The 57,671-nt window shown below is 60.2% G+C and carries 50 protein-coding genes and 1 riboswitch (2 of these 51 running past the window's edge); of the genes, 25 read left to right on the top strand and 25 right to left on the bottom strand.

Translation table 11 applies throughout. The features are described from left to right. On the bottom strand, positions 1-1,387 hold the 5' portion of the coding sequence (gene ettA / locus ACP7E0_RS02195; RefSeq protein WP_426122670.1) for an energy-dependent translational throttle protein EttA. Its footprint begins 263 nt before the window's first position; only the first 1,387 of its 1,650 coding nucleotides appear in the window; the start codon lies at positions 1,385-1,387; the stop codon falls past the left edge of the window. A gap of 93 nt (positions 1,388-1,480) precedes the next feature. Then, positions 1,481-2,236 carry a ribonuclease T2 gene (locus ACP7E0_RS02190; protein ID WP_426123028.1) on the bottom strand — a complete coding sequence of 252 codons (756 nt, stop codon included), beginning with the start codon at positions 2,234-2,236 and terminating at the stop codon, positions 1,481-1,483. Positions 2,237-2,441: 205 nt separating this feature from the next. Between ACP7E0_RS02190 and ACP7E0_RS02185 the strand changes: the two genes are divergently transcribed. The 3 genes from ACP7E0_RS02185 to ACP7E0_RS02175 are packed head-to-tail and all read left to right on the top strand — an operon-like array spanning position 2,442 to position 6,022. Further along, positions 2,442-3,377 carry an alpha/beta fold hydrolase gene (locus ACP7E0_RS02185; RefSeq protein WP_426122669.1) on the top strand — a complete coding sequence of 312 codons (936 nt, stop codon included), beginning with the start codon at positions 2,442-2,444 and terminating at the stop codon, positions 3,375-3,377. Positions 3,378-3,390: 13 nt separating this feature from the next. Then, positions 3,391-4,341 (top strand): DMT family transporter, encoded by a 951-nt coding sequence (locus tag ACP7E0_RS02180; protein ID WP_426122667.1) that lies wholly within the window; start codon positions 3,391-3,393, stop codon positions 4,339-4,341. 34 nt (positions 4,342-4,375) lie between these two features. Further along, positions 4,376-6,022 carry a thiamine pyrophosphate-binding protein gene (locus ACP7E0_RS02175; RefSeq protein ID WP_426122666.1) on the top strand — a complete coding sequence of 549 codons (1,647 nt, stop codon included), beginning with the start codon at positions 4,376-4,378 and terminating at the stop codon, positions 6,020-6,022. A 55-nt stretch (positions 6,023-6,077) separates the two neighbouring features. On the opposite strand, the gene ACP7E0_RS02170 is transcribed toward ACP7E0_RS02175, so the two are convergent. Further along, positions 6,078-6,416, bottom strand: coding sequence for a TIGR01244 family sulfur transferase (locus tag ACP7E0_RS02170; RefSeq protein ID WP_426122664.1), 339 nt, complete (start codon positions 6,414-6,416; stop codon positions 6,078-6,080). A gap of 75 nt (positions 6,417-6,491) precedes the next feature. Then, positions 6,492-7,346 (bottom strand): DUF4432 family protein, encoded by an 855-nt coding sequence (locus tag ACP7E0_RS02165; protein WP_426122662.1) that lies wholly within the window; start codon positions 7,344-7,346, stop codon positions 6,492-6,494. A gap of 104 nt (positions 7,347-7,450) precedes the next feature. Between ACP7E0_RS02165 and ACP7E0_RS02160 the strand changes: the two genes are divergently transcribed. The 3 genes from ACP7E0_RS02160 (at position 7,451) to ACP7E0_RS02150 (ending at position 12,152) form a co-directional block, all read left to right on the top strand. Continuing rightward, a complete protein-coding gene (locus ACP7E0_RS02160; protein WP_426122661.1) occupies positions 7,451-8,617 on the top strand; it encodes an IS110 family transposase in 1,167 nt (388 codons plus the stop codon). A gap of 485 nt (positions 8,618-9,102) precedes the next feature. Then, a complete protein-coding gene (locus tag ACP7E0_RS02155) occupies positions 9,103-10,485 on the top strand; it encodes a L,D-transpeptidase family protein (protein WP_426122659.1) in 1,383 nt (460 codons plus the stop codon). Positions 10,486-10,862: 377 nt separating this feature from the next. Further along, a complete protein-coding gene (locus ACP7E0_RS02150; protein WP_426122658.1) occupies positions 10,863-12,152 on the top strand; it encodes an NAD(P)/FAD-dependent oxidoreductase in 1,290 nt (429 codons plus the stop codon). A 65-nt stretch (positions 12,153-12,217) separates the two neighbouring features. On the opposite strand, the gene ACP7E0_RS02145 is transcribed toward ACP7E0_RS02150, so the two are convergent. The 10 genes from ACP7E0_RS02145 to ACP7E0_RS02100 all read right to left on the bottom strand — a co-directional run bounded on the left by ACP7E0_RS02145 (position 12,218) and on the right by ACP7E0_RS02100 (position 22,060). Continuing rightward, on the bottom strand, positions 12,218-12,910 hold the full coding sequence (locus tag ACP7E0_RS02145) for an AAA family ATPase (protein WP_426122656.1): 693 nt from the start codon (positions 12,908-12,910) through the stop codon (positions 12,218-12,220). Positions 12,911-13,137: 227 nt separating this feature from the next. After that, positions 13,138-13,920 carry an AAA family ATPase gene (locus tag ACP7E0_RS02140; protein WP_426122655.1) on the bottom strand — a complete coding sequence of 261 codons (783 nt, stop codon included), beginning with the start codon at positions 13,918-13,920 and terminating at the stop codon, positions 13,138-13,140. 335 nt (positions 13,921-14,255) lie between these two features. Then, positions 14,256-14,636 (bottom strand): hypothetical protein, encoded by a 381-nt coding sequence (locus ACP7E0_RS02135; RefSeq protein WP_426122653.1) that lies wholly within the window; start codon positions 14,634-14,636, stop codon positions 14,256-14,258. 16 nt (positions 14,637-14,652) lie between these two features. Beyond that, complete coding sequence (locus ACP7E0_RS02130) at positions 14,653-15,798, bottom strand: iron-containing alcohol dehydrogenase (RefSeq protein WP_426122651.1); 1,146 nt, start codon at positions 15,796-15,798, stop codon at positions 14,653-14,655. Between the two features lie 3 nt (positions 15,799-15,801). Then, positions 15,802-17,181 (bottom strand): aldehyde dehydrogenase family protein, encoded by a 1,380-nt coding sequence (locus tag ACP7E0_RS02125; RefSeq protein WP_426122650.1) that lies wholly within the window; start codon positions 17,179-17,181, stop codon positions 15,802-15,804. A gap of 20 nt (positions 17,182-17,201) precedes the next feature. Beyond that, positions 17,202-17,624, bottom strand: a complete 423-nt coding sequence (locus ACP7E0_RS02120; protein WP_426122649.1) for a type II toxin-antitoxin system VapC family toxin — start codon at positions 17,622-17,624, stop codon at positions 17,202-17,204. After that, a complete protein-coding gene (locus ACP7E0_RS02115; RefSeq protein ID WP_426122647.1) occupies positions 17,611-18,078 on the bottom strand; it encodes a helix-turn-helix domain-containing protein in 468 nt (155 codons plus the stop codon). Before ACP7E0_RS02115 ends, ACP7E0_RS02120 begins: the two co-directional genes overlap by 14 nt. Positions 18,079-18,156: 78 nt before the next feature. After that, the gene (locus ACP7E0_RS02110) at positions 18,157-19,527 is read right to left on the bottom strand and encodes a glutamine synthetase family protein (protein ID WP_426122646.1); all 1,371 of its coding nucleotides are present in this window, start codon (positions 19,525-19,527) and stop codon (positions 18,157-18,159) included. A 104-nt stretch (positions 19,528-19,631) separates the two neighbouring features. Then, a complete protein-coding gene (locus ACP7E0_RS02105; RefSeq protein ID WP_426122644.1) occupies positions 19,632-21,179 on the bottom strand; it encodes an amino acid permease in 1,548 nt (515 codons plus the stop codon). 113 nt (positions 21,180-21,292) lie between these two features. Next, on the bottom strand, positions 21,293-22,060 hold the full coding sequence (locus ACP7E0_RS02100) for an N-formylglutamate amidohydrolase (RefSeq protein ID WP_426122642.1): 768 nt from the start codon (positions 22,058-22,060) through the stop codon (positions 21,293-21,295). A 289-nt stretch (positions 22,061-22,349) separates the two neighbouring features. Here ACP7E0_RS02100 and ACP7E0_RS02095 point away from each other — a divergent pair, with 289 nt between their 5' ends. The 6 genes from ACP7E0_RS02095 to ACP7E0_RS02070 all read left to right on the top strand — a co-directional run bounded on the left by ACP7E0_RS02095 (position 22,350) and on the right by ACP7E0_RS02070 (position 28,216). Next, entirely contained in the window at positions 22,350-23,207 is an 858-nt protein-coding gene (locus ACP7E0_RS02095; RefSeq protein WP_426123027.1) for a MurR/RpiR family transcriptional regulator, read from the top strand. 240 nt (positions 23,208-23,447) lie between these two features. Continuing rightward, positions 23,448-24,551 (top strand): ABC transporter substrate-binding protein, encoded by a 1,104-nt coding sequence (locus ACP7E0_RS02090; protein ID WP_426122641.1) that lies wholly within the window; start codon positions 23,448-23,450, stop codon positions 24,549-24,551. A 72-nt stretch (positions 24,552-24,623) separates the two neighbouring features. Continuing rightward, positions 24,624-25,496, top strand: coding sequence for an ABC transporter permease (locus ACP7E0_RS02085; RefSeq protein WP_426122639.1), 873 nt, complete (start codon positions 24,624-24,626; stop codon positions 25,494-25,496). Then, positions 25,493-26,281, top strand: coding sequence for an ABC transporter permease (locus ACP7E0_RS02080; RefSeq protein ID WP_426122637.1), 789 nt, complete (start codon positions 25,493-25,495; stop codon positions 26,279-26,281). Before ACP7E0_RS02085 ends, ACP7E0_RS02080 begins: the two co-directional genes overlap by 4 nt. 14 nt (positions 26,282-26,295) lie before the next feature. Then, positions 26,296-27,360 carry an ABC transporter ATP-binding protein gene (locus tag ACP7E0_RS02075; protein ID WP_426122636.1) on the top strand — a complete coding sequence of 355 codons (1,065 nt, stop codon included), beginning with the start codon at positions 26,296-26,298 and terminating at the stop codon, positions 27,358-27,360. A 122-nt stretch (positions 27,361-27,482) separates the two neighbouring features. Continuing rightward, positions 27,483-27,647, top strand: a riboswitch (FMN riboswitch). Positions 27,648-27,742: 95 nt separating this feature from the next. Further along, positions 27,743-28,216: a 6,7-dimethyl-8-ribityllumazine synthase gene (locus ACP7E0_RS02070; RefSeq protein WP_426123026.1), complete on the top strand. Its 474-nt coding sequence runs from the start codon at positions 27,743-27,745 to the stop codon at positions 28,214-28,216. Positions 28,217-28,257: 41 nt separating this feature from the next. Here the strand turns inward: ACP7E0_RS02070 and ACP7E0_RS02065 are convergent, their stop codons facing one another. The 6 genes from ACP7E0_RS02065 to ACP7E0_RS02040 all read right to left on the bottom strand — a co-directional run bounded on the left by ACP7E0_RS02065 (position 28,258) and on the right by ACP7E0_RS02040 (position 35,884). Further along, positions 28,258-28,641 (bottom strand): hypothetical protein, encoded by a 384-nt coding sequence (locus ACP7E0_RS02065; RefSeq protein WP_426122635.1) that lies wholly within the window; start codon positions 28,639-28,641, stop codon positions 28,258-28,260. A gap of 136 nt (positions 28,642-28,777) precedes the next feature. Further along, positions 28,778-30,439, bottom strand: coding sequence for a urocanate hydratase (locus ACP7E0_RS02060; protein ID WP_426122634.1), 1,662 nt, complete (start codon positions 30,437-30,439; stop codon positions 28,778-28,780). Positions 30,440-30,589: 150 nt separating this feature from the next. After that, positions 30,590-31,687 (bottom strand): DUF917 domain-containing protein, encoded by a 1,098-nt coding sequence (locus tag ACP7E0_RS02055; RefSeq protein WP_426122633.1) that lies wholly within the window; start codon positions 31,685-31,687, stop codon positions 30,590-30,592. Further along, the gene (locus tag ACP7E0_RS02050) at positions 31,687-32,955 is read right to left on the bottom strand and encodes a Zn-dependent hydrolase (protein ID WP_426122631.1); all 1,269 of its coding nucleotides are present in this window, start codon (positions 32,953-32,955) and stop codon (positions 31,687-31,689) included. Before ACP7E0_RS02050 ends, ACP7E0_RS02055 begins: the two co-directional genes overlap by 1 nt. Beyond that, on the bottom strand, positions 32,955-34,334 hold the full coding sequence (locus tag ACP7E0_RS02045; RefSeq protein WP_426122630.1) for a dihydroorotase: 1,380 nt from the start codon (positions 34,332-34,334) through the stop codon (positions 32,955-32,957). Before ACP7E0_RS02045 ends, ACP7E0_RS02050 begins: the two co-directional genes overlap by 1 nt. Before the next feature lie 11 nt (positions 34,335-34,345). Beyond that, complete coding sequence (locus ACP7E0_RS02040; RefSeq protein WP_426122629.1) at positions 34,346-35,884, bottom strand: aromatic amino acid lyase; 1,539 nt, start codon at positions 35,882-35,884, stop codon at positions 34,346-34,348. Between the two features lie 138 nt (positions 35,885-36,022). On the opposite strand from ACP7E0_RS02040, the gene ACP7E0_RS02035 reads away from it, so the two are divergent. Then, on the top strand, positions 36,023-37,447 hold the full coding sequence (locus tag ACP7E0_RS02035) for a LysR family transcriptional regulator (protein WP_426122628.1): 1,425 nt from the start codon (positions 36,023-36,025) through the stop codon (positions 37,445-37,447). Positions 37,448-37,531: 84 nt separating this feature from the next. Here the strand turns inward: ACP7E0_RS02035 and ACP7E0_RS02030 are convergent, their stop codons facing one another. Further along, the gene (locus tag ACP7E0_RS02030; RefSeq protein WP_426122627.1) at positions 37,532-38,503 is read right to left on the bottom strand and encodes a GlxA family transcriptional regulator; all 972 of its coding nucleotides are present in this window, start codon (positions 38,501-38,503) and stop codon (positions 37,532-37,534) included. A 112-nt stretch (positions 38,504-38,615) separates the two neighbouring features. On the opposite strand from ACP7E0_RS02030, the gene ACP7E0_RS02025 reads away from it, so the two are divergent. The 9 genes from ACP7E0_RS02025 (at position 38,616) to ACP7E0_RS01985 (ending at position 51,089) form a co-directional block, all read left to right on the top strand. Continuing rightward, positions 38,616-39,518 carry a 3-keto-5-aminohexanoate cleavage protein gene (locus tag ACP7E0_RS02025; protein WP_426122626.1) on the top strand — a complete coding sequence of 301 codons (903 nt, stop codon included), beginning with the start codon at positions 38,616-38,618 and terminating at the stop codon, positions 39,516-39,518. Between the two features lie 189 nt (positions 39,519-39,707). Continuing rightward, positions 39,708-41,198 (top strand): carnitine 3-dehydrogenase, encoded by a 1,491-nt coding sequence (locus ACP7E0_RS02020; RefSeq protein WP_426122623.1) that lies wholly within the window; start codon positions 39,708-39,710, stop codon positions 41,196-41,198. A gap of 168 nt (positions 41,199-41,366) precedes the next feature. Next, complete coding sequence (locus tag ACP7E0_RS02015) at positions 41,367-42,527, top strand: acyl-CoA dehydrogenase family protein (RefSeq protein ID WP_426122622.1); 1,161 nt, start codon at positions 41,367-41,369, stop codon at positions 42,525-42,527. Between the two features lie 244 nt (positions 42,528-42,771). Continuing rightward, complete coding sequence (locus ACP7E0_RS02010; protein ID WP_426122620.1) at positions 42,772-44,826, top strand: acetate--CoA ligase family protein; 2,055 nt, start codon at positions 42,772-42,774, stop codon at positions 44,824-44,826. Between the two features lie 5 nt (positions 44,827-44,831). Then, positions 44,832-45,614 (top strand): carnitinyl-CoA dehydratase, encoded by a 783-nt coding sequence (locus tag ACP7E0_RS02005; protein ID WP_426122619.1) that lies wholly within the window; start codon positions 44,832-44,834, stop codon positions 45,612-45,614. 313 nt (positions 45,615-45,927) lie between these two features. Continuing rightward, the gene (locus ACP7E0_RS02000) at positions 45,928-47,517 is read left to right on the top strand and encodes an ABC transporter substrate-binding protein (RefSeq protein WP_426122618.1); all 1,590 of its coding nucleotides are present in this window, start codon (positions 45,928-45,930) and stop codon (positions 47,515-47,517) included. A 92-nt stretch (positions 47,518-47,609) separates the two neighbouring features. Then, complete coding sequence (locus tag ACP7E0_RS01995; protein ID WP_426123024.1) at positions 47,610-48,623, top strand: ABC transporter permease; 1,014 nt, start codon at positions 47,610-47,612, stop codon at positions 48,621-48,623. After that, positions 48,620-49,447: an ABC transporter permease gene (locus ACP7E0_RS01990; protein WP_426122616.1), complete on the top strand. Its 828-nt coding sequence runs from the start codon at positions 48,620-48,622 to the stop codon at positions 49,445-49,447. The genes ACP7E0_RS01995 and ACP7E0_RS01990 overlap by 4 nt, the downstream gene beginning before the upstream one ends. Further along, entirely contained in the window at positions 49,440-51,089 is a 1,650-nt protein-coding gene (locus tag ACP7E0_RS01985; RefSeq protein ID WP_426122615.1) for an ABC transporter ATP-binding protein, read from the top strand. Before ACP7E0_RS01990 ends, ACP7E0_RS01985 begins: the two co-directional genes overlap by 8 nt. A gap of 60 nt (positions 51,090-51,149) precedes the next feature. Here ACP7E0_RS01985 and ACP7E0_RS01980 read toward each other — a convergent pair whose 3' ends face one another. Both ACP7E0_RS01980 and ACP7E0_RS01975 read right to left on the bottom strand, forming a co-directional pair. Further along, positions 51,150-51,494 carry a hypothetical protein gene (locus ACP7E0_RS01980; RefSeq protein WP_426122614.1) on the bottom strand — a complete coding sequence of 115 codons (345 nt, stop codon included), beginning with the start codon at positions 51,492-51,494 and terminating at the stop codon, positions 51,150-51,152. Positions 51,495-51,557: 63 nt separating this feature from the next. After that, positions 51,558-52,352, bottom strand: coding sequence for a helix-turn-helix domain-containing protein (locus ACP7E0_RS01975; protein WP_426123022.1), 795 nt, complete (start codon positions 52,350-52,352; stop codon positions 51,558-51,560). Between the two features lie 124 nt (positions 52,353-52,476). On the opposite strand from ACP7E0_RS01975, the gene ACP7E0_RS01970 reads away from it, so the two are divergent. After that, the gene (locus tag ACP7E0_RS01970; RefSeq protein WP_426122613.1) at positions 52,477-54,066 is read left to right on the top strand and encodes an ABC transporter substrate-binding protein; all 1,590 of its coding nucleotides are present in this window, start codon (positions 52,477-52,479) and stop codon (positions 54,064-54,066) included. 26 nt (positions 54,067-54,092) lie between these two features. Further along, positions 54,093-56,093 (top strand): CocE/NonD family hydrolase, encoded by a 2,001-nt coding sequence (locus ACP7E0_RS01965; RefSeq protein WP_426123021.1) that lies wholly within the window; start codon positions 54,093-54,095, stop codon positions 56,091-56,093. On the opposite strand, the gene ACP7E0_RS01960 is transcribed toward ACP7E0_RS01965, so the two are convergent. After that, positions 56,086-56,490: an ACT domain-containing protein gene (locus tag ACP7E0_RS01960; protein ID WP_426122611.1), complete on the bottom strand. Its 405-nt coding sequence runs from the start codon at positions 56,488-56,490 to the stop codon at positions 56,086-56,088. The two genes, ACP7E0_RS01965 and ACP7E0_RS01960, sit on opposite strands and share 8 nt — an antisense overlap. 297 nt (positions 56,491-56,787) lie before the next feature. On the opposite strand from ACP7E0_RS01960, the gene msrA reads away from it, so the two are divergent. Beyond that, positions 56,788-57,432: a peptide-methionine (S)-S-oxide reductase MsrA gene (msrA, locus tag ACP7E0_RS01955; protein WP_426123019.1), complete on the top strand. Its 645-nt coding sequence runs from the start codon at positions 56,788-56,790 to the stop codon at positions 57,430-57,432. Here the strand turns inward: msrA and ACP7E0_RS01950 are convergent, their stop codons facing one another. Continuing rightward, on the bottom strand, positions 57,433-57,671 hold the final stretch of the coding sequence (locus tag ACP7E0_RS01950; RefSeq protein WP_426122609.1) for an alpha/beta hydrolase. It continues 679 nt past the right edge of the window; only the last 239 of its 918 coding nucleotides appear in the window; the start codon falls outside the window, past its right edge; it ends in the stop codon at positions 57,433-57,435. It abuts the gene before it with no gap.

Raw genomic sequence — 57,671 nt, 5'->3', positions numbered from 1 at the left:
CGAGCAGGAGCACATTGCCGCCGGCCTTCAGCATCTTGGCAAGGTGAACCCGGTTGCGCTGACCGCCGGAGAGATTGCCGACCTTCTGCTGCTGGTCGGTGCCCTTGAAGTTGAAGGCGCCGCAATAGGCGCGCGAATTCATTTCCAGCTTGCCGAGCTTTATGACTTCGGCACCGCCGGAAATTTCTTCCCAGACGGTCTTAGCTCCATCGAGCGCATCGCGGCTCTGGTCGACATAACCGAGCTTGACGGAATCGCCGACGCGGAATGTGCCGCTATCCGGCTTTTCCTGGCCGGTGATCATCCGGAACAGCGTCGTCTTGCCGGCGCCGTTCGGTCCGATGACACCGACAATGCCGCCTGGCGGCAGCTTGATCGACAGGTCGTCGATCAGCACGCGGTCGCCGTAACCCTTGGTAATGTTCTCGGCTTCGATAACCACCTGACCGAGGCGCTCGCCGATCGGAATGATGATCTGCGCATCGCCAAGACGCATCTTGTCGGCTGCATCGACCAGTTCGTCATAGGCCTTGATACGGGCCTTCGACTTGGACTGGCGGGCTTTCGGGCTGGAAGCGATCCATTCCTGTTCACGGCTGATCGCCTTCTGACGGGAGGCGTCCTCGCGGTTTTCCTGCTGCATGCGCTTGGCCTTGGCAAGCAGGTATGCGGAATAGTTGCCTTCGTAAGGAATGCTGCGGCCACGGTCGAGCTCGAGGATCCAGCCCGTGACATTGTCGAGGAAGTAGCGATCGTGGGTGATCATCATCACGGCGCCGGCGTACATGCGCAGATGGTTTTCCAGCCAGCCGATGGTTTCGGCGTCCAGATGGTTGGTCGGTTCGTCGAGCAGCAAAAGGTCCGGCTTGGAGAGCAGCAGCTTGCACAGGGCCAGACGGCGGCGCTCACCGCCGGAAAGGCTGGTCACATCCGCATCGCCGGGCGGGCAGCGCAGAGCCTCCATCGCCATTTCGACCTGGCTTTCGAGATCCCACAGGTTCTGGCCGTCGATGATGTCCTGGAGCTTGGAGCCCTCTTCCGCCGTCTCGTCGGAATAGTTCATCATCAGTTCGTTGTAGCGCTCGAGGATGGCGGTCTTGTCGGCCACGCCTTCCATGACGTTTTCCATCGCCGTCTTGGTGGGGTCGAGCTGCGGCTCCTGCGCCAGGTAGCCGACGGTCGCACCTTGAGCGACCCAGGCTTCGCCGGTATATTCCGTGTCGATCCCGGCCATGATGCGCAGCACGGTCGACTTACCGGCGCCGTTCGGGCCGAGGATGCCGATCTTGGCGTCCGGATAGAACGACAGATTGACATTCTCCAGCACCTTCTTGGTGCCGTAGGACTTGTTCAGCCCGGACATATGATAAATGAATTGACGTGCCATAGAGAGAACTGCTCCGACGGAATGGGATTTTGCCCGCTATGTAGGCGAATTATCCCGGCGGAGCAATGAAGAAACCGGTTTTAGCAACGCCATTCACTGAATGCCGGCTGCATCGACGGTCCCTTTTGCGCATTTGAAATCGGTATCACCGGCGGCAAGGATCAGACTTGAAAGGCCGGCATCGGCGGAAATATCGCCCGACAGGCCGATCGTGAGCCCGGTGACGACGCTGCGCGCGCCGGCTTTCTGGCACCGCATCCTGACGCGGTCACCCGCCCCCTTGCCAAAACTGTCGTCAAAGGCCTGCTTGACCTCGCTTTCCGTCACATCCAGTCCGAGCCGGCCGGCAAACAGGGTGCGCACCGCCGAGCCGTTGATTTCATCGAGAAGACGAAGCTGCACTGCAAAATAGTCCTGCGCGGTTCCGCCGTGGCATGTGCCGCTGCGCAGCCATTGGTGCCGGTCGAGCCCGGATTGCGTTCCCGGCATGGCCACCACCAGTTGAGCTGCCGTCTTCTCAGCCATAGCCGGTTGCGGCAGGTCCAGCCAGTCGCCTTTCTGGTCGCGGGCCTTGATATCCGCAGCGACGCCGCAATAGCTCTTCTTCACCGGCCACAGGCCATGCAGGGAAAAATGCGTCGCGTCATGGCGCTCTGCGGTCTGTCCGGCACATTCCTTGCGGGTCGGGCGGGTCTCGCAAAATCCCGGCTGCCAGCTGATAGCGAGAATGTATTCGGTCTTGCCCTTGGCGGCTGTGGCTTTTTCCTCCGCAAAGACCGGTGAAACAAACATTGCGGCTATCATGATCAGCCCCAGACGATGCAGATACGGCACGAAGATAGTCCTCACATTCCCTTGCATGCAGGCCTCCTCCAACAAGAACAAAACAAGATCATTTAGCGATTAAAACGAGAAAATTGCAACCTGAAATTCATGCCCGATCGATTTTTTCCTGACCTGATGTCAAACAAGCACCAAGCGCTTGTTGCCTTTGGCTGGTAAATCAATTTGATAGCGGTTAAGCGCAGGAACTTCGCCAGGGAGTATCTAAGGGGTGTTCACCACGGTCGAAACGCTACAAAGCCCGAGCGGAGCAGCCCTTGCCTGGCGCCACTGGCCTGCCGCCGCGCCGCATAAAGGTGTGCTTATCGTCAGCCACGGGCTGGCCGAACATTCCGCCCGTTATGCCCGCTTCGCCGAAGTCATGGCCGCCCACGGTTTCAACGTCTATGCGCACGATCATCGCGGCCACGGCGCAACAAAAGCCGCCGATGCACCGCTCGGCCGTTATGCGCAATCGCAAGGGGCAGCCAAGGTCGTCGACGACGTCAGGGCAATGCGCATGATCACCGCCAGCCGTCATCCCGGCCTTCCCGTCATCCTGTTCGGCCATTCCATGGGAGGCCTGATCGCGCTGAACGCCGCGGAAACGGATCCGGGCCTTTACGATGGACTGGCTGTCTGGAACTCGAATTTCAATCCGGGGCTTGCCGGACGCGCAGCGCAAGTCGTGCTTGCCATCGAGAAAATGCTGAAAGGCTCCGATGTGCCGAGCGGGCTGCTGTCGAAACTGACATTCGGCGCCTGGGCCAAATCGATACTCGACCGCAAGACCGACTATGACTGGCTGTCGCATGACGCGGTGGAAGTGGCAAAATATATCGACGATCCGCTCTGCGGTTTTGATGCCAGCGTTTCGATGTGGATCGACCTGTTCACGCTGACCTTCGACGGCGCAAAGCCGGATCGGCTGAGCCGACTGCCGAAAAACTTGCCGATCCACCTGGTCGGCGGCGGCCAGGACCCGGCCACCAACGGCGGACGGGAAATCCGCTGGCTGGAACGGCGCATGTTGGCCGTCGGCTTGAAGCGCGTGACGACAGTTGTTTACCCGTCGATGCGCCACGAAACCTTGAATGAAATTGAGCGCGATGGTGCCATGCAGGATTTTGCCGCATGGTGCATTTCCGTCGTGGAGCAACGGAAATGAGCAAAGACCTGGCATGACCGACATTTCTGCAAAAGCGGCCACACGCAGCAACGATGTTTCCTTCGGCCTCAGCCTGATGGTCATCGCGGTGCTGATCTCGCCGCTGATCGATATCTTTGCAAAGCTCGCGATCACCACAATTCCATCGGCTGAAATCACTGCCGTCCGCTTCGTGCTGCAGATGATCTTCATCCTGCCGATCGTCATCGTCCGCGGCACGCTGTTCGATCTGACCTGGAAGAAAACCGGCCTGCATATGCTGCGCGGCGGCCTGCTGGTCGTGACCATGCTGTCCTTCATCACCACGCTGAAGGCGATGGAAGTCGCCGATGCCATCGCCATCTTCTTCGTCGAACCGATCATCCTGACGATCCTCGGCAGCATCTTCCTCAAGGAAACCATCGGTTGGCGGCGCTATACCGCCTGCGGCGTCGGCTTTTTCGGAGCGCTTTTGGTCATCCAGCCGAGCATGCAGGAGGTCGGCTGGATCGCGCTTTTGCCTGTTGTCTCGGCCTTCGGACTGGCGATCTTCCTTTTGGTCACCCGTCTGGTCGCACAGAACGAGGATCCGTGGTCGATGCAGTTTCATGCCGGTGTCTGGGGCGCGGTGTTCTGCGGCATCCTGCTTTACATCGGCGACGGGACCGGCTCGGATATCTTCGATCCGATCGTGCCGGATATGACCGCCGGCCTTTATCTGCTCGGTGTCGGCATTACCGCGACGATCTCCGGCGTGCTCGGCGTCTATGCCTATCGTGCCGCGCCCGCCTCGGTGCTGGCGCCACTGCAATATCTGGAGATCGTTTCGGCGACGATCTTCGGCTGGCTTGTGTTCGGCCATTTGCCGGACGCGCTGAAATGGCTGGGCATCGCGATCATCATCGGTTCCGGCCTCTACATCATCTGGCGCGAGCGCCGGGTCAACAAAACAGCAGGTATAGCACCGGCATCGCCGGCCATCTGACAAACGTGAGTGAAGTGCTTTGGGAGGAGCAGACATGAAGACAGGCGGAGAATTGATCGTTGAGGCGCTGAAGGCGAATGGCGTCAGGCGGGTGTCCTGCGTACCGGGCGAAAGCTATCTCGCCGTGCTCGACGCACTCTATGATACCGACATAGACGTCGTGGTCTGCCGCCAGGAAGGTGGCGCCGCGATGATGGCTGACGCCTGGGGCCGGCTGACCGGCGAACCCGGCATCTGCATGGTGACGCGCGGTCCGGGCGCCATGAATGCCTCTGCCGGCCTGCATATCGCCCGCCAGGATTCCATCCCGATGATCCTGTTCATCGGCCAGGTCCAGCGCGATGCCCGTGAGCGCGAGGCATTTCAGGAAATCGAATATCGCCGCGCCTTCACCGAAATTGCCAAATGGGTCGGTGAGATCGACGATCCCGCCCGTATCCCGGAATTCGTCACCCGTGCCTTTGCGGTCGCCACATCCGGCCGCCCCGGTCCGGTGGTCCTGACACTGCCGGAGGATATGCTGATGCAGAAGACAGAAGCTGTCACCGCGAAGCCATATCAGCCAGTGGAAAGCCATCCCGGGCCAGGCCAGATGCGGGCGCTGGAAGCCCTGCTCACTAAAGCCGAACGGCCGATCGCCATTCTCGGCGGCACCCGTTGGAGCGAACAGGCAGTCCGGCAGTTCCAGTCCTTCGCCGAGCGCTTCGACCTGCCGGTCGGCTGCTCCTTCCGCCGCCAGATGCTGTTTGACCACCTGCATCCCAACTATGCCGGAGATGTCGGCATCGGCATCAATCCGGCGCTGGCCAAGGACATCCGTGAAGCCGATCTGGTGTTGTTGATAGGTGGCCGCTTCTCCGAAATGCCGTCTTCGGGCTATACCCTTTTGGAGGTGCCCTACCCGAAGCAAACGCTGGTGCATGTGTATCCCGATCCCGGCGAACTCGGCCGGGTCTACCGTCCGAATCTGGCGATTGTTGCAGCACCCGATGATTTCTCAGCCGCCCTTGAGACCCTGACACCGGCGCAACCATATCGTCGGTCCGAACGGACGGTACGGATGCATCAGTCCTATCTCACTTGGTCTACCCCGCCCGAAACAGGTCCCGGCGATGTGCAGATGGGGCCGATCATGCGCTATATCGAGGCGAATACGGCAAAGGATACGATCTTTGCCAATGGCGCCGGCAACTATGCCACCTGGCTGCACCGCTTCCACCGGTTCCAGCAGTTCGACACGCAGGCGGCTCCGACATCCGGCTCAATGGGCTACGGCCTGCCGGCCGCCGTCGCCGCCAAGCAGCTGTTTCCAGAACGTGAAGTGATCTGCTTTGCCGGTGATGGCTGCTTCATGATGCACGGGCAGGAATTCGCCACCGCCGTGCGCTACAATCTGCCGATCATAACCCTGGTGATCAACAACGGCATCTACGGCACGATCCGCATGCATCAGGAGCGGGAATATCCGGGCCGGGTCAGCGGCACCGACCTCACCAATCCGGATTTTGCAGCCTTTGCCCGCGCCTATGGCGGCCATGGCGAACTCGTCGAAAAGACGGAGGATTTTGCCGGTGCCTTCGAGCGCGCCCGCCAAAGCGGCAAGCCGTCGATCATCGAGATCAGGCTCGATCCGGAAGCAATCACGCCGACGCTGACGCTGAGCCAGATCCGGAACGGCTAGGCTTCATCCAAGGACGACCGGCGCGCAATCGCAAGAATGCGCGCCGTCAACGATATCAGCCGCGAATGTGCTGGGTCTGCTGATAGACATTGGTCGAGCGGGCTCCGGAGCGGCAATAGCCGAGCATCGGCCGCTCGAACGTATCCAGCGCATCGACCATTTCGCGCACGGCATCGGCGGTCACGCCCATTGGGCCGACCGGGATATGGGTGATGTCGAGGCCGAGTTCCTTGGCGCGGGCGGCGATCGTTTCGAACTGCGGCTGATCGGGCTGCTCGAAATCCGGGCGATGGCAGACGACGGACTTGAAACCCAGCGCCTTGATCGTATCAAGGTCCTCGACGGAAATCTGTCCGGTGACCGAATATTCATTGTTGATCTGGCGAATGTCCATGGCTGTGCCTTCCTCAAAATAATGCCCGGACTGATGTAAGACCGGCGGCTTCATGCGTCAATTGGAAAGGCGGGCTCAGCGGATCTGGAACGCCAGCGCGTATTCGATCGTCTCATCCGGCGCGAGCATCGGCATTTCACCGGCGGCAGCAAGCGCCTCGCGCCTGGCGATACGGTGCGAAACCGGCTCGATGCTGATGACATCAGCCGATCCCCGCTGGCATCGCCACATCTGCAGGAATGGCAGGGTCGCCGTGGAAAAGCGGACGATCAGCGAGCGGCTGGACAAGGCTTCGAATGGTCCAAGCGCCACCTGCGCCCAGCCGCCGTCGGCCTTCTCTGCGGCAGGCACGCAGAAATGTGCGCTCTCCCCCTCACCGAATCGCCACGGGCGCTTCTCGTCACCGAACATCGTTCCCGCGATATAGGTGTCATCGCCGAGCAGCCAGCCGCCGATATTCATGTGATACATCAACATCGGTGCAAACGGCGTATCACCGGTATTGGTGACCCGGTCGGCGAGCAGCACCTCTGCGGCATCGGCATTGACGGTCCATCGTCGTGAGAGCAGAGCGGAACCGCCATTGGCAAGCTGGACTTTGGTTTCGGCAAGGCACCCTGGAGGTTCATCCTCTGCCGCCATCTCCGTCCGGCTGACCGGCGTTCCGCAAAGCGACCCGTGCAAAGGAAACAACCGCCCTTCGCCGTCCGCTTCAATGGGTTCCGGATGGCGGATATGATCGGGACCGCAGGTGAAGAAGAAGCCCTGAAGCGCGTGGTCGATGCGCCGGTCGCCATCGGACGGGATCGACGTTCCCGGCGAGACATCAATACCGTCGACGGTAAAAGCGCCGATATCCAGCGCCGATTGCCAATCAAGGAGAATATGGAAGTCACCTTGCCGGTCGCCGCCGGACAGCTTGATCGCCATTGCGTCCTCTCCCGTATTCCCGCGCCTTGAGATCCCATCAGGGGTGAGTAGCGGCCTGCACCGTGGCAGAATGAGGTCGCTAGAAAACTCTCTGGAGGCCAATCATGCCGATGACAGCAGATCAAACTCAAGCACAGACCGCTACTCTCATCGATCTTGGAGCAATTTTCGTCTCGTTGGAATTGAGCAAATCGACATGGCTCGTGACAGCTCTATCGCCGGGAAGTGAAAAGATGTCTCGCCATACAGTTACCGGAGGCGATATCGCCGGCTTGTTCTCGTGTTTTGCCGCCCTTCGCCAGAAAGCCCAGCGCCGTAAGGACAAGCTTTATCCGCTGGTGGTGATCCAGGAGGCCGGCCTTGATGGCTTCTGGCTGGGGCGCGTTCTCAGCAAGGAAGCCTGGATCGAGAGCCATATTGTGGAAGCTGCATCTATTGCCATGCCACGCCGCCATCGTCGGGCAAAGACGGATCGCATCGACGGCGAAACACTTATACGCGCCTTGATGGCTTGGAAACGAGGCGAGCCGCGGGCGTGCTCGATGGTCAAACTTCTCACCCCCGAAGAGGACGACAACCGTCGACTTGGGCGGGAGCGGAAAACCCTGATTGCGGAACGTGTCTTTCACGTCAATCGCATCAAGGGGCTGCTCTTCACACAAGGAATACGAGATTACGAGCCTTTACGTCGGGATCGCCGTCAGCGTCTGGACGAGCTTCGAACTGGAGATGGCAGAGTGCTGTCCAAGCATCTCGAAGCCGAAATTTGCAGAGAACTCGATCGTCTAGAATTGCTGCTAACGCAAATCAAGGCCGTGGAAGCAGAGCGAGATGCGTTGATCGTCTGCGAGACACCGGAAACGCCGGCAAGAGCGGTCGCGCTTTTGAAGGTCAGAGGAATTGGTCCCGAGTTCGCGACGATACTCTACACGGAAGGTTTGTTCCGACACTTCGATAATCGGCGGCAAATCGTATCTTACGCGGGCCTCGCCCCCTCCCCTTGGCAAAGCGGCAACGTCAATCGCGACCAAGGTGTATCGAAAGCGGGAAATCCGCGCCTGCGAGCGACAATGGTCGAGCTCGCCTGGTTATGGCTCCGCCATCAACCGAGCTCGGCGCTGACCTGCTGGTTCAAGGAGCGCATCGCCCGCAACAGCGGTCGCCTCAAAAAGCCGATGATCGTGGCCTTGGCCCGTAAGTTGCTTGTTGCACTCTGGAAGTACGTGACTTCCGGCGTCGTAATCGAAGGTGCGATCATGAAAGCCGCGTGAAGCACGCGGCTATGGAATGCAAAATCTAATCCTCAGGGCCTGATCAGCCCTGACGGATCCAGGTGAACGGACCGGGATTACTTTTGGCCTTAACCGCCGATCTTGAGATTGGTCCCGTTCTCCTGAGCCCGTGCCCGCGAAAGCGGGAAATTGGTGCAGCCGCGGACGCGGCGACCGGATGTGAGGTTGTACAGGCCCGAAAACGGGCCGGTAATTGCTATGGGCTCAGACCGTGGATCCGACTGCGAAGGAGAAATTTGATGCCAATAGAATGAACCATTGACAAAAATCCTGATGTGAGGGAATCGATCGTCCTCTACATCAAGGCTAACGCAAACACGGCGCAGTATCACCTCCTTGAAACCGGCAAGTTACCGAATTAGATGGATTTTAGGGAACTGTTCATAATGAATTCAGTTTATTCATATTACCGTCCCATTTGATTTGTACGCCCCGAGTTCAACTGCCAGACAACAGGTTTCATCGTGACGTTCGTTTCCAGAACCGGCTTTGCCCTTTTTGCCGCTGCCAGCGTGCTTGCACTTGCCTCTGCCGCCAAGGCGCAGGAAGGCTTTGGCCGCCTGCCCGCCAATGCGGTGCTGGTGACACCACAAGGTGAAATCCTCGATTACACCCCCGAATCAGGCGACGTGCGGATGACGCGCGACAGCCGCGGCCGCACCGTTCTGGTCGATGCGTGGGGCAATGTCGTCGCGACAGTGATGGGATCCGGCCGGCAGCAGCGCGATGCACAACGCCCGCGCCCGCGAAACCGAGATGTCTACACCAATCCGGACTACGGCTACTCCGACCCGGCCTTTACCGATCAGGGTTATTCGGAGCCTGGCGACGTGACCGGGTCGATCCCAGATTTCAGGGAGACCACACCGCGAAGCGTCGAGCGCGAGCAACTGCCGGACGGAATGTATTCGCCGCCGGACGAAAACGACATGGCGGCCCTGCCGCCGGAAGATGCAGCGCCGCAGCGCGAGCCTCTGCCCGCGGCAACGCGAATTACCAAGAAATCGAGCGCCGAAATCACCGCGCTGCAAGTATTTCTCGACCGGGAAGGTTTTTCTCCGGGCGTGATCGACGGCAAGACGGGATCGAATGTCACCAAGGCCATCGAAGCATGGCAGAAGGCCACCGGCGAGACGCTGGATCCAAACAATACCGATGATATTCTTGAGCGGCTGCGCTTTACCGGCGGCCTGCCGATCACCACCTATACGATCACGGCAGCCGATGCGGCCGGTCCCTATGTCGCCTCCATTCCGGAAGACTATGCCCACAAGGCCGTCTTGCCACACCTGTCGTTTACATCGACGACGGAAATGCTGGGTGAAAAATTCCACATGGACGAGGCCTATCTGCGTGAGCTGAACCCAGGCATCGATTTCACCATTCCCGGCACAATCATCAAGGTGATCAATCCGGGCGAGGTCAAGACGGGCAAGGTCAGCCGCATCGTCGCCGACAAGTATCGAAAGCAAGTGTTTGCTTATGACGAAGCGGGCACGCTGGTTGCCGCCTACCCGGCAACGATCGGCTCCTCTGATACGCCATCGCCCTCAGGTACCGTGCAGGTCGATCGCATCGCGCTTAATCCCGGTTATACCTATAATCCGAAAATCAATTTCAAACAGGGCGAGAACGACAAGGTCCTGACCCTGCAGCCCGGACCGAACGGCCCCGTCGGTACGGTCTGGATCGCGCTGTCGAAGCCCACCTATGGTATCCACGGAACCCCGGAACCGTCCAAGATTGGTAAAACCCAGAGTCACGGCTGCGTACGCCTTACCAACTGGGACGCGACGGAACTTGCCAAAATGGTAAGCGTCGGAACGACGGTCGAATTCATCGACTAAAAACCCTTAAAAATTATGGGATTCTCCCCCATTTGGGGGAGTGACGAAAGCCGAAAGCCGTTGAAAATGAAAACGTCTGAGGTGCGTTCAGAACCGTATCTTGGGCACTTTCAACACGTAATCATTTCCGGCTCGGCCAGTCGACCCGGTCAAAGCAATATTGAAAATTCTTTTCGAGAAGACGGACTTTGGCACGCAAACGGAATCGGGGTCGCGGCGCGGAGCTTGGAGGCACCGCGGCCCCTCCGCCGGATCAAACCCGGCAACATCCCCGCGGCTTCATGACTTGATCAGATTTTGTCATTAAAAAACATTGCCGCAATGCTTTATCTGTCGGAAAACTGAAAGACCAATTCCGACAGATAAGGAATGCCGAAATGGCTGCCGAACGCTCCCTTCCCAATCTCTGGCATGCAACGGCACCGGCGGCTCCCGGCACAGGTCCGCTCACGGGGGATATCCGCGTCGATGTGGCGATTATCGGCGGCGGCTTCACAGGACTTTCGGCAGCTCTTCACCTGGCGCAAAAGGGCGTCACCGTTGCTATAGCGGAAGCGAAGATGATCGGCTTTGGCGGCTCCGGCCGCAATGTTGGGCTTGTCAATGCCGGCATGTGGACCAAGCCGGAAGACTTGATCGCCACGCTGGGAGCGGACGTCGGTAAGCGTCTGTTGACGGAACTCGGCGACGGTCCTTCCTTGGTTTATCAGCTTGTCGAACAGCACGGCATTGCCTGTGAAGCCGTGCGTAATGGCACGCTGCATCTCGCCGTCGGAGCGGAGGGGCTGAAGGACATCCAGGACCGCGAGCGGCAGTGGAAGACGTTTGGGGCACCTGTCGAGGTAGTCAGTGCCGATCGCGCCAAGTCGTTGACTGGCGCAGCCGGTTTTGCCGGCGCACTGCTCGACCGGCGGGCTGGAACGATCCAGCCGCTGGCCTATGCCCGAGGCCTTGCCCGCGCCGCCCTTGCAGCCGGAGCCCCGATCTATACCGAAACGCCGCTGCGCTCCGCAGAACGCAAGGGCGACCTCTGGAAGCTGACGGTCGGTGGCGGCACCATCACCGCCAAATCCGTTATCGTCGCCACCAACGCCTATGGTGATATGCTCGCCCAAACGCCATGGACGTCCTATACCCAGGAACTGACGATCCTGCCCTACTTCCAGTTCGCGACGAACCCGCTCTCCGACAACATCGCCCGCACCATCCTGCCCGAACGCCAGGGTTGCTGGGACACAGGGCTGGTCATGACCTCGTTCCGGATGGATCAGCAGAACCGCCTGATCTTCGGCAGCGTCGGCCGCCTGGATGCACTCGCCGAAGGCACCCACCGCGCCTTTGCCGAGCGCTCGCTGCGAAAGCTGTTTCCGGCACTCGGCAATTTCCGCTTCGAATACTGGTGGGACGGCCGCATCGGCATGACGACGAACAACCTGCCGCAGATGCACGTGATGGCCCCGAACGTCTTTTCCGTCAGCGGCTATAACGGCCGCGGCATCGCACCCGGTACGGTCTTCGGCCGCGCACTGGCAAACCACGTCATGGGCGAGCCCAACGCGCTTCCGCTGGCCGAAACGCCAGTCACTCCCGATCCGTTGCGCGGCGTCAAATCGGCCTTCTATCACGCCGGCGCACAGGCCAAGCATTTCATCGACCGCAGGTTTTAATAGCGGATACAAAAACGCCGCGCGAAGAAGCGCGGCGTTTGAAATGTGTGATGGCTAGTAGACCCTCAAGCAGCGCGGCGCATGCTGCCGGTCAGCCTGAGTGGAACGAGCCTACGCACTTCGTCGCCGAAAGCGCGGGCGTTCTGACAGGCCTTATCGAGATTGCTGACCCGCATCGCGTCCATCGTCTGCAGAGTGCCACCACAATCGAAGATATCGCGGAAAGCCGCGCGCTCGATTATCGGCGTATCAAGCACCGGCACGGAACGCTCGGAGAGCAACTGCTTGACCACCTGTAGGGCCCGGGTCGTCACCAGCGAGTTGACGCGCGTCAATACGACGGAGTGATTGATGCGGATACCGGCCTTCTCTTCGAGATAAGCGAGCAATTCCAGCACCTGAGCGCCGCCCTTGGCATCCATGGCACAGCCCTGGATCGGAATCATCACATGATCGGAAAGTCCAATGGCGGTTGCCATCAGTGTGTTGCGCGCACCGGCGAGATCGATGATGAAATAGTCGGTCTTTGCCCTGTTATCGTTGATATGCGTCTGGATCGACGCCATCGTCACATAGGAGATCACCTCGATATTCGGTACCTTGCCCGAAATGTCGTGCCAATGGGAAATCCAGTGCTGCGGGTCGGCATCGAGAATGGTGACACGGGCGCCGTTGCGCGCCAGTTCTGTCGCCAGGATCAGCGCAGCGGTCGTCTTGCCCGCTCCACCCTTGGTATTTGCGAATGTAATGACTGGCATGTCTGTTCCTGTCTGAAAGGTTAGAGCCCCTGCATGGCTCCCGGAGAACGCAGATCACATCGCGCTTCGATTAACCAAACCTTTCAGATCGTGGTTAACAAAGACTGAATGCGCCCCTCCCGAGAATTAACGATTGCCCTGCCGCCAGACACGGAAACTCACCCGAAACCGGCGACGGACATATTCGGAAATTGAGAAGACACACCGATGACCGGCACTTTATCACATCAAAGCGGCAGTGCGGCGCGGACGGCAAAAGAAGGCTCGGCCGTGCTCACAGACAAAGGGCTGCCCGCCAGCGTCTTGTGGCACATGCGAGCAAAAGGCCCGCTCGATTGCGGATAGGATGGCGTGCCCAGAAAATGCCGAACGTCGAGCACCAGAGCCTGCATGTTCCGCTGCGCCTTGGCAAGATTGCTCACCTTGGCCGGGTCGATCGTATAGAGCGTCCCCCCATGCTCGAACATATCGCGATAGGCGCTGCGTTCGATGATCGGCGTGTCCAGAAGGTTTATGTTGCGGCTGGCCAGAAGCGCCTTGACACTGCGCATAGCGCGCGTCGTCACGAATGAGCTGACGCGGGTCAGCACCACTGCATAATTGATATCGCTATGGGCATTGGTTTCGACCTGCCCGATCAGATCAAGCACATGGGCAGCTCCCTGCGCATCCATGGCGCACCCCTGCACGGGAACGAGAACGAGGTCGGACAAGCCTGCCGTCAGCGCGATCAGCGCGTCGCGCGCACCGGACAGGTCGATGATGATATGGGCGCTCTGCCCCTGTTGCGCACGCAGGTTGCTGCCGAGATTGGCGAATGTGATGCCGGTCACCACCGAGATCGCGTCAACCCCGCCGCGCAACCGGTGCCATTTGGCTGCAAACGCCATTGGATCGCAATCAAAGATCACGACCTTCTCGCCCCTGTGCGCAAATTCCATCGCAAGAAGCAATGCGACAGTGGTCTTTCCAGCCCCACCCTTGGCGTTTGCAATTGAAATTACAGCCATATCATTCCCGCCGGCATGCCGGAGCTGCCATCGCTTCTCGCCGCCTCCATTCGCGGAAGAGCATCCTCAAACACGAAGCCTTGCAAAACACGATTAACGAAGAGCAAACGAACGCTCAGAAATAGCGTGTTCCATGACATTTCAATGACGATTTTACGACAAAAGCACACAAGGGAAACTAGTAGTTTTCATGATGTGATTTTATTAGCCGGAAAATGAAAATGGAGCCGGCATCGCATGCCGGCTCCATTCGAAAAAACAAGACCGCTTTAACGAAGGCAAGTCTGCCCAGCGGTATAACGAAAGCATTGATCATGACGTCTTGGCGAGCGCCATTAAACCGGATTGCATGATCCGACGTATTTGGGCTGCACGCGGCCCGCCTTCAGATCGGCCAGCTGGGGAATCGTCGGATCATGGCCACCGATAGTGGACTCGAACACGGCACGATCGATTTTAACCATCCTTCCGCTCGCCGTGAAACTGACCATCCCGCTCTTACCGGAATACGCCATGCTCACCTTCATCTTGCAAAAGAACCGCTTGCTGTTGCTAGAGACAGCCCAGCCCAAGGCGCCGGACTTTCCCTGGCCAAGCTTTCCAACAGAATAGCCTTGTTTTGACAAAGCAGTAAAGGATTCGGCGTTGGCAACATCCGGCAAGCAAGACGCTAACGCTATCGTAGCAACCATCACGTATCGAAACGAAAGAAGCATTAACCTGGAATCCTTTTTAAATGCACTCGAGAAACAATTTCTTGGCAGAATCGAGCGTCAACTCGACCGGATTGCCGCCGGCCGTTGGATCGACGATTGCCATTACTGCCATTTCATCGATGCGGTCGGTGCCGACGCCGAGCGCCGACAGCTTGTCCGGCACGCCGAGTCCTTCGCGCAGCTTCAGCACATAATCGTAGAAACCATCGAAGCCGCCGGAAATGCCGAGATAGGCAGCCGCCAGGCCGATTTTGGCCTCGATCGCCGGGCGGTTGAAGCGCAGCACCGGCGGCATGACGACGGCATTGGTCATGCCGTGATGGGTGTTGTAGATGGCGCCGACCGGATGCGACAGCGAGTGGATGGCGCCGAGCCCCTTCTGGAAGGCAACAGCCCCCATGGCCGCGGCCGACATCATGTTGGCGCGGGCTTCGATATCCGTGCCGTCCTTGTAGGCGCGCGGCAGATATTCCTTGACGAGGCGAAGGCCTTCAAGCGCGATACCAGCCGACATCGGATGGTAGAACGGCGAGGAATAGGCTTCCAGGCAATGGGCAAAGGCATCCATGCCGGTGCCGGCCGTGATGATCTTCGGCATGCCGACCGTCAGTTCCGGATCGCAGATGGTGACGGCAGGCAGGAACTTCGGATGGAAGATCACCTTCTTCGTATGCGTCTGCGAATTGGTGATGACCGAGGCGCGGCCGACTTCCGAACCGGTACCGGCTGTGGTCGGCACAGCGATGATCGGCGCGATGCCCTCGACGCTGGCACGCGTCCACCAGTCGCCGACATCCTCGAAATCCCAGACCGGGCGGCTTTGCCCGGCCATGAAGGCGACGCACTTGCCCAGATCAAGGCCCGAACCGCCGCCGAAAGCGATGACGCCGTCATGGCCGCCGGTCTTGAAGGCTTTCACGCCGGCATCGAGATTGACGTCGGTCGGATTGCTGTCGACATCGGCAAACAGCGCGCGGCCAAGACCGGCAGCGTCAAGGATATCGAGCGCATTCTGGGTGATCGGCATCGGCGCCAGACCACGGTCGGTGATCAGCAAAGGCTTCTTGATGCCGAGCGCCTTGCAATGATCGGCAAGCTCCTTGATCCGGCCTGCGCCGAACTTGATGGATGTCGGGTAGCTCCAGTTGGCAGTGATGGTCATGGTTCAGGCTTTCTTCAGATGGTAGGATTTCGGGCGGGTCAGGTTCTGGAAACCGATGACCGACAGCGAGCCGCCACGGCCGGTTTCCTTGACACCAGTCCAGCACAATGCCGGGTCGAGATAGTCGGCTCGGTTCATGAACACGGTGCCGGTTTCGAGATCGTTGCCGATCCGGGCAGCCCGCTCCGGGTCCTTGGTCCAGAGCGAGGTGGTCAGGCCGTATTTGCAATCGTTCATCAATGCCAGCGCTTCAGCGTCGTTCTTCACCTTCATGATGCCGACAATCGGGCCAAAGCTTTCTTCGGTCATCACCTTCATCGAGTGATCGACATCGACCAAAACCTGCGGGGCGAGATAGGCGCCGCCATCATCCTGCGGAAACAGTTTTGGATCGACCAGCGCCTTGGCACCCTTGGCAACAGCTTCAGCGGTCTGCGCGCGCACTTCGGCGGCAAAACGCTTGTGCGCCATCGGCCCGAGCGAGGTTTCCTGCTCCAGCGGATTGCCAAGCTTGTAGGCAGAGGCAAAAGCGACGGCTTTCTCGATGAAATCGTCGTAGAGGTTTTCGTTGACATAGATGCGCTCGATGCCGCAGCAGCACTGCCCGGAATTGAACATCGCGCCGTCCATCAGCGTATCGACGGCTGCATCGAGATCGGCGTCTTCCATGACATAGCCTGGATCCTTGCCGCCGAGCTCGAGGCCAAGACCGGTGAACGTACCGGCCGCTGCCCGCTCGATGGACCGGCCGCCCTCGACCGAACCGGTGAAGTTGACGAAATCGAAGCTCTTTGCCGCAATCAGCTGCGAGGTCGTTGCGTGGTCAAGGAAGATGTTCTGGAACACGTCTTCGGGAACGCCAGCCTCGACAAAGGCGCGCACCATGCGTTCGCCGACCAGGATCGTCTGGCTGGCATGCTTGATGATCACGGTATTGCCCGCCATCAGCGCTGGCGCCACCGTGTTGATCGCGGTCATATAGGGATAGTTCCAGGGCGCAATGACGAAGACGACGCCGTGGGCGACGCGCTCGATCCGGCGCTCGAAACTGGCGCTGTCCTCGACAATGATCGGCGCCAGTGCATCGGCGGCAATCGTTGCTACGTAGTTGGAGCGCTCGTTGAAGCCGCGGAATTCACCACCGTAACGGATCGGACGTCCCATCTGCCAGGCAAGCTCCGGCACGACCTCGTCGACCATCTCGTTGAGGCGGGCAACACCCGCCAGCACCAGCTTGACGCGGTCCTCGATTGGCCGCTTGGCCCAGCTTTTCTGCGCCGCACGCGCACGCGCAACGTTCGCCGAAGCGACGGCGGCATCAACCGCCGGCCGTTCCGCGTAAACCTCCCCGTTCACCGGGGAAATGCATTGGATCATGGTCATTCGTTGTTCACTCCAAAAGCCTAACAGGCAAGTGTCTTGACGTGACCGGCGGCGCCATAGGCGAGGATCGCGCGGTCACGGGTGATAATGGTCAGGTCATATTCGCGGGCCGTCGCGATGAGAATGCGATCCGTCGGATCGTTGTGAACTGGCGTGGGCAGGAAGGATGACTCCACTAGCAATTGAGGCGTTACATCCAACACGGCCACGTCAGCATCTTTCACAAAATCCGCAAACCAGCTCAGCGCATTCCTTTTCGTCGGCAAACGCCTTTTCGCAATCAGCATCCCGATTTCCCATGCCGACATCGCTGAAACATTCAACTGCCTTTGCGCAGGAGGCTTGGCATTCAGCAAGAGGGTTGCTTCGTTGCTCATAGGCGAAAACTGGGCAGCCCAAATCATGGCACAGGTGTCTAACAGATAAGCGTCAGTCGTCCTCATAGACTTTTCCCCAGTCCGGATCAGCGGGAGCCGTTAGATCCAGATCGTCGGGAATCGTCATTGTCCCCTTCATGCATCCAAAAATCGGATGAAGTTCCAGGAGGGTTCCGTCCGGTCTTTCCATCCAGCGTTTGCCGTCCTTGTAGACAACATCCGCTTCGGTAAACATCTTCACCGGCGGCTCGTGCCGGGCATCCCTCGCCGCCGAATACGGTTCCTGTTTCGATTCGGAAAAGCCCGAAACATCGCCCCGTCGATGGGCCGCGACCTCTTCAAGACTGAGGCCGAAGAAATCGGCAATTCGGTCCTGTTCTTCCGCACTCATTCTGCGTTCACCTTTCAGCATGCGGGAGACTGCGCTCGCATCAATATCCATGAAGCGCGCAAGGGCTCGTACCGACTGGTTGCGCGCTTCAAGTTGTCGATGGAACCACGCAGTATCAATACTCAGCATGCCTTCGACCTTCGAATAATTCGACCATCCGAGTAACATAAAGGGATCATCAATTATTCGCAACATGTTGTGATAATCTCACGCCCGCTCGAATCCTCGTGCAACTTCCCAATCCGTCACGCGGCGGTCATATTCCTCCTGCTCCCATTCGGCAGCGCGGGTATAGTGTTCGATGACATCCTCGCCGAAGGCGTCGAGCAGCATCTTCGACGAATTCATCGCCCGCGTCGCATCGCGCAACGTGCCGGGAATTTCGCGGATGTTCTTGCCGCCATAGGCATCGCCGACGAAGGCCGGTTCCAGTTCCATCTTGGCCTCGATCCCGGCAATACCGGCCGCAATCAGTGCCGCCATGGCGAGGTAAGGGTTGATATCGGAGCCGCCGACGCGGCATTCGATGCGGATCGCCTTGGTACCTTCGCCGCAGAGGCGGTATCCGGCCGTACGGTTGTCCTTCGACCAGACGGCCTTGGTCGGCGCGAAAGTGCCGGCCATGAACCGCTTGTAGGAGTTGATATAGGGTGCCAGAAAATAGGTAATTTCGCTCGCATGCGTCAGAAGCCCGGCGACGTAATGGCGCATCATCTCCGACATGCCATATTTGGCTTCCTTGTCGAAGAACTGCGGCGTCTTGCCGTCGGCGCTCCAGAGCGACTGGTGGATATGCGATGACGAGCCGGCGGCATTGTAGTTCCACTTGGCAAGGAAGGTGATGGCCTTGCCCTTGCTCCAGGCGATTTCCTTGCAGCCGTTCTTGATGATCACGTGCCGGTCGGCCATGGTCAGTGCGTCGGCGTAGCGCACATTGATCTCCTCCTGGCCGGCGGATGCCTCACCCTTGGAGTTTTCAACCGGAATGCCCGCGCCCTGCAGCCCGTTGCGGATTGCCCGCATCACGTCTTCTTCCTTGGTCGTCTGGAAGATATGGTAGTCTTCGTTATAGCCGCTGGCGAGCTTGAGGTTGCGATATCCGCTTTCGCGTGCTGCGTCATAGCTCTGGTCGAAGAGGAAGAATTCGAGTTCGGTCGCCATATAGGCTTTGAGGCCCATGGCCTCCAGCCGGGCGATCTGACGCTTCAGGATGGCGCGCGGCGAATGTGGCACTTCCTTGTGGGTATGATGGTCGAGCATGTCGCACAGAACCAGCGCCGTGCCTTCCAGCCATGGGATGCGGCGAAGCGTCGAGAGGTCGGGCTTCATCGTATAGTCGCCATAGCCGGATTCCCAGCTAGTCGACTTGTAGCCGCTGACCGTTTCCATTTCCAGGTCGGTCGCCAGGAGGTAGTTGCAGCTGTGGGTCTCTTCCCAGGCGCTATCGACGAAGAACTGCGCGTGAAAGCGCTTGCCCATCAGGCGTCCCTGCATGTCGACCTGGCAGGCCAGGACCGTATCGATGCGGCCTTCGGCAACATCCTTCTTCAATTCTTCAAACGAATAGCTCGCGCTCATTGCAAAAAATCCCGTGCTTGATCGTAACGCGGCCTTGCGCGGCTGCGTCCCATTGACGTCTGGTGGAAGCCGCAAGAGCGCGGCTTCCACCTTGTCTTATTGGATCATCTCTGCCCAACGGCCTTTTCGGCCGCTGCAATTTCAGCGGAGCGGCGCGCAACTTCGTCGCCGATCGGCGGGCCCTTGAAACGGCGGCGTTCAAAGCCGAACCAGACGATACCGGTCAGGACCAGGAAGCCGACGGTCACGTAGAGGGCCGGAGTGTTCGGAGGCTGGACGCCGAGCACGAAGATCAGGATCATGGCGAGGATCGTCAGAACGGCAAACAGCTTGAACGCGCCTTCGCCGAGGTTCCACGGACCCATCTTGTCCCACTTTGACGTTCCCCAGGCAAAGAGGCCCAGCGTAATCGGTATCGCGAAGGAGAAGAACAGGAAGATGACCGTGCAGGAGACGACGATGGTGTAAACCGGCGTCTCGCCGATTGTGACAAGCGACGAACCCCAGACGAACAGCACCGACAGGATCGAGCCGGTCCAGATCGCAGCAACCGGCGTGCGATAGGCCGGGCTGACCTTTGCCAGTGCCTTGGAGGCCGGCAGGCCACCGTCACGCGAGAAGGCGAAGATCATGCGGGAAACGGACGTCACCGTTGCCAGGCCGCACAGCCATTGGCTGACCAGGATGGCGAGGTAGAGGATGTCCTTGATGGTCGAATTGACCTGCGTATCCATCGCCCAGAAGAACACGTTCCAGCCCTGCTTGGCGGCCTCATCCATGCTGGGGAGCAGCAGAACGAAGCTGCACAGCATAATGTAGCCGAACAGAGCCGACCACAGAACCGAAGAGACCATACCGCGCGGAACCGACGTTGCCGCCTTGACGGTTTCTTCCGACGTATGGGCGGAAGCGTCATAGCCGGTGATCGTATAGATCGGCAGGAGCAGGCCGAGCAGGAACACCCAGGTGCCCGACGTTGCCGGCCAAACATTGCCGCCGGCTTCGCCCGAATAGTTGGAGAAGGTGAATAGGCGGCCGAACTCGTAGGTATCCGCAGCAGCCAGGCACACGACCGAAAGCGCGATCGCCGTTGCGAAGATCAGATAACCGGAGAAGTCCGTAAGCTTGGCCGTCAGCCCGATTCCCATATGGTTGACGATCGCCTGAGCGCCGGTGATGACGACCAGAAACAGGATACGGATGGTCGTGGTGTCTTCCAGGCCGAAATAGGGTGTGCCGAAAGACCCCATGAAGAAATAATAGGTGCCGACATTGATGGCGCCGAGAACCGTGACGAGACCGAGCAGATTGAACCAGGCGGTAACCCAGCCGGTGAACCGGTTGCCGAGGATGGAGCCCCAATGATAGAGGCCGCCGGCAGTCGGATAGGCGGAGCTGATCTGTGCCATGGCAACGGCAAAGACGAGAGAAACGAAGCAGCCGAGCGGCCAGCCGATACCGATCGCGGCACCGCCCGCGCCCGAGGTTGCCTGGGCGAGCGAGTTGATGCCGCCGGAGAGAATGCAGATGATCGAGAAGGAAACGGCAAAGTTCGAGAAAGAACTCATGCGCCGTTCGAGTTCTTGCGCATAGCCCATCGAATGGAGGACCTTCATGTCCTCATGTTTATCGGTATCTGAATAGTCTGACATGTTTTTCCCCTGTATCAGCCAGCCTCCGGCGGTATTGCCAGATGCCGAAATGCCAGTTTGTCCATGGAAGCCCATGGACCAGTCTCCGCGGACATGCCGCTCCCCAGGTCTTTTTATTGCGACAGTGCAGACAGGCTTTCGCCGAGGATGCCTGTCAGATAATCGACCATGACCTTTTGGCCGATTTCATTTGAAACGAGATCGTTGCGGATCTCGATCATTACGTTGAGCAGGCCATTCTTCAAGCCATGCTGGATCAGAGTATGCGTCACGCCGTCTGCCGGTCCATAGGGCTCGTTCCGGCGTACCGCATAACGTTTCGTTTTCCCGGCAGCAGCCAGCATCGCGTCGGCCAGACGGCTATCCTCGTCATGCAGGATACCGATTTCGACGTCGCGCTGCTTGCCGTGATAAACCGGCGTGAACGTGTGCATTGTGATCAGGACCGGCGGGCGTCCGGCGGCCTTTCGCGTGGTGATGAAGTCCGAGAGAGTGTTGGTGAAAGGCACATAAAGTGCTTGCGTACGGGCCATACGTTCGGCGGCCGAAATCCCGGCATTGCCAGGTATTTCAAAGATCTCGCTGACGGGCGGCATGGCAGCTTCAGCCTCCGGCGGACGGTTGCAATCGTAAACCAACCTCGAAAAACGCTGGTAGATCAGCGCTGCATCAAGACTTTCGACCAAAAGCTGCGACACGGCGAGCGCACCGGGATCCCAGGCGATATGGCTTTTGAGAGCGTCTTCGGAAAGCCCAAGCGAACCCATCTTTTCCGGAAGGTGGCGCGAGGCGTGTTCGCAGACCAGCAGCACCGGGCTCAACGCCTCCGGGTTTTCCACTGCTACGGGCGATCCATCCGCCTCTGTCAAAAGTCCCGTCAAATCCGGTCCCCTTCCGGTTGCCTGATCGGCACCACGAATATCTCGGACAGGCTGGAAGCCGCTGAAATCATACGTGGAAGCAAGAATCGAACAGCCGGTGATTTTCCTCAACTCACGCTTGACCGTCGATACTGAAAAGAATTCTTCACGTTTTGACCTGTGTCAACCGGAATCTGAAACGATCTCTTCAAAAAATCCATTGACTCGAATTGTGACAGCGATGTTTACTCTGTCACAAAGCTGGCAGAGACCAGCCGGGGGATGAATTTTGACCAATACCGCAGGCACCATGACGGTGTCGGATGTGATCAACGCCCACTTTGCCGTACTCACCCGTGCGGAAAAACAATTGGCAGCGACGCTTCTCGACAACTATCCGGTTTCCGGACTCGGCAGCATCACGACTGTGGCCGAGAATGCCGGCGTGTCGACGCCGACGGTTGCCCGCATGGTGCAGAAGATCGGCTTTCGCGGCTTCCCGGATTTTCAATCGCGGCTGCATCAGGAACTCGAAGCAACCATTTCCAACCCGATCAGCAAGCACGACCGCTGGGCCGCCAATGCGCCGGGCACGCATATCCTCAACCGCTTCGCCGATGCGACGATGAACAATCTGCGCGCGACGCTGGCGCAGCTGGAAACGGCCGAGTTTGACGGCGCCGCCGCGATGATCGCCGACCGCAAGCGCAATGTCTATCTTGTCGGCGGACGCATCACCCGCGCCCTTGCCGACTATTTCTTCACCCATCTTCAGGTCATCCGCTCCGGCGTCACCCAGATCGCCTCCAATTCCAGCTCCTGGCCGCATTACGTGCTCGACATGAAGAAGGGCGACGTCCTGATCATGTTCGACATCCGCCGCTACGAGCAGGAGATGGAAACGCTATCGCGCATCGCCCGCGAGCGTGGCGTCGAAATCATCCTGTTTACCGACCAGTGGAGTTCGCCCATCGCCAAATCTGCGCGGCGCGTCTTTCGCATCCAGATCGAGGCGCCTTCGGCCTGGGACAGTTCGGTCGTGACCCTTTTTGCCGTCGAAGCGCTGATCGAGGCCGTGCAGAGTTCCATCTGGGACGAGACGCATGACCGCATGAAAACGCTCGAAGGCCTGTTTGATTCAACGAGGCTTTTTCGAAAGCCGCTTTAGGAGGAGCAAGTGGTACGGAACGTGGCGCCGGCTTGACCGGCGCGGGGACGCCACGGTCCGCAATTTAGGAATGCAACAAAACGCCAGCGCCCGGGCGAATGTAAATTTTGAAAATGAAATGAAGGTGTTCCGCCTGCGAACGTAGGGTCGCAAAGGAGACAACACCTGTCACATAAGCTTCATAGGACCCCAGTATCAGCTTCATCGAAGTTGACTGATATAACCACAAGGAGAAGACCAGTGATTTCACACATGCGCCGCCTGCTTTCGCTTTCGACCGCCATGGTCATGGCATCGACCGCCATCGCCGCTGCCGAGCCGAGCGCCGAACTGATCGCCGCTGCCAAGGCAGAAGGCACCCTGACGACCATCGCCCTGCCCCACGACTGGTGCGGCTACGGCGGTGTCATCGAGGGCTTCAAGGCCAAGTACGGCCTGACCGTGAACGAACTCAACCCGGACGCTGGCTCGGGCGACGAAATCGAAGCCATCAAGGCCAACAAGGACAACAAGGGCGACCAGGCTCCTGACGTGATCGACGTCGGCCTCTCGTTCGGTCCGTCCGCCAAGGCCGAAGGCCTGATCCAGCCGTACAAGGTTGCGACCTGGGATTCGATCCCGGACACAGCCAAGGATGCTGACGGCTACTGGTACGGCGACTATTACGGCGTCATGGCCTTCGAAGTGAACAAGGACCTCGTCAAGGAAAGCCCGAAGGATTGGGCCGACCTGTTGAAACCGGAATACGCCAACATGGTGGCTCTTGCCGGTGATCCGCGCACTGCCAACCAGGCGATTTCGGGCGTTTTCGCAGCTGGCCTTTCGGGCGCTGCCGGTGACGTTGCCAAGTCCGGCGAAGCAGGCCTTGCCTTCTTCAAGGAACTGAATGCCAAGGGCAATTTCGTTCCGGTCATCGGCAAGTCGGCTCCGCTCGCCCAGGGCACAACCCCGATCATCCTGCGTTGGGACTACAATGCGCTGTCCGACCGTGACACGCTTGCCGGCAACCCGCCGGTCGACGTCGTCATCCCGGCTACGGGCGTTGTTGCCGGCGTCTACGTCCAGGCAATTTCGGCCTACGCTCCGCATCCGAACGCCGCAAAGCTGTGGATGGAATACCTCTATTCCGACGAAGGTCAACTCGGCTGGCTGAAGGGCTATTGCCATCCGATCCGCTTCAATGATCTTGCCAAGAACAACAAGATCCCGAAGGAACTGCTCGACAAGCTGCCGCCGGCCGCTGCCTATGAAAAGGCCGTGTTCCCGACGCTCGCCGAACAGGAAGCCTATAAGGAAGTCATCACCAAGGGCTGGGATACAGTCGTTGGCGCCAACGTACAGTAAGACTGTCGCAACAAGGCCTTCCCGCGATCGCGCGGGAAGGCTATTTTTCAATTTTCACAAAACGGTTTCGCGATGAGCGCCAACAGGGCCATTGATTTGAAGAAGACGGCCATCGACTGGCTCGGGATCACACCGTTCCTGCTGTTTGCAGTGATGTTCCTGATCGCCCCGACGCTCTATCTCGTCACCGGCGCCTTCCTCAATCCGGCGGGCGAATTCACTTTCGAGAACATTGGCGGGCTCTTTACCGACAAGATTCTCGCCTCCTACTGGATCTCCATCAAGATCAGCCTCGCCTCCTCGATCGGCGGCGCCCTGATCGGCTTCTGGCTCGCCTGGGCCGTGGTGCTCGGCGGCTTGCCCTCCTGGATCCGTTCGTCGCTCCTGACCTTTTCCGGCGTCGCATCCAATTTTGCCGGCGTTCCGCTTGCCTTCGCCTTTCTGGCAACACTTGGCCGCACCGGTCTCGTGACGATGATCCTGCGCGACTGGTTCGGCATCAATCTCTATGCCTCCGGCTTCAATCTGCTGAGCTTCATCGGCCTGACGCTGACCTACATGTATTTCCAGATCCCGCTGATGGTGCTGATCATCACCCCGGCGCTTGACGGTCTGAAGAAAGAATGGCGCGAAGCCGCCGAAATTCTTGGCGCGACCAACACGCAGTATTGGACCAAGGTCGCCCTGCCGATCCTGTTCCCAAGCATCCTCGGCACGACGCTGCTCCTGTTCGCCAACGCTTTTGGCGCGATCGCGACGGCCTATTCGCTGACCGGTTCCACCTTCAACATCGTCCCGATCCAGCTCTATGCGCAGATCCGTGGCGACGTTCTGCACAATCCCAATCTCGGCTACGCGCTCGCCCTCGGCATGATCGTCATCACCGGCATTTCAAACCTCATCTACATCTGGCTGCGCATGCGTGCCGAACGGTGGCAGAAATGAAGACACAAAAAATCGGCGCCTGGCTCGCGATTTTCTTCGGTGCGTCCTATTTCATCGTACCGCTGATCGCCACGTTCGAATTCTCGCTGCGTATGCGCCGTGGCGAATATTCCTTCGATGCCTACCGCTCCGTCTTTTCGGACGTCCAGTTCCGCGAATCCTTCAGCTACTCGATCGTCATGGCGATCCTGACGATCATCTTCGGCGTACTTCTGGTGGTACCGACCGCCTACTGGGTTCGCCTGCGCCTGCCGCAGATGCGGCCGGTGGTCGAGTTCATCACGCTGATGCCGCTGGTCATTCCGGCCATCGTCATCGTCTTCGGCTATCTCCGCATCTACAACTCATCCTCGTACATACCGTTCACAGGGTCGGCGCGCGGCACCGATGCGCTTTTGATGTTCTCGTTCATGACGCTGTCGCTGCCCTACATGTACCGTTCGGTCGATACCGCGATGCGTACCATCGACGTCGGCACCTTGACCGAAGCGGCGCAAAGCCTTGGCGCGTCCTGGCCGACCATCATGTTCAAATGTATTTTTCCCAATGTCATGAGCGGCGTTCTATCCGGCGCCTTCATCACCTTTGCCATCGTCATCGGCGAATTCACCATGCCGTCGCTGCTCAACCGGCCGGCTTTCGGTCCCTACCTGCAGCTGATCGGCGCCAACCGCGCCTATGAGCCGCCGGCGCTCGCGGTCATCGCGTTCGCCATCACCTGGGGATGCATGGTTCTTCTGCAGCTCGTCTCCCGTTTCAGCAAATCGGCTCCCGCTAAGCCCTGAGGTATTGATCGTCCATGTCCTTTCTCGAACTCTCAGGCATTCAAAAGAGCTTTGGCCCCGTTCAGGTCGTCAAGGATTTCGATATGACCATCGAAAAGGGAGAATTCGTCTCCTTTCTCGGACCGTCAGGCTGTGGCAAGACGACAATTCTCAGAATGATCGCCGGCTTCGAGACGCCGTCGGCCGGAACTGTCGTCATCAACGGCCGCAACCAGAATGAGCTGAAGCCGAACCAGCGCAATATCGGCATGGTCTTCCAGGCCTATGCCCTGTTTCCGAACATGACCGTGCACGACAATGTCGCCTTCGGCCTAAAAATCGCCGGCATGGAAAAATCGGCTGTTGATACCCGCGTCAAGGAAATGCTGGGGCTCATCCATCTCGACCATCTCGCCGATCGCTATCCCTACCAGATGTCCGGTGGTCAGCAGCAGCGTGTGGCGCTTGCCCGCGCCTTGGCACCCAAGCCGCAGGTCCTTTTGCTGGACGAACCGCTGTCGGCGCTCGACGCCAAGATCCGCGTATCGCTGCGCGAGGAGATTCGGGCGATCCAGCAGAAGCTCGGCATCACTACGGTTTTCGTCACCCATGACCAGGAAGAAGCCCTTTCGATCTCCGACCGTATCGTCGTCATGAACGGCGGCCGCGCCGACCAGATCGGCACTCCGTTCGACATTTACAACAAACCGGCCACACGCTTCGTCGCCTCGTTCGTTGGAACGCTGAACTTGATTGAAGCCAAGGTCGTCGATCCCGCATCAAACCGGATCATCATTGGCGATCAGCAGATCACCTTGCGCGAACCGCTTGGCTCGAGTGCCAAGGCGGGCGACAAGGTTTCGCTGGCATTGCGCCCGGAAGCGGGATCGATTGCCGAAGGCGCCAAGGGCGACACTGCGCTGACCGGCGCAGTCGTCTCCTCGAACTTCCTCGGCTCGGTCATCCGCACCCGCATGAAGGTCGGCGATGCCGTCATCTCCTTCGACATGTTCAATGCGCCGGGCCTGATGCCCCCGGCTGTCAGCGAGATCGCCACGCTGCGGTTCACCGCAAGCGACCTGCTGATCATCCGCGAATAGCTGCGATACCCGAAAAAATATGTTTCAGGCGACGGATTTTGAGAAAAAATCTGTCGCCTTTTTCATTGTACGCGTCGCTCACCGCATTTGACGCCTGCCAGCCAATCCTTATAGTTGGCCTTGCACGTTCTCAGGGCGGGGTGAAACTCCCCACCGGCGGTAACGGGAAGCAATTCCCGGAGCCCGCGAGCGCTTCATGTTCCTATGTTAACATAGAGGCATGAGGGTCAGCAGATCCGGTTGAATTCCGGAGCCGACGGTTAAAGTCCGGATGAAAGAGAGCAAGCAGACCAAGTGACACCTTGTCAAAAGGTGCCGCTGCTCCTGCGTGTTCGCCCAAGGGGATCATTGAAAAATGGCAACCTTGAAAGGCCAGACTGACATGACAATCGCTTCCCATCCGACCCAGAAAATCGCCATCATCCGCGCGCGCTGGCACGCCGATATCGTCGATCAATGCGTCAATTCCTTTATTGCCCACTGGCAAAAGCTCGGCGGCAACACAGCCGATGTCGAGATCTTCGACGTCCCGGGCGCGCTTGAAATTCCGCTGCACGCCCAGACGCTGGCCAAAACCGGCCGATTCTCGGCCATCATCGGCTCCGCCTTCGTCGTCGATGGCGGCATCTACCGCCACGATTTCGTTGCCGGAACCGTGCTCGACGGCATGATGCGCGTCCAGCTCGACACCGGTGTGCCGGTGCTCTCGACCGTCCTCACCCCGCATCACTTCCAGGAATCCGAACAGCATATCCGATTCTTTACCGACCATTTCGTCGTCAAGGGCGTCGAAGCGGCCAATGCCTGCTCGCAGATTCTGGCTGCACGCGCGCAGCTGGCGCTCGTCGACGCCTGATACCAAGCGCTTCGGAAAGGCAGGTTAGCCTGCCCTTCTCGCTATCGCCGTTCATCCAGCCAATACTTCCGGGCACACCCAAACCGGTGCGCAACGCGATCATTAGAAATGGCGGTCAATGCCTGATGTTGCTTGCGGCCGTCCTTGACCGCGCGGCTTGGAACGACGGTGTATCCATTATTGACAAGCTGCAGCTTGAATTCGTCGAAATGGCGCTTGAAGCCGATTTTCACATGGCTCAAGGGGTATCGCCATCCGCTTTTGCAGGCTTTGATCAGAATGGCTGAGTAGAGCCGCGCGCTGATAATCCGGGCGTCGTCCTCAGAGATCACTTTGTCAGGAGAGAGCTCGTCGTCCGGCAAAGTCGGCGGCACACTCGTGAAAATCAGAACAAGCGCGATACATCCCCCCAATGTCGCTTTCACGGCAACCTCCCTCGCAGCCTCAAGCCAGCCCGTCCCCTCCGCTTTTCAGGCCGGAGTCAGGATGACACGTGGAGGGCAGAGTACAAACTATTATTTTAGATAAATGGAATATACTTAGCTATGAAGACGGACGCCGTTAGTCGAGCGCGATATACCCGATCCCTTTCTTCTGTATCTCCTCGTGAGATTCCTCATAACCCGCATCGGCATAGCGGATGACGCCGAGCGACGTGTCGTTGGTCAGCGCATGGCTGAGCCGCTCCGTTCCAGCCTCCGTGCCATCCGCAATCACGGTGACACCGCAGCTGGTCATATAGCCGGCATAACCACCGCCGCCGGAATGGACGACGACAAGGTCGGCCATCGACGAGCAGAGCAGCATCGCATCGAGCAATGGCCAGTCGGCAATAGCGTCGGAGCCGTCCTTCATGCGTTCGGTCATGATGTTCGGATGCGCCATGGCACCGGCATCAAGATGGTCGCGGGAAAAGGCAATCGGCCCCTTGAGCTCGCCGGATGCGACCAGCGCGTTGACCGCCACCGCCAGTTGCGTCCGCTCGCCATGGCCGAGCCAGGCAATGCGGGCCGGCAGCCCCTCGAAGGGAACGTTTTCGCGGGCGAGACGAATCCAGTTGGTGACGATCTTGTTGTCCGGAAACATCTCCAAAAGCAGGTCGTCGATGCGGGCGATATCGCTCTCCTCCCCCGACAGCGCCATCCATCGGAAGGGGCCGATGGCGCGAGCGAACAGCGGGCGTAGATAGGCTTCGGTAAAGATGCGTATATCGAAGGCATTGACGACGCCACCCTCGCGCGCCTGGGTGCGGATCAGGTTGCCATTGTCGAACACTTCCGAGCCCTTGGCCTGGAATTCGAGCATCGCCTTGACGTGGTCGACGATCGAGGCACGGCTGGCAGCCATCAGCTGCCCCTGCCCGTCAACGCGAAGCCGCTTCACCTCATCGATGCTCATGCCCTTCGGCACATAACCGTAAACCAGATCATGGGCCGAAGTCTGGTCGGTAACGATATCCGGTACGATGCCGCGCCGGGCGATTTCCGGATAGAGCGCCGCTGCATTGCCGACAAGGCCGATGGAGGTGGCGCGCTTCTCCTTGACCGCCTGATTGATCATCTCAAGCGCTGTATCGAGGTCCGGTGCCACATGTTCGAGATAGCCGATCGCCTTGCGCTTTTCAGCCCGGACGGGATCGATGTCGATACAGAGGATCGCCGCCCCCGCCATCCGGCCCGCCAGCGGCTGCGCACCACCCATGCCGCCCAAGCCCGCTGTCAGAATGAACCGCCCGGCCAGATCTCCACCAAAGCGGTTTTCGGCAATGCGCATGAAGATTTCATAGGTGCCCTGGATGACGCCCTGGCTGCCGATATATTGCCAGGCGCCCGCCGTCAGCCCGCCCCAGCAGATCAGCCCCTGCTTCTCCAGCTCGTAGAACACCTCGGCCTTTGCCCATTGGCCGACAATGTTGCAATTGGCCATGATCACCAGCGGCGCCTTGGCATGGGTCTTGAGCAGCCCCACCGGCTTGCCCGACTGGATGACTAGCGTCTGGTCCTCATCCATCTCCAGAAGCGTCTTGACGATTGCCCGATGAGACGCCCAGTTGCGGGCCGCCTTGCCGAGCGCTGCATAGACGATCAGATTGTCCGGATCCTCGCCCACCGACAGCACATTCTCCAGAAGCCGCAGCAAAGCCTCCTGCCGCCACCCCTTGGCACGCAGCTCCGGGCCGCCGGGGATGGGGAAGTTGGGGTGGCGAGGGTTTGGTTTGGGCATGGTGTTGTCCTTGATCGCTTCGTTGCACGAGCCGTTGCGGCAGTCTCCCACCTCCCCTTGAGGGGGAGGTCGCGCGGAACGCGCGGGTGGGGTGATCGTAAGGTGAGCAAAAAATCACCCCACCCCGGCGCTACGCGCCGACCCTCCCCCTCAAGGGGAGGGTGAAAGCGCATATCTCGCCAGCTCAATCCCCATCGCCTTCTCCACCGAAGGATAGACGCTTGGATCAAGAACGCTCGACGCCAGCGGAATGACGGTCTTCGGCACATGCAGCACGAATATCCTCATGCCGACCTGCAGCTGCCCGACGCTCAGCGGCTCACCGTCCGGGGACAGCGTGGTGATGACGTCGGGGAAGGTCGCGCGCCGCGTGCCGCCGGCATCCGCGACGGCCATATATTCGTTCATGACGTGGAGTACCGTTGAGTCATCGCCCTTGCCGAGCGTCACCGTGCCGATATCGAAGGCTTCCTTGGTGTAGACGACCGATTTGTCGGTGATGACGCCTTCCGCGAGGATCGTGCCATTGGTGGTCTTGGCGATGGTATCGATGATGGCGCTGCCGCCCTTGCCTTCCGCCGCGATGATCGCCTCTCCCAGAGTCAGGGCCAGCGAAATGCCGCCGAGTGCTGCATTCTTGCGGACGTAGGAAGCGCGCAGCGGATTGCGGCAGGAAGCGATGAAGCCGCCGGACATGTCGGAGGCGGTGCGCAGGATCGGCGAGACCTTTGCCGTCGCGCCGCGCACGACGAGTTCGATATAGCGGTTCTCATCGCGATTGCCGCCGACTGCGGTCTGGATCATCTGCTCGGGCGAACCTGCCATGCCGATCGACCCCATGTCGCCGGTCGGATGCGCCCGCATGTCGCCGACGGCATCCAAAACCTTGGTGCCGAGGATCGCCGATGGCAGCCAGCCGTTCAGCGTCGAGGACTTGCCGTTCTGCCCGACCATCAGCGCCGCAACTTTTTCGCCGAGCGCTTCCTGCAGCAGTTCCACGGCCTTGACGTAGTCAACACCACGCATTTCCCAAGGCGTGGTCGAGGCTGGCGCACCGATGGCAGCGGCCGTTGCCACCCAATCGTTGTCATCGAGTTCATCAATGGAGACCAGCTCCGGCTTGCCGATCGACACGGCAGCGTAGCCCAGCATGCGGCCATGATCGGCCCAGCCACCACCGCCCGCCGCATAGACCGAGCCGCCCTTGACCGCCGCCTCGACGTCCTTTTCCGTGAGTATACGGCCCATCACTGCTCTCCCTGTAAATCGATATCGAGTTTGCGGACGGCCTCAAACAGAACGGCCGTGCCAAGCGCAATGTCGTCATTTTCAGCCCATTCGTCCGGCGTATGCGAGCGTCCCTCGCGGCAGGCGATGAAGATCATCGCCGACCTGGAAATCCGTGCCATCCAGGCAGTATCATGACCGGCACCGGAGGCCATGCGGCGGCGCTTGGCACCGACACGGTCACAGGCCTGTTCGAGGTTGCCCATCACCAGCGGATCGGCGGGCGTTGGAAAGTTGTCCGAAATCAGCTTTGGCGAGGCGATCGACACGCCGGTTTCCCGCTGGATATCAACGGCGAGTTGATCGATCTCGGCAATGAACCGCTCCATGTCCGGCCGCAGCTCCGCCCGTGCATCGATCAGGATGCGGGCGCGCGACGGCACGACATTGGCGGCATTCGGCTCGATCGAGAATTCGCCGACGGTCGCCGTGAAATGCCCCTCGCCTTTCGCATAGCCCGTGGCCAGACGTTCGACCTCGCCGACCATGCACGCGGCCGCCACCAGCGCATCGCGCCTGCGGCCCATCGGGGTGGTTCCGGCATGATCGGCCTGACCGTCGAAGAGGATTTCGATGCGGGTGATACCGGCGATCGCCGTGACGATGCCGATATCGCAGCGCTCTGTTTCCAGCACCGGCCCCTGCTCGATATGCAGTTCCAGAAACGCCTTGATATCCGACCGCTTCTGCCTTGCCAGCCGTGACGGGTCGCCGCCAGCATCGATCATGCCCTGACGCAGAGTCAGCTCCCCTTGCGTCCTGCTCAGCCACCCGTCCGGGATCAGCCCCGCCAAACCACGGCTGCCGATGCAGGAGACGCCGAAGATCGACACCTCCTCAGCGAGGAAATCGACAACCTCCAGATCATGATCAAGCCGGATGCCGGCATCGTTCAAAGCCTGCACGACTTCGAGCGCCGCAGCCACACCGGCAATGCCGTCAAAGCGGCCGCCTTCCGGCACCGTATCGGAATGCGAACCGAGCATGATCGTCCCGAGCGCCGATTTACGCCCCTTGCGGCGGCCGATTAGGTTTCCGGACGCATCGATCCGGGTTTCCAGCCCGGCTGCCTTGAAGCGCTGTTCCAGAAAGGCGCGGCCGTCGAGAAACAGCGGCGTGAAAGCACGGCGCGTGTAGGGTTTGTCCGGTTCGGTGATGCGGGCAAGGCCCTTGATGATATCGGCAATACGGCCGGCATTGACGGGAAGATTGGTTTCGACTGCAGCCATCAGACCGCCTCGCGCAGCGGCAGGCTTGACAGTGGCCGGACGAACTGGCCGGTACCGGGCGCCGCCAGCACCGTCTTTCCGTCGAAAACCTGTACGCCCCGGTTATAGGTCGCAGCCACCCGCCAGGGCAGATGAATTCCATTATAGGGTGACCAGCCGACGACATTGTTGCCGCTTGCCGCCGCGTCATAGCTGTAGGGTTCGGGCGTCAGCACGACGATATCGGCATCCTTGCCCGCTTCGAGCGCACCCTTCCGGTAATCCAGTCGGAAATGCCGGGCCGGATTGAGCGCCATCAGTTCGGCCGCGCGCGTCAACGGAATACCGCGCTCGAGCAGACCTTTGACGAACAAGGGGATCATCACCTCCAGCCCCGGTACGCCCGACGCGTTGGCCAGCATATCCGGATTGGTCTTACGGTTTTCCGACCAGCTGACGTGATCGGTCGAAACCAGCGTCACCTTGCCGTCGGCCACATGCCGCCAGAGTTTTTCGACCTCGGCGCGCGGCCGGATCGGCGGATTGATCTTCGCCTTACCGCCCAGCCGCTTCACATCGTTTTCCTCGTCGAGAACAAGATAGTGGATGCAGCATTCGATCGTGGCGCGAAAACCCTGTGCGCGATAGGCGCTGGCGATATCGTAGCCGCGCCCAACCGAGCAGTGCACGACATGGGCCGGGCAGCCGGTTGCGGCACCTGTTTCGTAAATCTGGTTGGTGGCGAGCAATTCCGTCAACGGCGGGCGCGACAGGCCATGGGCGCGGTAATCGGTAATACCCGCCGCCTTGACCTTGCCGATCGCGGCTCGCACCGCTTCGTCATCCTCGTTGTGCACGCCGGCTGTCAGGCCGGTTGGCGCAATCACTGCAAAACAATCTTCCAGCAGGGCCGCGGGAATGCGCGGAAACCGTTTCGGATCCGTACCGAAAGTGGAGAATTTGAAAGCGGCGACGCCGGCCTCGACCATTTCGCCGATCCGCGCCGGGCCTTCTTCCGGATCAATCGTGCCGTAGAGCGCGAAATCGACGCGTGCCTGTTTGCCGGCATGATCGATCTTGCGCCGAACGGCATCGGCCGAGCAGACCAGATCGCCTTCATCATAGGGCATGTCAACGATAGTGGTGACGCCGCCTGCCGCTGCCGAGCGCGTCGACCAGATAAAATCCTCCTGGTCCTTCTGCGAGAGCGAATGCACCTGCGCATCGATGGCGCCGGGCAGGATCAGCGCGCTGCCGAGATCATGGCGTTCGCGGCCACTCGGCATCGCACCTTGCCCGACAAAGGCAATCTTGCCATCACGCACCGCCACAAACCCGCCCTCGACGATGAGATCGGCAAGAATCACGGTGCCTTTGAGAACCAGATCGAAGTCAGACATCGGTGTCTCCCTTACTGTCCGAGCGCGAAGAAATCGTCGAATTCGGGCATCGGCGCCGCCGCCACGATCGCCTCCAGCAGACGCCCGCAGGCAAAATCGTGGTGGAGAAGCTCGATCTCCCGGGAGAGCGGCCGATCCTTGAGATAGATCGGGCTGACGGCCCGCACCCGTTCATAGGCAATCTGGCTAACACCCTGCGGCGTATCACCGAGCAGATCTATGGCCTGAGCAGACAGCATGGCCTCGATCGCCGCCATCTGCCGGAGGTCCCGAACCTGCGTTTCCATGCGCTCGACGATCAAAGGCAGGAAAGTCGCCTCTTCCTCCAGACCACCGGCAACGACGATCGATTGAGCAGACAAGGGAACCGCCAGCGACTGGACGCGCATGTAAAGTTCCACCACCAGCTTCATCACCGGGCCGAGGCCACTGGCTATTTCGCCGGGTGCGACCAAGTTGATCGGCAGGTTTCGCCTTACCCCATTGGACAGGAGGATGCAGCGGTTGAGCACATTGCGCGCCACATGCGAAAAGGCGATCTGCGCCGTCTCGATATAGAGCGTCGTCGTCAGGGGCAACGAAGCACCGGACGCGTGCACCTGTCCGCCCAGCACCACCGGATTATCATCAGACAGATAGGTCGCATCGACCAGCCGTTCGGCAGCAACCAGCAGCGTATCGACGGCGGCACCAAAAACTTGCGCGGTCATGCGCAGGCTCAAGGGATCATGGATCGCCGTTGCCAACGGCCAGTCGACACAATCGGACTGGCCATAGAGCCATGAACCAACCAGCGCTTCGCCGCGTGTTCCCAGCGTCGCCGCCACTCGCCATGGATCGGCGGAGGCACCGAGCGCCAGCGACGACATCAGGCCGGTGGTCATCAGCACACGCACGGCCGAGGCGGCTTCGCGCAGCACGTCGGCGGCGGCAGCAAACGCCGTCGCGTTGACGCTGAGGGCAGCCAGGGCATCGCGCGGCAGCATGACGAAGGGTTGGAGCCCGGCGCGGCGCAGGGCTTCGCTCGCATCGAGCAACTCGCCCTCGAAGAAGGCCTCGCCGGTGCCGGTCAGCACCGAGGCGACCTGCCCCATCAGGCCGATATCGGCGCAACCGATCGAGCCGTGGCGATGCACCGCTGGCACGACACCGCGCTCCAGCAGCGCCAGGAACGCCTTGACGAGATCGACACTGCAGCCGGTATGGCCGCCGAGAGCCGTATTGATGCGGATGGCGATGGCCTTGCGCACGATGGCCTTGGAAAACAGCGGACCGGTGCCGAAATGGTGGGCCTTGACCAGCGCCGTGTTGAATTCCGCGAGATCATCGACCGTCCACAGCCGATCCTTCATCGAGCCGACGCCAGTATTGGCGCCATAGACCGGCAGGCCCATGGCGATACGATCGGCAATAACTTTGTGTGCGGCCTCCACCCGTTCGAACGACTGTTCGGCGACGACGGGCACGAACAGGCCGGAGCCGATTTTCTCCAGTGCGGAGAAGTCCAGCGGGTTGCCGTTGAGGACGATGGTTTTCACCGATGCATGCATGCTTTGACTCACCTTGTTGGCGCCATGCTATGCCCAATATCCCGGTTTGTGTTATATCCCAAAAATGAAACATGGGATGCCGCTAACCGTACAGTCGGCCCCAGCCTGTCATTTCGCGTGTGAGGATCAAAACCGCCCATGGACATCGCCACGCTCGCTCTTGTTCACGCGATCCTTGCCGAGCGCGGAATCCGCCGGGCGGCAAAGGCGAGCGGCAGGCCGGCCGCAAGCGTCAGCGCCGCCTTGACACGCTTCGAAGCCGCCATCGCCGTCCCGCTTGTCCGGCGCGAACGCGGCAATCTCGTGCCGACGCTGGAGGCGCAGAGCCGGATGGCCGACCTTGCGGCGGCAAAAGAGGCAATCCAATCACTGTTACGGCCTGCACCGAATTCAGGTTCTCAGCCAGAACCTCGGCCAGAACCACCGCGATCGAATAATTTTCAGTCGGCTCCCTCTTCTCCCCAGCGGGGAGAAGGTGGTCCGCAGGGCCGGATGAGGGGGACGGCTGGCTCCGAAATCGCGGAAAGCCCCCCCTCATCGCCTCGCGGACGCTCGGCACTTCTCCCCGCCGGGGAGAAGAGGGAGACCTTCGCCAACGCTGACAATCCATGTTCGATATCCGTTCGACCAATACCATCCATCAGCCTGACCGCGCTGGAACGCTTCGTCAGCGTCGCCCGCAGCGGCAGCATTCGCGGCGCCTCAAAAGTGTCGGCAACCGGTCAGCCGCAGTTGACACGGCAGATGAACGACTTGGAACGGGACCTTGGCCATACGCTGCTGATCCGTTCGCCATCCGGTATCACCTGCACGGCCGAAGGCTTGGCGGCGATCCCGATCGTCGAAAACCTGCTCGAGATCTGGCGCAGGCTGTCGCGCGCCTCCGGCGACCGGTTTCGCCGGGCGGCTGCGACCTGGCGTTTCGGCTCGGTGATGCCGCTCGGGCCGGAAAGCGAGATCGCCCGCATGCTGGCGGCACTGACCGCTAAGTGGCATCGCGCCCGCCCACGCCAGCCGCTGTTCGTGTCCAGTACGACCGCCGACGAACTGATTGCCGGTTTGAAGAACCGCCGCTTCGACGTGGTGCTGCTTGATCTCGAAACCTTCCCGTCGGAGTTCGAAGGCAGGCTGATCTCGCGCACGCCGCTGTCGCTTGCCGGCCACCCCTCGCTGTTTGCAAAACACGGCGACGATATCGCCGCATTGCTGCAGGCCAATCCCATCGCAGTGCCCAGCCTCAAGAGCGGGCTGCGCCAGCAGGCGGCGCATTTCATCGAGGCGACGCTCACCGAACAGGAGCGCAACCGGCTGACATTGACGGAGGTCGATTCGATCCCCGTCATCCTCAATCTGGTGATGGACCATGGCTATCTCTCGGTGCTGCCGGAAAGCTCCGCCGCCCGCGTCCGAAATCCGCCGGCGATGCGCAGGCTGGGTCCCGGCTATTTGCAGAGCCTGTCGCTGGCATGGCAGAAAAACGCGCTTTCCCGGCAGGTGGCGGAAGCCATGCTGGGCATGATGCTGACGGATGAGACTTCCGGCACCGCCGATGCTCCCGATTGAATCACTTTGCGCACGACGAACGCCAAACCCCTGACAGGACTCACAAATCCGCCACCCGTTGAATCACTGCATGAACTTGCCATCTCAGCTCTTCAGCTTGACCCGCCTGCGCGTCTCGCTCGGGCTTTCGCGGTAGTGAGCGCGATAACTGCGGGAAAAAGCCGAGGAGGAATTGAAGCCGGTGGCAGCGGCAATATCGGCAAAATCGGCGCGGGTCTCGATCACATTGCGGCGCGCCGCATTCAGCCTGAGCGCCAGATAATGGGCATGCGGCGCCACCCCCATCGTCTCCTGAAACAGGTCCTGCAGATGGCGCGCGCTGACCCCTGCACGACGCGCAAGACGGACAAGCGTCAAGGGCGCATCGACGGTCTCCTCCATCAGCTTGACTGCCGCCCCCACTCGGGCGTCGACGATCCGCATATTGCCGATGGCGGGCATCTGCAAAAGATCGCCGCGCGTGCGCTCCTGTTCGTAGATGAACAGGCGCGACACTTCGAGCGCCAGCGAATAGCTGTGCTGGCGGCGGATCAATTCCAGCATCAGGTCGAGCGTCGGCAACGACCCCCCCGTGGTGATCCGCTTTCCATCGATGACGAAACGCTCGCGCACCATGATGATCTGCGGATAGGCGGCGGCAAAATCCTCAAAATCCTCCCAGTGATTGGTGGCCGAAAAATTGTCGAGCAGGCTGGTTTCGGCCAGAAACCAAGTGCCGGCCTCAATCCCGGCCACGACCTCGCGATGCCTTGCCGTTCGAGAGAGAAGCATCTTCAGTTGCGTGGTCGCATAGGCCCGCCAGTTATAGCTTGAGAGCACGAACAGCGGCGCCGTCTCATTCTGTGGCCGGAAAGGCCCGGAAACCGGGATCGGGATACCACTCTTGGTCTCGATCGCCTGGCCGTCGGGACTGAAAATCGCCCAGTCGTAGAGCACCTTTCCCGCAATACGGTTTGCCGCGCGAAGCGGCTCGATCACCGAAGCAACAAGGATCAGGTTGGTTTCCGGCAACACCAGCAAGTCGAGGTGCTGGGTTCCATCGCTTGGAACGAGCATTCGTGCATCTCCGGCCTCTAATTCCGAAAATGTATAACACACATCCACAAATGAAAAGCAGCGCCGTTCTTCTTGGCTCGTAATGCACGTCAAGAACAAGGGGAGGCCTTTTATGCCATTGAGCATGAACCGCGACGTTTTCATCACCTGTGCAGTCACCGGATCCGGCGATACCGCCGGCAAGTCGCCGCATGTACCAAGATCACCAAAACAGATTGCGGCCTCGGCCATAGATGCCGCCAAGGCCGGTGCCGCCATCGTGCATTGTCACGTGCGCGATCCCGAGACCGGCGCACCGAGCCGCCGCAATGACTATTACAAGGAAGTGACCGACCTCATCCGCTCCGCCGATGTCGATGTGGTCTTGAACCTGACCGCCGGCATGGGCGGCGACATGATTTTCGGTAATGTCGAAAAGCCGCTGCCGCTCAACCCCAACGGCACCGACATGGCCGGCGCCACCGAACGCGTGTCCCACGTTGCCGAATGCCTGCCGGAAATCTGCACGCTCGATTGCGGCACGATGAACTTCTCGCTCGGCGACTATGTCATGACCAACACGCCGTCGATGCTGCGCGCTATGGCCAAGATGATGACCGATCTCGGCGTGCGTCCGGAAATCGAAGCCTTCGATACCGGCCATCTCTGGTTTGCCAAGCAGCTCGTCGAAGAAGGCCTGATCGAGGACCCGGTCCTCATCCAGCTCTGCATGGGCATTCCGTGGGGCGCGCCCGACGACCTCAACACCTTCATGGCGATGGTCAACAACGTGCCCGCGAGCTGGACCTTCTCGGCCTTTTCGATCGGCCGAAACGCGCTCGCCTATCCAGCTGCAGCCGTTCTCGCCGGCGGCAATGTCCGCGTCGGGCTGGAAGACAATCTCTATGTCGGCAAGGGCCAGCTCGCCACCAATGCCCAGCTCGTCGAAAAGGCCGTCGGCGTCATTGAAGGCATGGGCGCGAGGATCATCGGCCCGGCGGAAGTGCGTGAGAAGCTGAAGCTGACGAAACGGTAAGAACAAAACCCCTCCCAACCCTCCCCACAAGGGGGAGGGCTAAATATGCGGCACCGTCCGCGCCAGGAAATTGAGCGCAGAGCAAGCCGAAACGTTGATGTGGATTGATGTTGGAGCGGCGAGTTAAGCCCCTCCCCCTTGTGGGGAGGGGTTTGGGGCGGGGCCTTAAAACAACAAGGTGGAACACCAATGACCAAAATCACCAAGGCGGCCTGCATCGGCGGCGGCGTTATCGGCGGGGCCTGGGCGGCGCGCTTTATTCTGGCCGGTATCGACGTCAACATGTTCGACCCTCATCCGGAAGCCGAACGCATTGTCGGCGAAGTGCTTGCCAATGCCGAGCGCGCCTATGCCATGCTGACCATGGCGCCGCTGCCTCCGAAAGGAAAACTCACCTTCGTCAAGAGCATTGAGGAAGCCGTCGAAGGCGCTGACTGGATTCAGGAAAGCGTGCCCGAGCGGGTCGATCTGAAGCGCAACGTCATCACCCAGATCGACGCTGCCGCCTCGCCGACGGCGCTGATCGGCTCGTCCACCTCCGGCATCATGCCGACCGACCTGCAGCGCGACATGAAGCATCCCGAGCGCATGTTCGTCGCCCATCCCTATAATCCGGTCTACCTCCTGCCGCTCGCCGAGTTGGTCGGCGGCGAAAAGACCGCCAAGGCGACACTGCAGGATGCCAAGGCCAAGCTTGCGCCGATCGGCATGAAGGGCGTGATCATCAACAAGGAGATCGAGGCCTTCGTCGGCGACCGTCTTCTCGAAGCCGTCTGGCGTGAAGGCCTGTGGTTGATCAAGGACGATATCTGCGACACGGAAACGCTCGACGACGTGATCCGCTATTCCTTCGGCATGCGCTGGGCGCAGATGGGCATGTTCGAGACCTACCGCATTGCCGGCGGCGAAGCCGGCATGCGCCACTTCCTCGCCCAGTTTGGCCCCTGCCTTTCCTGGCCCTGGACCAAGCTGATGGACGTCGTCGATCTCGACGATGAACTGGTCGACAAGATCGCCGGCCAGTCTGACGCGCAATCCGGCGCGCGCGGCATCCGCGATCTCGAGCGCATCCGCGACGAAAACCTTGTCGGCATCATGCACGCCCTGAAGAGCGGCGACGGCGGCAAAGGCTGGGGGGCAGGCAAACTGCTCGCCGATTTCGAAGACAGCCTTTGGGCCAACGCCGAAAAGCCGCAGACAGATCTGGGCGAGGCCAAGCCGATCCGCATCCTCGATACCAAGGTCAATGCAGCCTGGGCCGATTACAACGGCCACATGACCGAGCACCGCTACCTACAGGTGTTCGGCGATACGTCCGATGGCCTCCTGCGCCTGATCGGCGTCGATCTGGATTACGTCAAGAACGGCCACAGCTACTATACAGTCGAGACCCATATCCGCAATCTCGGTGAAGCCAAGCTTGGCGATGCCCTCTACTCGACTTGCCAGGTCCTTTCCTATGACGAGAAACGCCTGCACATATTCTCGACCATCTACAACGCCGCAACGAATGAGGCGGTGGCGACAGCCGAACAGATGATGCTGCACGTCGCCTCCAAGGAAAGCAAGGCGGTGCCTGCACCAGCCTCCGTGCTCGATAGGGTGAAGGCGGTAGCAGAGGCACATGCGTCGCTGCCGACGCCGGATGGTTTCGGACGGAGTGTTGGGCAGAAACGATAGGGCTCCCTCTTCTCCCCAGCGGGGAGAAGTGCCGAGCAAAGCGAGGCGATGAGGGGGTGGGGCCGCAACCTCTCGGGACGTGGCCCCCTCATCCGGCCCTCCGGGCCACCTTCTCCCCGTTGGGGAGAAGAGGCCAATACCCAAAACAAGAATACGAGGGAACACATCATGAATTTTGCACTGACCGAAGAACAGCAGATGATCGTCGACACCGTTCGCGGCTTTGTCGAGACCGAAATCTATCCGCATGAGAACGAGGTCGAGCGCACCGGTATCGTGCCGAAGGAGCTCGGCCAGGAGATTGCGCAAAAGTGCAAGGATCTCGGCTTCTTTGCCTGCAACATGCCGGAAGAGGTTGGCGGTGCCGGCCTCGACCACCAGACCTTCACGCTGGTCGAGCGCGAGCTTGGCCGTGGCTCGATGGGTCTCACCGTGTTCTTCGGCCGCCCGTCCGGCATCCTCATGGCCTGCAATGACGAGCAGCGCGAAAAATACCTGATCCCCGCCGTCAAGGGCGAGAAATTCGATGCGCTCGCCATGACCGAGCCGGATGCCGGTTCCGACGTGCGCGGCATGAAATGTTTTGCCAAGCCCGATGGCGACGACTGGATCGTCAACGGCACCAAGCACTTCATTTCGCATGCCAATATCGCCGATTTCGTCATCGTCTTCATCGCTACCGGCGAAGAGGAAACCCCGCGTGGCCCAAAAAAGAAGATCACCTGTTTTCTCGTCGATCGCGGCACACCGGGCTTTGAAATCCGCAACGGCTACGATTCAGTCTCGCATCGCGGCTACAAGAACTGCATCCTCTCGTTTGACGATTGCCGCCTGCCCTCGTCCGCCATTCTGGGCGAAGTCCACAAGGGTTTCGACATCGCCAATGACTGGCTCTACGCCACCCGCATCACCGTTGCCGCGACTTGCGTCGGCCGCGCCCGCCGGGTGTTCGACTATGCCCTGCGCTATGCCGCCGAGCGCAAACAGTTCGGCAAGCCGATCGGCGCCAATCAGGGCGTCTCTTTCAAGCTCGCTGACATGATCACCGAGATTGACGCCGCCGATTACTTGACATTGGCGGCCGCCTGGCGGCTCGACCAGAAGCTTCCGGCCAACCGCGAAATCGCCTCGGCCAAGCTCTATGCCTCGGAGATGCTGTCGCGCGTTACGGACGAGGCGATCCAGATCTATGGCGGCATGGGCCTGATGGACGACCTGCCGCTTGCCCGCTTCTGGCGCGATGCCCGTGTCGAACGAATCTGGGACGGCACCTCGGAAATCCAGCGTCACATCATCAGCCGCGACCTCCTGCGTCCGCTGGGAGCGTGAGGATGATCATATTTTCCATGTCTCTGTTTCAGACGGCGCGGCAGTCTCCCCCTTCTCCCCAGCGGGGAGAAGGGGGCGCAACGCGCCGGATGAGGGGGGCGAAGCCATCGCCCCGAGCCGGTGCGAATTATAACTCCAAGGCGCAACCTCGCCATTTCTGCGCTTTGCGCTCCCCTCATCCGGCCCTCTCGGGCCACCTTCTCCCCGCTGGGGAAAAGAGGAACGGCGTGTTCGGAGTAAGATCATGACGCGCTCCCTCGATCGCCTGATCCGGCCCAAATCCATCGCCGTCTTCGGCGGCAAGGAAGCACGCCGGGTCATCGAACAATGCCACAAGATGGGGTTCACCGGCGATATCTGGCCCGTGCATCCGAAACAGGACGAAATCCTCGGCCGCCGCTGCTATCGCTCGGTGGCCGAACTGCCGGCAGCTCCCGACGCTTCCTTTGTCGGCGTCAACCGCCAGCTCACCATCGAGATCATCCGCGATCTGTCCGCCCGCGGCGCCGGCGGCGCCATCTGCTATGCTTCCGGTTTCCGCGAGGCTGTCAGCGAGCTTGCCGATGGCAACGACCTGCAGGAGGCGCTGGTTGCGGCCGCCGGCGATATGCCGATCGTCGGCCCCAATTGCTATGGCTTCATCAATGCGCTGGACGGTGCCCTGCTCTGGCCTGACCAGCATGGCATGCAGCGCGTCGAACGCGGCGTCGCCGTTCTCACGCAGTCGTCAAACATCGCCTGCAACATTTCCATGCAGATGCGCGGCCTGCCGCTCGCCTATATCATGACCGCCGGAAACCAGGCGCAGACAGGTCTGTCGGAACTCGCCATCGCGGCACTCGAAGATCCGCGCGTTACCGCCGTCGGCCTGCATATCGAGGGCTTCGACAGCATCGAGGCCCTGCAGCGGCTGGCAACGCGGGCGCGCGAACTGAAAAAGCCTGTGGTCACATTAAAGGTCGGCAAGTCCGAAGCCGCACAACTGGCGACGGTCTCGCATACCGCATCTCTTGCGGGCAATGACGCCGTTTCCAGTGCCGTCCTCGAACGCCTCGGCATCGGCCGGGTCGATACACTGCCGGAACTGTTGGAAACCCTGAAACTACTGCACTTGCATCCGCCGCTGAAAAACTATGACGTTTCCTCGATGAGCTGTTCCGGTGGCGAAGCTTCGCTGATGGCTGATGCCGGTGTGAAACGGAAGACCGTGTTCCGGGCGCTGAAAGAGGAGCAGCGCCAGCCGTTGCGCGAAAGCCTCGGCGAAATGGTCACCATCGCCAATCCGCTCGACTATCACACCTTCGTCTGGGGCAACCTGGAAAAGCAGACGACGGCCTTTACCGCGATGATGAAAGGCGATTATGCGCTCAATCTCATCGTTCTCGATTTCCCTCGCCAGGATCGCTGCGACGCGGCCGATTGGAATACCACTTGCGAGGCTGTCATCGCCTCCGCCAAGGCGACCGGGGCCGTTGCCGGCATCGTCGCCAGCCTCGGTGAAAATATGCCCGAAGACACGGCCCTGTCGCTGATGGCGTCTGGTGTCGTCGCCTTTTCCGGTATTGACGAGGCGCTGGCCGCTGCCGAAATCTCGGCCGGTATCGGTGCCATCTGGGCAAAACCGGCCCCAGCGCCGCTCCTGTCCGCACATGCGGAAGACGGCGAGATCATCACCATCAGCGAAAACGAGGCAAAGGCCGAGCTGGCAAAATTCGGTCTAGCGGTCCCGACGGGCAAAGCAGCCTCCACTGCAGATGAGGCAGCAGATGCCGCTGAAATGCTCGGATTTCCCGTGGTGCTCAAGGGCCTCGGCGTCGCCCATAAGACTGAAGCTGGCGCCGTCAAGCTCAATCTTGGCGACCGCCAATCGGTTCTGGACGCGGCAGACGCCATGAAAAGCGTCGCATCCGCCTATCTCGTCGAAAAAATGATCGCAAAACCCGTCGCTGAAATCATCGTCGGGGCGTTGCGTGATCCTGTTGCCGGTCTGGTGCTGACCATCGGTGCAGGCGGAATCCTGGTGGAATTGCTGGAGGATTCGGCGATTTTGACCCTTCCAACCATACCGGAAGCCATTATCGAGGCCATTTCCGGCCTGAAAATCAAGAAACTGCTCGATGGCTATCGCGGCGGCCCAAAGGGCGACATTCAAGCACTCACGGCCTCTGTCGCTGCCGTCGCATCCTATGTCGCAGCAAACGCTACAATACTCGAAGAACTCGATATCAATCCTATCATGGTGTTACCGCAAGGGTCCGGGACCGTTGCAGCCGATGCCCTGATCCGTCGAAGGAAATGACGCCTATGACCGGACCTATCAGAACGCGCCGCGAAGGCGGCATTCTCGAAGTCACCATCGATCGGCCGAAGGCCAACGCGATCGATCTGGTGACCAGCCGCATCATGGGCGAAATCTTTGCCGGTTTTCGCGATGACGCAACGCTGCGGGTCGCCATTATCACCGGTGCCGGTGAAAAATTCTTCTGTCCGGGATGGGATCTGAAGGCGGCCGCCGGCGGCGACGCTGTTGACGGTGACTATGGCATTGGCGGCTTCGGTGGCATGCAGGAACTGCGCGACCTCAACAAACCGGTCATCGCTGCGATCAACGGCATCTGCTGTGGCGGTGGTCTGGAAATTGCCCTATCGACCGACATGATCCTTGCCGCCGAACACGCGACCTTCGCGCTACCGGAAATCCGCTCCGGTACCGTCGCCGATGCCGCTTCGATCAAGCTGCCCAAGCGCATCCCCTATCATATCGCCATGGACATGCTGTTCACCGGCCGCTGGCTGGATGCGGCAGAAGCTCACCGCTGGGGCTTCGTCAACGAGATCATAGCAGCAGATAAGCTTATGGAGCGCGCCTGGGAGCTCGCCCGCCTGCTCGAAAGCGGCCCGCCGCTGGTCTACGCCGCCATCAAGGAAGTGGTCCGCGCTGCCGAAGGCGAGGATTTCCAGACGACGATGAACAAGATCACCAAGCGCCAGTTCAAGACGGTCGATATCCTCTATTCGAGCGAAGACCAGCTGGAAGGCGCACGGGCATTTTCGGAAAAACGCGATCCCGCCTGGAAGGGAAAATAACAGCCGGGAAGCGTTTGCTGATGGGAAAGACAGCCGGTTACCTACGCCGGATTGCCATAAGCCTTATTTATGATAACTGCAGAATTTTTATATGAATACAGAGATCTACTGACACGATACCATTAATTTTAACGGGTATTTTGGCAACAGAACGCGCCCACCTTGGAAAGGTTTTTGATCGCGGCAGAGCAATCCGCAAAAGTGACTGGCATCGCTGCCTTTGGGCATGCATTCTAGCAACCACCTGATCGACATCGATCGAAAAATAATAATCAAAAACGGCGAAAAGCCATTCAACAAAGGGAACAGGGGAATGAGTGATTACAAGAACTACCTCGCCAATCAGGTCATGATGGGCAAGATGAACCGCCGCGAATTCATAGGCCGCACCGTGGCTGCGGGTGTTGCGCTCTCCAGCGCCAGCACTTTGTTTGCCTCTAGCGCTGAGGCACAGGAGCCCAAGAAGGGTGGCCATCTGAAGCTTGGCCTGGAAGGCGGCTCGGCCACCGACAGCAAAGATCCAGGCAAGAACCTGTCGCAGGTCACCTTTGTGACCAGCCACAACTGGGGCGACCTTCTCGTCGAATCCGACCCCTTCACCGGCGCGCCTGTACCATCGCTTGCCGAATCCTGGGAACCGTCGAAGGATGCCGTCACCTGGACCTTCAAGATCCGCAGCGGCGTCAAATTCCACAACGGCAAGGATCTGACGGTCGATGACGTCGTCGCGACGCTGAAGCGGCATTCCGACGAAAAATCAGAATCCGGCGCTCTTGGCGTCATGAAGTCGATCAAGGAAATCAAGGCCGACGGCGGCAATCTGGTGGTGACGCTCAACGAGGGCAACGCTGACATGCCGCTGCTGCTCAGCGCCTATCATCTGGTCATCCAGCCGAACGGAGGCCTCGACGATCCGGAAGCCGCCATCGGCACCGGTCCCTACAAGATGACCAGCTGGGAACCGGGCGTCCGGGCGACCTTCGAAAAATTCCCGGAATATTGGCGTACCGATCGCGGGTTCGTCGATTCCGTCGAGATCATCGTCATGAACGACGCGACCGCCCGCATGGCAGCCCTGTCGTCCGGTCAGGTGCATTTCATCAACCGCGTCGATCCAAAAACGGTCGGTTTGCTGAAGCGCGCACCGAATGTCGAAATTTTGTCGACCTCGGGCCGCGGCCACTACGTCTTCATCATGCATTGCAACACCGCACCGTTCGACAATAACGACCTTCGTCTGGCCCTGAAATACGCGATGGACCGCGAAACGATGGTTGACAAGATTCTCGGCGGCTACGGCAAGGTCGGTAACGACTTCCCGATCAACTCGACCTATGCCCTCTTCCCGGACAGCATCGAGCAGCGCACCTACGATCCGGATAAGGCTGCCTTCCACTACAAGAAATCCGGCCATGACGGCTCGGTTCTCTTGCGCACGTCGGACGTCGCCTTCCCCGGTGCGGTCGATGCGGCCGTGCTCTATCAGGAAAGCGCCAAGAAGGCCGGCATCAATATCGAGGTCAAGCGCGAGCCGGGCGATGGCTACTGGACCAATGTCTGGAACGTACAGCCGTTCTCGACCTCCTACTGGGGTGGCCGTCCGACGCAGGACCTGATGTATTCCACCGCCTATCTGTCGACGGCAGACTGGAACGACACCCGGTTCAAGCGGCCTGATTTCGACAAGGTGCTGCTCGAAGCCCGCTCCGAGCTGGACGACGCCAAGCGCAAGGAACTCTACACCGCGATGGCAACGATGGTCCGCGACGAAGGCGGCGTCATCCTGCCGATGTTCAACGACTTCGTGAACGCCAGCACCAAGCAGGTGAAGGGCTACGTCAAGGACGTTGGCAACGACATGTCGAACGGGTTCGTCGCAACCCGCGTCTGGCTCGACGCCTGATGGCGGGCGGACCGGTCACGGGTCCGGCGCATACAACGGGCACTGCTGCGGGAGGCGAAAGCCTCTCGCAGTCCACCCCCGTTTCCGGAACGATGGTGACGCCACCACCCGGCGTCGTCACCGGCACGTTCTGGCGCCGTTTCACCCTTCGCCGCCCTTTGGCGGCGCTCATCATCCAGCGGCTGGGTTTAAGCGTTGGTCTCCTTTTTGCCGTATCGCTGATGATCTTCGGCGGAGTGGAAGCTCTACCCGGTGACTTTGCCACGACCTATCTCGGTCAGTCGGCAACACCGCAAGCCGTAGAAAACATCCGCAAGGATCTCGGTCTCGATCGTCCTGTGACGGAACGGTATGTCAGTTGGCTTGGCAGCGCGCTGAAGGGTGACTTCGGAAAATCCTGGGCCAGCAAGAATTCCGTCAGCGAGCAGATCGGCAAGCGTCTCGGAAACTCCCTGTTCCTCGCCTTCTTCGCCGCGATCATCTCCGTTCCGCTGGCGGTCGGGCTCGGCATGCTTGCCGTGCAGTATCGAAACCGATTGCCGGACAAGATCATGAACGTCGTCTCTCTGGCGGCCATCTCGCTGCCCGAGTTCTTCGTTGGCTATCTCCTCATCCTGTTCTTTGCCGTTCAGATGGGGGTCGCGACCTTCCCTGCCACCGTTTATGACGGCATGACCTTCGGCGAGCGGCTCTCCGCCATCGCCCTGCCGGTGGCAACGCTGGTGCTGGTCGTTCTCGCCCACATGATGCGCATGACCCGCGCCGCCATCCTCAACGTCATGTCCTCGGCCTATGTCGAGACGGCGGAACTCAAGGGCCTCAGCGCTTTCCGTATCATTGCCCGGCACGCCGCTCCCAACGCCGTCGCCCCGGTCATCAATGTCATTGCGCTCAACCTCGCCTATCTCGTGGTCGGCGTCGTCGTCGTGGAAGTGGTGTTCGTCTATCCGGGCATGGGCCAGTATATGGTCGATGCGGTGACGGTGCGCGACATGCCGGTGGTGCAGGCCTGCGGCCTGATCTTTGCCGCCTTCTACATTTTCCTCAACATGGCTGCGGATATTCTCGCCATCCTCGCCAATCCGAGATTGAGGCATCCACGATGAGATTGAGTTCCATTCCCCTCAGCGCCTGGGTTGGCATTATCGGCATTGCGCTGGCCCTGTTCTGTGCCATCTTCGCGCCCTGGATCGCGCCTTTCGGCGAACGCGATGTCGTCGGCGATATCTGGCTGCCCATGGGCGGCGACTTCCTGCTCGGCACCGACAATCTCGGCCGGGACCTTCTGTCCCGCCTGATTTTTGGCGCGCGAACCACGATCTTCGTCGCCCTGGCCGCCACGGTCATCTCGTTTTCGCTCGGCATGCTTCTGTCGTTCACCGCAGCCGTCACCGGCGGCCTTGTCGATCAGCTGTTCTCGCGTTTCAACGATCTGATGATGGCGATCCCGACGCTGATCTTCGCCCTCGTCGTGCTTGCCGTCCTGCCGCAGCAGCTGTGGATCCTCATTCTGGTCATGGCCATCCTCGACAGTACCCGCGTCTTCCGCATCGGCCGCGCTGTTGCTCTCGATGTGGCGGTCATGGAGTTTGTCGAGGCAGCACGTCTGCGCGGCGAAGGCACACGCTGGATCATTTTTCGGGAAATCCTGCCCAATACCCTGTCACCGCTTCTGGCCGAGTTCGGACTGCGCTTTGCCTTCTCGATCCTGTTCCTGTCCACTCTCTCCTTCCTCGGCCTCGGCATCCAGCCGCCGGCCGCCGACTGGGGCGGCATGGTCAAGGACAACAAGGACGGCATCATCTTCGGCATCTCGGCGGCCCTGGTGCCGGGCGGTGCGATTGCCGGCCTTGCCATCTGCGTCAACCTCGTCGTCGACTGGCTGATGAAGCGAACCTCGAGCCTCAAGGGAGGGCGCGGCGATGCGTGAATCTTTGCCTAAGAACGGTCTGCTGTCTGTAAAGGACCTGAAGATCGAAGCGACAAGCTATCCACCGGGCGAGCCGCCGAAAACGGTAACCCTGGTGGAAAACGTCTCCTTCGATGTCCAGAAGGGCAAGGTGCTCGGTCTGATCGGCGAAAGCGGTGCGGGCAAATCGACCATTGGCCTCTCCGCCCTCGCCTATGGCCGCGGCGGTGCTGCAATCACGGGCGGGCAGGTCCTGCTCAACGGCAAGGACATCCTGACGCTCGGCCGGGACGGCGTGCGCACCATTCGCGGCTTCAAGGTCTGCTATGTCGCCCAATCGGCAGCCGCAGCCTTCAATCCGGCCCACAAGCTTGGCGAACAGGTGATCGAGGCGGCACTGCGCCACAAGATCATGACCCGGCCGGAAGCCGAAAAACGGGCCTTGTATCTGTTCCAGGTGCTCGGCCTGCCCAACCCGGAAACGTTTGGCAACCGCTATCCCCACCAGGTTTCCGGCGGCCAGCTGCAACGCGCCATGACCGCCATGGCGCTCTGCCCCAATCCGGAACTGATCGTCTTCGATGAACCGACAACAGCGCTCGACGTCACTACCCAGATCGACGTGCTGGCGGCGATCAAGCATGCCATCGAGGAGACGCATACGGCTGCGCTCTACATCACCCACGACCTTGCCGTCGTCGCCCAGATTTCCGACGACATCATGGTGCTGCGCCATGGCAAGACCGTCGAATACGGCACGACCAAGCAGATCATCGAAGCGCCGAACGAGGACTATACGCGAGCGCTGGTCAGCGTCCGCCAGGCGCGGCGCGAGGAAGCCAAAGACCAGAGCAACACGCTGCTGAAGATCGACCATATCAGCGCCGGTTACGCCAATGGCTTCAAGGTGCTGCACGATGTGTCCATGCATCTGCCCAAGGGCCAGACGCTGGCGATCGTCGGCGAAAGCGGTTCCGGAAAATCGACGCTCGCCCGTGTCATCACCGGGCTCCTGCCGCCCTCGGAAGGCACGATCACCTTTGATGGCAAGGTGCTGCCGAAGGCGCTCAGCGGGCGAAGCAAGGAAGAGCTGCGCCGCGTGCAGATGATCTACCAGATGGCCGATACGGCGATGAACCCGCGCCAGACGGTGCGCGATATCGTCGGCCGGCCGATCTCCTTCTACTATGGCCTGCACGGGGCGAAGAAGACGGAGCGGGTCAAGCAGCTGCTCGACCAGATCGAGATGGGCGACCGTTTCCTCGACCGCTATCCGGCGGAACTGTCGGGTGGCCAGAAGCAGCGTGTGGCGATCGCAAGGGCGCTGGCCGCAAAGCCGGAACTGATCCTTTGCGACGAACCGACCTCGGCGCTCGATCCGCTGGTGGCCGAAGGCATCCTGAATCTTCTTCTGAGGCTTCAGGAGGAAACCGCTGTTTCCTATGTCTTTATCACCCACGACATCGCCATTGTCCGCGCCATTGCAGACTCGGTTGCCGTCATGCATCGTGGCAAGCTGGTGCGTTTCGGGCCGAAGTCGAAAGTGCTCTCGCCACCCTTCGACGACTATACCGATCTACTGTTGAAGTCGGTTCCGGAAATGGAGATCGGCTGGCTGGAAAAGGTCCTGACGACGCGCCGGATGGAAAGCGCTGGCAACTGACGAAGCGAAAACCGCCTTCCCTTCGCGCATCTGTGAAGGGAAGGAATGGCCGTCAGCCGGTCATTTGGTCGTGCAGCTGACGTCGCCCAGCCGCTGCATCGGGTGATTGTTTGCCGTCACCGTCGTTTCGCCCTTGGTGGCACAATCGGCCTTTTCCAATAATCCGGAACGCACCCGAACAAGTGGCTGACCTTCGATCATGATGCCTGGAACGATTTCGTAGAGATCGGCCGGACAATTGACCACATCCGACAGTCTCAATGCCGGCGCCCCGCCGATGAAAACACTCGATGCACCGGACATCGCGCAGCCGGCAAGCGGCGAAGGTGCGGCATCATCGGCCAGAACCGGCCGGGCAAAAAAGCCAAGCAGCATCAATACAGCAACAACGGCCTTCGACATCATCACATCCTCCCGTTTGCGTCGCTCAGATCCTATGACCAAACGGGCAACAGTGCGACGGGCTGCTTAGAAATTCTCCGGAACGGACAGGATGCCGGATGACGGCGCGTCAAGATAGCTGCGCACGGTTGCCGGCAATTGCCGTGAGTTTTCCGGCAGCACGCCGCAGCGCGACAGAACCTGACGCTTGTCCGGATCGGTGCCGAGATGACGCCAGATGACGCGCGATGCATAGGGCAGGTTTTCCTTGCGCCAGGAAACACCCATCGTGACGCCGCGCAGGTAGACCCGCTGATGCACCTCGAACGGTATCAGGATCGTCTGTGACATCATCGGCTGCCGGCTGACGCTTCGCTCGGTGATGAAAATGCGGTTTCGCAGGAAAGCCGCAAGGCCGACATATTTCGAGTACTGCTGGATCTCATGGGCCGCATCACGGATGCGCTCGATCGACTTGACATGAACGGAGCCGTTTTCCTCCAGAAGTCTCGCACAGGAACAGACGATAAGCCCGGGCCATGACGGCGAAAAATGGTAGGTCTGGAAATAGCCCAGATGCCGGCGAAGCGACGGCAGATCGCCCGGAAGCCCTTCCAGCAAAAGCCCGCCATCCACCCTCCGCTGATCCGGGCGCATCATGCGTGTCTGGAATACCGACGAGGCAAGGGAAAAGTCCTGAGCCCCCACGCCGAAGAACACGGCGATGCGGGCAAGGTTGTGCGCCGACGGCCGGGCTTCGCCGGAAATATAGCGGTTGAATTGCTGGCGATTGATACCGATCTCCCGGCAGATCTGCGAAATCGACGGCCGCGTAGCGCAGGCAAAGCGCAGATTTTCGGTAAAAGTATCGATATCGGACAGGGCAGTTCCCTTCGCAGTTCTGCATAGCGTAAAGTCACGTCAATCAGCGTCAAGTCGCGAAATTGTGCCGTATGCGTTTACCACTACGTTTCCTCATGAAAACCAGCCATAAAGGGAACAGCGAATGCGTGATTTCACCCAGAAGCCCGATAGTCTGATTGCGAACGGTGGGGTCAACCGCCGAACCTTCCTCGGCGGCACCGTGGCACTCGGTCTTGCGGCCGGCTTCTCCGGCACATTGATCGCCGGCACGGCACGCGCGGAAGAGCCCAAGCGTGGCGGTCACCTCAAGCTCGGCCTCAAGGGCGGCGCCACCACCGATTCGCTCGATCCGGCCACCTATAGCGGTTCCGTCCTGTTCACCATCGGCCATCTGTGGGGCGACACGCTGGTGGAGTCCGACCCGGCGACAGGCGCAGCCCTGCCTTCGCTTGCCGAATCCTGGACACCTTCTCCCGATGCGTCCGTCTGGACGTTCAAGCTGCGCAGCGGCGTGACGTTCCACGACGGCAGCCCGCTGACGATGGCCGATGTCATCGCCACCCTGAAGCGCCATGCCGACGAAGGCTCCAAATCCGGCGCACTCGGCCTGATGCGCTCGATCAAGACGATCGAGGACAAGGCCGGCGAGCTCGTCCTGACGCTTACCGAAGGCAATGCGGATCTGCCGCTGATCCTGACCGACTACCACCTGATCATCCAGCCGGGCGGCGGCGTCAGCAATCCGACCTCGACAATCGGCACCGGCCCCTACAAGCTTGTAAGCTATGAAGCCGGCCTGCGCGCCACCTTTGAAAAGAACCCCGCCGACTGGCGCTCGGATCGAGGCTTTGTCGACAGTGTCGAGATCATCGTCATGAACGACAACACGGCACGGGTCGCGGCACTGGCCTCCGGCCAGGTGCATTTCATCAACAACATTGATCCGAAGACGGTCCCGATGCTGAAGCGCGCGCCGAAGGTCGAGATCCTGAAAACTGCAGGCAAGGGTTTCTACAGCTTCCTGATGCACTGCGACACCACGCCCTTCGACAATAACGACCTCCGTCTGGCGCTGAAATACGCGATCGACCGCCAGGCAATTCTCGACCGTATCCTTGGCGGCTACGGCAAGATCGGCAATGACTATCCGGTCAACGAGAACTATGCGCTGGCGCCTGAAGGCATCGAGCAGCGCACTTACGACCCGGACAAGGCGGCATTCCACTACAAGAAATCCGGTCACGACCGGCCGATCCCGCTACGCACCTCGGATGCTGCCTTTGCCGGCGCCGTCGATGCCGCCGTGCTGTTTCAGGAAAGCGCCAGCAAGGCCGGCATCCAGATCAAGGTCCAGCGCGAGCCGGAAGATGGCTACTGGACCAATGTCTGGAACGTCCAGCCGTTCTGCGCCTCCTACTGGGGCGGCCGCCCGACGCAGGATTCGCGCTATTCGACATCCTATCTGTCGACGGCCGAATGGAACGACACCCGCTTCAAGCGTGAGGATTTCGACAAGATCCTGCTTCAGGCACGCTCCGAGCTCGACGAGACCAAACGCAAGGACCTTTACCGCACCATGGCACTGACGGTCCGGGACGAAGGCGGCCTCATCCTGCCTGTTTTCAACGACTATGTGAACGCCGCCTCGACATCGCTGAAGGGCTTTGTCCACGATATCGGCAATGACCTTTCGAACGGCTATGTGGCAAGCCGCGTCTGGTTCGACAATTGAAAAGCGGAATGACGAAGATGGATGGCATGTCCAAACGCAGCTTCACCCTAATCGAGAACGAGTGGATCATTCTCGCCGACGGCACGCGGCTTTCCGCCCGCATCTGGATGCCGGATGGTGCTGACACCAGCCCCGTTCCGGCGGTGCTCGAATACCTGCCCTATCGCAAGCGCGGCGGCACCAACGCCCGCGACGAGTCCACCTATCCGGTCTTTGCGGCCGCCGGCATTGCCGGCGTGCGTGTCGATATCCGCGGCTCCGGCGAAAGCGACGGCGTCATCGATGGCGAATACACGCCGCGCGAACTGAGCGACGGCTGCGAGCTGATCGCCTGGATCGCCGCCCAGCCCTGGTCAAACGGCAATGTCGGCATGATGGGCATTTCCTGGGGGGGCTTCAACTGCCTGCAGGTCGCGGCGCTGAAGCCACCGGCGCTGAAGGCGGTGATCTCCATCGCCTCCACCGTCGATCGCTACAATGATGACATCCACTACAAGAACGGCACGCATCTTTCCGCCCAGCTCTCCTGGGCAGCGACCATGCTTGCCTACCAGTCGCGCTCGCCCGATCCGGCGCTGGTCGGCGACAAATGGAAGGAGATGTGGCTGGAGCGGCTGGAGAACGAGCCCTATTTCATGGAGGAATGGCTGGAGCACCAGCGCCGTGACGCTTTCTGGGAGCACGGCTCGATCTGTGAGGATTTCGACGGCTTTCCGGTCCCGGCCATGGTCATTGCCGGCTGGGCCGACGGTTACCGCAACACGCCGATGAAGGCAGCCGAAGGTCTGGGCGGCAAGGTGAAAGCCCTGATCGGTCCCTGGGTGCACAAATATCCGCATTTCGCCTGGCCAAAACCACGTGCCGATTTCCATGGCGAGGCGATTGCCTGGTGGAACCATTGGCTGCGCGACGAAAAGACCGGCGTCGAGGCACTGCCGCAGATGCGCGCCTTCATCCTCGATGGCCCAAAACCGGCACTGCGACGCAATGTCGATCCCGGCTTCTGGGTGGCAAAGGATGAATGGCGCCCGCCGGAAATGCAGACCTTCTATGTCGATCAGTTCGGTAGCCTTAACGAGGGCATGCCGATCGCCGGTGCCCATGACCACAACGTCTACCTGAAATCGCCGCTCGATATCGGCACGGCGTCCGGCGAATGGTTCACCCTGAAACCCGACGCCGAAATGGCCGGCGACCAGCGCATCGACGATGCCGGTTCGCTCACCTTCGAAACAGCGCCGCTGACACAGGCAATGGACTATCTTGGCCAACCGGTGCTGACGGTCGAGCTGGCCTGCGACGCCGATTGGGCCAATCTCATTGCCCGTGTCGTTGATATCCATCCCGACGGCAGCGCCACCCGCGTCACCTACGGCGTCCTCAACCTCGCCCACCGCGACGGCAATGCCGAACCGAAGCCGATGGAACACGGCAAGAAAACCAGGGTGCAGCTGGTTCTCGACGCCTGTGGCTATCGTTTTGGCGTGGGCCACCGTATCCGGTTGTCGCTCTCAACCGCCTATTGGCCAATGATCCTGCCCGCCCCGTCCGATCCCGGCCTGACATTGGACCTCGCCTCGCTGGGGCTGGCCTTGCCGAAACTCGGCGAACATCAGGCCATCACCATGCCGGAGCCTGCCAATCGCGATCCGCTGCCGAAATATATCGAGCGCACGCCCGGCAGTACCAGCCGCCGGGTCGAGCGCGACCTGACGACCGGCCAGACGCACTACCATATCTACGAGGATGGCGGCTTGACCGAACATCCGGACAGCGGGCTCGCCACCCAGGATATCCGCGACGAAACCTGGACAATTGCAGCGGACGCCCCCTTGTCCATGACGGGCATCTCGACCTGGACCTGCATTGCCAAACGCGAAAACTGGTCGGTCAAGACCGTTTCGGTCTCGCGGATTGCTTGCACGGCAACCCAATGGCTAACGTCGGCCTCAGTGACCGCTTTCGAAGGGGAGACGCAAATCTTCGAAAAAACCTTCGATACGCGCGTGCCACGCGACTTCATGTAATGACGGGGGTGGCCTCTGCCAGGGCCGCAAGTGCCCGTTCCGCATCGTTTGCAGGCACGAAAATGTGGTCGTGGTGATAGGCCGCGACCACATTGGCGCTGATGCCATGCCGCGTCAGCGCCACCGCGACCGCCGCCGTCAGTCCGACGGCTTCAAGCGCCGAATGCACCGTCAGCGTGATACAGCGCATCACCGGGCCATAGGTCAGCCCCGCCTTGTCGGCATCAGCCTTTTCCAGAATCAAGGTCACCCCCTCGTCCTCCCGGAAGAAGCCCAGCGGCTCCAGTGAACGCCATGCGGTCTCCTGCGCCGGCACGCTGCAATAGACATAGTCGCCCGGACGCAAGTCCGGACGCATTTCACGCAACAGCGTTTTAAGATCGGTCATGCCGCTCATGCCAGTCTCCCTGCCCTAATCCCCGCCAGATCACACGGACGTGTATCCTCATCTGCGGCCTGTCACTTTGGCGTTACGCACGCATTTGCGATTTGACCAGCCCGTTCGGGTTGGCCACAGTTTGCTCATAAAGCAAGGGCGCATGTCGCTGCAATCGGCAGCGGGTGCCTGTGCCAACATCATCGTAGGAGGATTATCATGCCGCAGCTTGGAAAAGACAGGATTTCGAACACGGCCAAACGCCCGCTCATTTTCGGGCTTGCCGGCGTGACGGCCATTGCTGCTGCGGTGTTTTCGATGTCCTCGACATTCAGCAACGCCGCCGAAGAGGCCGTGGTCATTCCGCCCCCCGCCATCGATGAGGCAGTGACTGCCAGCACAGAGAAAGCCGTCTTCGCCGGCGGCTGCTTCTGGGGCGTGCAGGGCGTTTTCCAGCATGTGAAGGGCGTCAAGAACGCCGTCTCCGGCTATTCCGGCGGCGCCAAGGATACCGCCATCTACGAAACCGTCAGCGGCGGCGACACCGGCCATGCCGAGGCGGTCGAAGTCACCTATAACCCGAAGATGGTCACCTACGGCCAGTTGCTGCAGATTTACTTCTCGGTCGCACACAACCCGACCCAACTGAACTATCAGGGACCGGACCACGGCACCCAGTATCGCTCGGAAATCTTCACCACCAACGGCGAGCAGAAGAAGATCGCGCAAAGCTATATCGCCCAGCTCGACAAGGCAAAGGTCTATGGCGAACCGGTCGTCACCAAGGTGTCAGACATCACCGCCTTCTACCCGGCCGAGGAATACCACCAGGATTTCCTGACACTCAACCCGACCTACCCTTACATCGTCTACAACGACATGCCGAAGATCGAGAACCTCAAGGCGCTCTTCCCGACGGAATTCAGCGCCACTCCGGTTCTCGTCCTCAAAGCCAAGGGCTGATCAGAGCGTACCGACGAGTTCGCTGACACCACGGCACAGCCGCCCAAAGCCGTCCCGCGCGCCCTCGCTCATGTGACGGGCGCGCAGCCACGCATGGATCATCTGTGGCTCATCGCGATAGGTGACGTTGACACCCGCAGCAATCAGCCGTTGCGCATACAAAGCGGCATCATCGCGCAGCGGATCGAAATGCGCCGCCGTGATATAGGCGGGCGGCAGGCCGGAAAAATCGGCAGCTT

Origin of the sequence: Pararhizobium sp. PWRC1-1 (assembly GCF_049897905.1) — a bacterium.
GTDB lineage: Bacteria > Pseudomonadota > Alphaproteobacteria > Rhizobiales > Rhizobiaceae > Pararhizobium.
This window is presented reverse-complemented; position numbering and strand designations above follow the sequence as displayed.

Coding starts and splice junctions, on each gene's coding strand:
- ACP7E0_RS02115 (WP_426122647.1), bottom strand. CDS start 18,078: ATGCTGAGTATTGATACTGCGTGGTTCCATCGACAACTTGAAGCGCGC.
- ACP7E0_RS02130 (WP_426122651.1), bottom strand. CDS start 15,798: ATGACCATCACTGCCAACTGGAGCTACCCGACATCCATCAAGTTCGGC.
- ACP7E0_RS01985 (WP_426122615.1), top strand. CDS start 49,440: ATGCGTGAATCTTTGCCTAAGAACGGTCTGCTGTCTGTAAAGGACCTG.
- ACP7E0_RS01960 (WP_426122611.1), bottom strand. CDS start 56,490: ATGAGCGGCATGACCGATCTTAAAACGCTGTTGCGTGAAATGCGTCCG.
- ACP7E0_RS02070 (WP_426123026.1), top strand. CDS start 27,743: ATGACAATCGCTTCCCATCCGACCCAGAAAATCGCCATCATCCGCGCG.
- ACP7E0_RS02020 (WP_426122623.1), top strand. CDS start 39,708: ATGACCAAAATCACCAAGGCGGCCTGCATCGGCGGCGGCGTTATCGGC.
- msrA (WP_426123019.1), top strand. CDS start 56,788: ATGTCCTCGACATTCAGCAACGCCGCCGAAGAGGCCGTGGTCATTCCG.
- ACP7E0_RS01995 (WP_426123024.1), top strand. CDS start 47,610: ATGGTGACGCCACCACCCGGCGTCGTCACCGGCACGTTCTGGCGCCGT.
- ACP7E0_RS02140 (WP_426122655.1), bottom strand. CDS start 13,920: ATGGCTGTAATTTCAATTGCAAACGCCAAGGGTGGGGCTGGAAAGACC.
- ACP7E0_RS02180 (WP_426122667.1), top strand. CDS start 3,391: ATGACCGACATTTCTGCAAAAGCGGCCACACGCAGCAACGATGTTTCC.
- ACP7E0_RS02010 (WP_426122620.1), top strand. CDS start 42,772: ATGACGCGCTCCCTCGATCGCCTGATCCGGCCCAAATCCATCGCCGTC.
- ACP7E0_RS02040 (WP_426122629.1), bottom strand. CDS start 35,884: ATGCATGCATCGGTGAAAACCATCGTCCTCAACGGCAACCCGCTGGAC.
- ACP7E0_RS02060 (WP_426122634.1), bottom strand. CDS start 30,439: ATGCCCAAACCAAACCCTCGCCACCCCAACTTCCCCATCCCCGGCGGC.
- ACP7E0_RS02085 (WP_426122639.1), top strand. CDS start 24,624: ATGAGCGCCAACAGGGCCATTGATTTGAAGAAGACGGCCATCGACTGG.
- ACP7E0_RS02175 (WP_426122666.1), top strand. CDS start 4,376: ATGAAGACAGGCGGAGAATTGATCGTTGAGGCGCTGAAGGCGAATGGC.
- ACP7E0_RS02160 (WP_426122661.1), top strand. CDS start 7,451: ATGCCGATGACAGCAGATCAAACTCAAGCACAGACCGCTACTCTCATC.
- ACP7E0_RS02095 (WP_426123027.1), top strand. CDS start 22,350: ATGACGGTGTCGGATGTGATCAACGCCCACTTTGCCGTACTCACCCGT.
- ACP7E0_RS02025 (WP_426122626.1), top strand. CDS start 38,616: ATGCCATTGAGCATGAACCGCGACGTTTTCATCACCTGTGCAGTCACC.
- ACP7E0_RS02145 (WP_426122656.1), bottom strand. CDS start 12,910: ATGCCAGTCATTACATTCGCAAATACCAAGGGTGGAGCGGGCAAGACG.
- ACP7E0_RS01965 (WP_426123021.1), top strand. CDS start 54,093: ATGTCCAAACGCAGCTTCACCCTAATCGAGAACGAGTGGATCATTCTC.
- ACP7E0_RS01990 (WP_426122616.1), top strand. CDS start 48,620: ATGAGATTGAGTTCCATTCCCCTCAGCGCCTGGGTTGGCATTATCGGC.
- ACP7E0_RS02030 (WP_426122627.1), bottom strand. CDS start 38,503: ATGCTCGTTCCAAGCGATGGAACCCAGCACCTCGACTTGCTGGTGTTG.
- ACP7E0_RS02075 (WP_426122636.1), top strand. CDS start 26,296: ATGTCCTTTCTCGAACTCTCAGGCATTCAAAAGAGCTTTGGCCCCGTT.
- ACP7E0_RS02015 (WP_426122622.1), top strand. CDS start 41,367: ATGAATTTTGCACTGACCGAAGAACAGCAGATGATCGTCGACACCGTT.
- ACP7E0_RS02125 (WP_426122650.1), bottom strand. CDS start 17,181: ATGACCATGATCCAATGCATTTCCCCGGTGAACGGGGAGGTTTACGCG.
- ACP7E0_RS02045 (WP_426122630.1), bottom strand. CDS start 34,334: ATGTCTGACTTCGATCTGGTTCTCAAAGGCACCGTGATTCTTGCCGAT.
- ACP7E0_RS02165 (WP_426122662.1), bottom strand. CDS start 7,346: ATGGCGATCAAGCTGTCCGGCGGCGACCGGCAAGGTGACTTCCATATT.
- ACP7E0_RS02000 (WP_426122618.1), top strand. CDS start 45,928: ATGAGTGATTACAAGAACTACCTCGCCAATCAGGTCATGATGGGCAAG.
- ACP7E0_RS02110 (WP_426122646.1), bottom strand. CDS start 19,527: ATGAGCGCGAGCTATTCGTTTGAAGAATTGAAGAAGGATGTTGCCGAA.
- ACP7E0_RS02055 (WP_426122633.1), bottom strand. CDS start 31,687: ATGGGCCGTATACTCACGGAAAAGGACGTCGAGGCGGCGGTCAAGGGC.
- ACP7E0_RS02170 (WP_426122664.1), bottom strand. CDS start 6,416: ATGGACATTCGCCAGATCAACAATGAATATTCGGTCACCGGACAGATT.
- ACP7E0_RS02120 (WP_426122649.1), bottom strand. CDS start 17,624: ATGAGGACGACTGACGCTTATCTGTTAGACACCTGTGCCATGATTTGG.
- ACP7E0_RS02035 (WP_426122628.1), top strand. CDS start 36,023: ATGGACATCGCCACGCTCGCTCTTGTTCACGCGATCCTTGCCGAGCGC.
- ACP7E0_RS01980 (WP_426122614.1), bottom strand. CDS start 51,494: ATGATGTCGAAGGCCGTTGTTGCTGTATTGATGCTGCTTGGCTTTTTT.
- ACP7E0_RS01970 (WP_426122613.1), top strand. CDS start 52,477: ATGCGTGATTTCACCCAGAAGCCCGATAGTCTGATTGCGAACGGTGGG.
- ACP7E0_RS02135 (WP_426122653.1), bottom strand. CDS start 14,636: ATGCTTCTTTCGTTTCGATACGTGATGGTTGCTACGATAGCGTTAGCG.
- ACP7E0_RS02050 (WP_426122631.1), bottom strand. CDS start 32,955: ATGGCTGCAGTCGAAACCAATCTTCCCGTCAATGCCGGCCGTATTGCC.
- ACP7E0_RS02080 (WP_426122637.1), top strand. CDS start 25,493: ATGAAGACACAAAAAATCGGCGCCTGGCTCGCGATTTTCTTCGGTGCG.
- ACP7E0_RS02150 (WP_426122658.1), top strand. CDS start 10,863: ATGGCTGCCGAACGCTCCCTTCCCAATCTCTGGCATGCAACGGCACCG.
- ACP7E0_RS02005 (WP_426122619.1), top strand. CDS start 44,832: ATGACCGGACCTATCAGAACGCGCCGCGAAGGCGGCATTCTCGAAGTC.
- ACP7E0_RS02105 (WP_426122644.1), bottom strand. CDS start 21,179: ATGTCAGACTATTCAGATACCGATAAACATGAGGACATGAAGGTCCTC.